The following is a 40544-nucleotide window of genomic DNA, read 5'->3' on the forward strand; positions in this document are numbered from 1 at the left end:
GGCTATGGAGAGCGGAGTGCGCAACTTACTCGCATAAAGTTCCTGCCACTCATACCAGGCCATTCCCCGTTCGAGCATTGGCACCCCGAACCGCTTTCGCCGAGAGATGGCAGCACGGAAGGCGAACAAAAACCGACCAACAGCGCCTAGTTGATCAAAGTCTTCGACCTGCAGATCCTGGTCATAAATCCAGACGGCATCGAATTCGGCATAGGCTCCGTAGTCTCGAACGCCGTCGCCCACCACCATGGGGCGTGTTTGAGGAACACCGAGGCGACTTGCCGCGCCATTTCCGGTGAGCAAAAATAGATCGTCTTCACCAGTTACAGCAGTGATCCCAATTGAGGTTGCCCAGTCCCCGAGTCGTTTAATTCGTGCATCCTCGATTAGGTCGAATACACCCCCTGCGCCACCACCGCTAAGAGACCACGGGTGGGCGGCCAAGCCTGACCGCCCCAGGTCCGTAACACTGACCCACTCTGATTCGCTTCCAGCAATCCGGTGCTGGCCAATGATCGCCGCCCAGACCTGCCCTTCAGCGGCGTTAGCTGGCTGGTCTGGCTCACCTCGAATGCCGAGGACAGCGCGGATTGGATCACCCTTAAGTGCGGTACGGTTGCGGCCAGCGAGGATGACCGTCGGTGTGCCGTGGCCTGGGATATAGGCGCCTGACGTATCGATGATATGCGTCAGATCTACGTTCTCATGGAACCAGGGAACGAGCTTCTTGCCGAACTCGCGTTTCATGAACGAGTTGGCGGTGATCTGGCCGGTGAATCCGGCGGCCCGGTCTGAGCCGCCCGTGCGGATTGCCAACTCGAAGATGCGCTGGGCGAAAGGTACCGAGAGCGCGTATTTTCCCGAGGCGGCGCTGTAGGCGCGGTAGTTCTCGTTTTCCTGCTTGTCCTTCGCGACGATGTACGGCGGGTTGGCGACGACCACGTGATAGGTGCCCACGCCGAGGAGGTCGCAGCGTTTCGCGAACTCCTGCACATCCTCCGTCTTGTAGGTGAACTGCTCGTCGTTACCGAAGAGCATTCCCGTCTGGATTTCGGCTCCGCGGCCATGGAGGAGGGAGTCGCCTACCGCGACGTTGATCGGGAAAACGGGGGCGGTGTCGAGGCGGGTTTCGCCTGCGGCATGCAGAGCCGCGACGAGGAGGCGGAAGCGGGCGATCTCGGCGGCGAAGGGGTTCTTGTCGCAGCCGTGGATGGATTCCATGACGCGGCGAATGCGGCCCCAGTCGTCCAGGCCGGGGACGTCCACCTTCTTCCACTTGTCGAGGAGGCGGTGGAAGATGCCGAGGAGGAAGTGGCCGGAGCCGCAGGCCGGGTCGATGGTGCGGAGACCGTGGACGATGGGCTCGTCGCCGGGCCATCCGGCGGGCTTGTGCTTCCAGGGCGGTTCGAGCCCGAATTCTTTGACGGCCGGTTCGAGGGTGAGGTCGAGGATGAATTCCTCGACGAATTCCGGGGTCTGGAGGAGCGCGTAGGTCTTCTTCGCGTGGTCGGAGAGGTCCTGGTAGAGGTCGCCGAGGAAGCGGGTGTCCAGGTTCTCCTTGTCCGTGAAGTCGTGGACGATCTGGCCGTCCGCGTCGAGGCGGCGCCAGAACTTCAGGAGTTCGGCGGCCTTCTCGTAGGACGGCTCCAACTCCCACAGCGGGTTGTGGTCGCGGTCGAACAGGCCAGCGACGGTCTCATTGGTATTCGCGAGGTGGGTGAAGGCGGCGATCAGCCAGTCGCGGTCGTTCTTGTCCGGGTGGTCGCGGAAGAACTGCTGGTGGCGTTCGTCGGCTTCGGCGAGGCGGTCGCCGGGTCCGGCGATCCACGGGTCGGTGATGAGGTCGTTGTCCTCGCAGAACCTCACGAAGACGGTGGCGAGGATCCAGGCGACGGCGGCCTGCGTGACCCGGTCGTCCCGCCATTGGCCGAAGGTCAGCGCTGTGCGCTCATGCGCGCGGGCGGCGTCGTACTCGGCCTTGAGCTTGGCGTGGAACTGCTGCCCGGGTTCGGTGTCCGCGCGCAGATCGTCCTCAAGGGAGGTGACCTGCTTGCGGAGGTCTTTCAGCAGGGCCGCCTTGTCCACGCTCACTGATTCGGTCTCCTCGTTCGGTCGTGCCGTCGATAGTGGTTCGTGTCGTCCGCTGGTCAAGCGGCCTGGCCGCTGTGCAGGCGGGCGAGGAAGGCCTTGTCCAGGACGGTCCATTCGGTGGCGCCGATGGCCTCGACCGTCCGTCCATCGAGATTCGGGGTGGCGCGCGGCGCTTCGGACGGGCAGAGGAGCCACAGTCCGTGCGGGACGTCCGATGGGCGGCGTGCCGCGTTCTGCAGTCTGGTGAGCAGGTCGTGTCCGCCGACGTCGAAGTATCGGGCGAGCAGGCCCGCGTTGTGAAGGAGCAGCACTGTCCGGGGCGTCGCGGCGCGTTCGTGGAGGCGCTGTTCGGTGCGGTCCAGGACGCGGACGACGAACGAGCGGAGCCCGCCCGGCATCTCCCCGGTGCGGGTGAACCGCTCGTCCGCGCGTAGTACCTGGCCCCAGTCGGCGCCGTGCTCGGTGGCCAGTGCGCGGAACTCGGCGAGGAACACGTCCGCGAAGCTCACCGGGACCAGCGGGTACGTGGCGGCGAGCGCGTCCGCGACGCCGGTGAGCCGTTTGAGATGCAGGGTCAGCGCGAGGAACCCGCCCTGCCGGGCGGCGGCGGTGAGTCTGGCGTCGGCGATGTCCTCGGGGCCTTCGCCGGGGGCGCCGAGACCGGCGCCGAGGCGGGTCGCGGTGGTGCTGCTGGACGGTGTCCGTGGCCGGATCGGCGCGGGCGGGAAGAACCGCTCGTCGGCCTGGTCGTAGCGGAGCGGGAACCCGGCCTCGGACAGGGCCTCTTCCACGTCCACGTAGGTGGGCGGCGGCGTGTAGGCGTCCAGGTCGGGGAATCGGGCGCGGACCTTGCTCAGCAGGTCGCCCAGCGTGACGCCCTGCGGGAACCGGACGCCCGCGCCGGCCTGCGACAGCCGCAGCGCCCTCGACAGGTCCAGGCCCCGCGGGTAGAGCTGGAAGGTGGGCGAGGCGAGCGCGTCCGCCGCGACGCTGGACGCGAGGCGGACGAGGCGGGTGTCCGACAGCGGCGTCATCCCGTCCGGGGGGTCGACGCCGCGCAGTACCCGGATCACCTCGGCGCCGCCGGGCAGCGGGTCCTGCTCCGCCAGTTCGTCCGCGCGGGCGCCGAGTTCGGCGGCGTAGTCGGCCAGTTCGGCGGGTGTCGGGTCGTCGGTGCCCGGCAGCGACTCCAGCGCCACCAGGACGTGCCGCCCGCGGCGCAGCCGGTCCAGGCGGGGTTCGCGGCCGTCGTCCCCGTCCGTCCCGGTGAACGCCTCCGCCTCCACCGCGGCGCGGACGACGGCGAGCGACCGGGCCACGGTGACCTCCGGCGGTGCGTCGGCCGCGCCGTGCCGGACGCGCAGCAGGTCCGCCAGCTCGATGGCCGTCGTGACCCCGCCCTGCCCTCGGACCAGAGCGACCACCTCGTCGCGGACGGGCGTCAGCCAGTCGGCCGCGGCCCACCGCTTGATGGCCTCGTTGTGGTGCCGCGACACCGTCGCCTGCGTCGTCTCAGCCGCCTTCGCGACGGCGCTCTGCGTCGGCCACGTGTCGTCGGGGACGGTGCCGTCGGTGTCCGGGAGGCCGAGCAGCAACCGCAACGTCCTGCCCCTGCGTGAGCCCCGGCGCTCGTCGGCGGGGACGAGCAGCGCCGCGAGGTCGTCCACGCGCGTTCCCACGCGAGGGCCGCCGGGTGGCGGCCCGAGCGACGGGCCGGCGACGGCTTCATCCTCCGGCTCCTGGCCTGCCCTGCGGTGCGGGCGCAGCGAGGTCGTCCATTGCTTGTGCCGCCGGTTCAGCTCCTTCTTCGCGACCGCGCCCGCGCCGCGCGCCTTCGAGATCTGGTACGGCGGGACGTCCAGGAGCTGCCTGACCGTCGTCGCGTTGAAGCCCGCCGCGACCGCCACCGCGCGCGGCGACAGACCTGCCGCGATCAGCGGCGTCTCCAGGGTCGCCGCGTCCGCCGCGATGTCGCGGGCGGCCTTCAGTTCCTCCGGGCCGAGCCCGGACTCGGCGTCGCCGCCGGCGAGCGTCGCCTGCGTCGTGGCCGGGGCCGTCGCGTCCGCCCTGCGGAAGATGTCCTGCCACGCGGCCTCCATCTGCGCGAACGTGTCGAACCGCTCCGAAACGTCCCGGTGCAGGGCGCGCTGGAAGAAGGCGGTGAGGCCGTCGCGCAGCGCAGGCTCGAACAGTTCCGCCGACAGGTACGGGTACGGGTCGTCGCCCGTGCGCGGGTCGGACCTCTCGTCCCCCCACCGCGGCCGCTCCCCCGACGCCATTTCGTGCAGCGTCACCGCGGCCGCGTACCGCTCGGCGTGGTCGTCGAAGTCGGGACGGCTCGGCGTGCCGAGGAACGGGTCGAGGTAGCCGCGCGTGCCCGCGGTCGGATCGCGGTCCGACACGTCCGTGAGGGAGAAGTCGAGCAGCTTCAGCTCCCACGTGCGGTCCGCGCGGCGCAGCACCCCGAAGTTCTCCGGCTTCAGGTCGCGGTGCCGCACGCCCTTCGCGACGAGCTGATCCAGGGCGCGGAACAGGTCGCGGCCGAACCGCTCGAGCTGGTGGTAGGTCAGCTTCCCGTCATCGTGGAGGACCGCGGCGAGGGTGCGGTCACCGGCGAACTCCAGGTCCAGCACCGTCCGCTGGGCGAGCTACCGCGGCCCGCCGAGCAGCCGCACGATCGCGCCGCCGCCGACCTTCGCGAGCGCCTCCGCCTCCGCGGCCAGCCGTCCCGCCTTCGCCTCGTCCAGCGCCACCTTCAGAACCCGCTCCGGGCCCGGCTCGGCGGCCTCCTCGTCGTCGGCGTCGCGGCGCACCAGCAGCGCCCGCGACGTCGCGCCGGAGCCGAGGACGCGGTCGACCCGCCACACGCCGTCCGCGTCACCGTCCACGATCTGGCCGGGCGTCGCGGTCAGCGGGTCCGTGCCCTCCCAGCCGTCGGCGAGCGCGTCGTCGGGGACGGCGGCGTCCTGCTCGGCGGCGTCCAGCTCCGCCAGGAACCGGTCCGCCGACTCAAGCCGGTTCGCCGGGACGCCCTGCGTGGCCTCGAAGACCAGCCGGTCGAGCTGGTCGCCCAGGCCATCTGCGACCGCGTAAGGATGCAGCCCGCCGGCGTCGCGGAGCGTGTCGATCAGGGTCGCGCGGTCGGGTGCGGGCGGGCGGCCGGTGAGGATCAGGTAGGCGATCGCGCCGACGCCGAACACGTCCATGTCCACCGGGTCGGGGTACGGCTGGTCGAACTCGGGCGCCAGATACACCAGCGCGGCGTCGTCGACCAGTTCGGCGTCCAGGGTGGACTGGCCGATCGTCATCGGGGTGGTGGTGTCGAAATCCCGTGCGGCCGTCTGCCAGTCGATGATGCGCAGCACCGGCCGCGACCCGTCGTCCCTGGCCGACACGTACACCGACCGTGCGGAGAGCGCGCGGTGGTACAGCGACCGGTTGTGCGCGTACCGGACGGCCTCCGCGAGCTGCCGCACGAGCGCGAGGCGCGTCTCCGGTGTGAGCGATGCCCCGTGCACGTCGAGGTACGAGTCCAGGCGGAGGTCACGGTGGTGGTGCCGGAAGAGGATCGCCGAACCGCCCTGGTGCTCGCGGATCTGCACCGCCTGCGCGATACCGGGGTGGTTGATGCCCTGGAGCACCTGGTACTCGCGGCGAGCCGCCCGGTCGACCGTCCTGCGCGCCTCGTCCGTCGCCTGCCGGTTGACCAGGTAGATCCGGACCCGGCCCTCCTCGTGCACCATGTCGTGCCGCTCGGCCAGCCGGTCCTCCCAGCGCGGCCCGGCCTCCAGGACGCCGGGCTCCATGCGCCACTCGTCCCCGAACCGCAGATGCGCCGTGGAATGCGTGATGCCGATCCGCTCCAGCATCTGCGGAAGGCGCTTGGAAAAGTCGGCCGCGACCCTCCGCTGCTCGTTCTCCGGAGGACGGCCCAGCAGGTCGTGCCAGATCCGGCCGAGGCCGGTCTGCCGGTCGTCGCGGCCGTACACGCGCGTGCGCTGGACCTCGTCCAGTTCCGAGGCCAGGTTCGGCGCGGACAGGAACACCGCCGGTTCGATCCGCGGCATCCGCACGCTGAAGAACCCCAGTTCCCTCGCGGCCCAGGCCAGCCGGCTCTTCAGCTCCTTGGACTTCCAGTCGGTCAGCGACAGCGGGTTGCGGATCGTCCTCGGCCGGTCGGCGTTGAACGTCCAAGTCGCCCCGCTGTTGACGACGCGTCCCGGATGCCCTTTCAGCTCGACGAGGTACAGCCCGCCGGGCGTCGCGATGAACAGGTCGCACTCGTGGACCCGTCCCGACGGAGCGACGAAGGAGAACAGCGCCCACGCGCGGTACGGCTCCACGTTCGGCATCAAGCCCTTGACGTGGTCCAGCCCCTCCTGCTCCCAGGGGAAGTCGGACTCCCTCTCCTGGAACCAACGCTGGACGGCCCTCGGCGGCCTAGGAACGGGCCTGCCGGATCGCGACATTCACCCCTCCGTTCCCCGCACTCCCCACGCCACCGGCTCTGGGCGAGCCTAGATCCTACCGACGCGACGGCGCCGCTCTGGGGCGGTTTCCGCCCGTCCGCTGTCTGGAAACGGCCACCGATTCCCCGTCATCCCACGCCCGACCCCAGGCGTCCCTGGCAGACCACTGCATCGGCATTCGCCGAAGGACCGTGGGCATGAAGACGGCCAGGCCGGCGCACGGATCCATATGGGGCCGGTCAGCCCGCCGACCTTGACCCGTCGAGGCTGCGGGAAACGAGACTTCACGAAGGTCGTATGGTCTCCTTGAGATAAAGGGACATCATGCGCGCCAGGCTGTTCCTGTTCCGTTTGTCCAAGAGAAAGGTCTCAACACCGGGTCGCCTCTTGAAGTCATCACTCCACGGCAGGCTGCGCAACACGATCGTGCCAAATACCAGCGCATGGCTTGAATCGGCCAGAATCGAAAGAACGGCCTCCTTGAAATTTTCAGAATAGAGCTGCATCGGTCCGATCTCGTCGAGAACGAGGATCTTCCCGTCCGCCTGCGACGCCGCCTTCCGGATGAGCGGTACGCACACCTTGTCGAGGAAGCCCAGCTCGATGCCATAGCGACCGATCCCGGCACTGTTCGGTGCACCGACCCTCAGCGTGCTGCTGGAATCAATGGAGGCGAGCGTGCCCCTTTCACCGTCCAGAGTGGTCAACTCGAACCCCCAGCGGCCGCCGTTCCGCCGGACTTCGTCCGCAAAGAATCCGAAGAAGTGCTCATGGCCTACCTCCTGGACCACACGGCGGACTGCACTGGTCTTACCGGAGGCCTTTTCGCCTGTGAGGAGCAGTAATCGTCCCATGGATGTATCCCGTCGTCTGGTGACTCGACTGCGGAGCAGCTACCTGAAGATTGGGAGGTAGGCCCCCTTCACCGTTCCGTGCATGACCGGATTCTGCCGTGTCAGGCTGAACGTGGACACACCCTCGTACACCAAGTCGTAGAGCGTCGAAAGGCCGATGCGCTGCCCTCCGTTGACCGAGGTCAGCTCGCTGTGAAGGAAATGGGTGAAAACCCCGTGGCGCAACGATGAGTCCTCCCAGGCGACCTCATCGTCCGCAGCGGCGCCGAGAAAGACGGTCCCCGCGCCGAGCCTCAATTCAGGCAGCCGGACGGCCATCCGATTCTCCCTGCGCCGGGCGGCGAGCACGGGACCGATGATGCCGCGGCCGCCGGAGAAACCGCTGAAACAGGCGTCGGTGACGAAGACCACCAAGGCCGCCGGCAGCCGAGCGGCCAGCCTGGCAAGGTCCAGTTCAACATCGATCGACGTGGACAGGAGCGAGTCGTACCTGCTGTCGTGGCAGATCAGGTAGCGCGAGGCGATCTCCGCGGCCGACCTCTCCAGCTCGGGGGACCCGTGACCGGCGAAGTAGACGATGATCACGTCCTGCGGGGTCGACTCCCGTGGAAGATCCACCCCTATCGCGTGCATGATGTTCACCCGGGTGGCTCGACCATCGAAAAGTTCGGTGATTCTTATCGACTCGGCGAACGACGAATTCCTCAACATGGCGGAAATCGTCTCCGCGTCCCGGCGAGCGAAACTCAAATCATTGATGGCGGGATCGCGATACTTATCGATCCCGATGACGACCGCATGAATACGCATTAAAGTGATTCGATCTTCCCGGAGGTTGTCGTATCCTTGTGCCCCGCTCCGACAAGTTCGGCCAGTACCTCACAGGTCATCGTGTCGCCGTATCCACGAAGACCGAGCCGGTCGGGGACAGGGCGTTCGAGGTCATGTGCGAGGCCACCGCGGGTACGTACCGATTGCCGGTAGAGCGAGCCGGTCCGATAGCGCAGCACGGTGGCGGCGACGTGCTCCAGCAGCAGACCGGCCGTCTCGTCGAGTCGCCGATCGGTGAGTGCCTCGCCGGCCTCACCCAGGCCGAGCAGTCTCCGGGCGGAGGTCAACTCGGAGACCAGACCATGTACGGGCCCCAATTCAGCGGTAATCGAGGGCACGTCGGAAAAGTGCCGGTGGAATTCGTGCGGAACGACGTCGAGAAGGAGCCTCACGCCCCTGGCAGTGGCGCCCGAGGCGATCTCACGCACGCTCGCGTAGGTAGGCGTCGCCCTCCTGCTCAAGCTGAGGCCGGACACCCAGACGGCGTCGAACCCGGGCAGGGCGTCGAGTACCTCCTCAACCACCCCACCGGACAGGCCCTCGTTGGCCGTGCCCTGAGACGCGAACATGACCCGTGCCCCAGTTGCGCTGTAGCCGATGACCGTGCGGCCTGTCGGACGCCCGTCGGCAACGGCCACTTGATGCCCGATCGCCTCTCCCGTCAGCGCCGCTGTGATCGCCCGGCCCGCGACGTCCGCGCCGACGGCGCCAACGATCACCGGCGTGTGACCGCACCGCAGGGCGGCCGCGGCGAAGTGATAGGCCGTTCCCCCTGGGGCATCGAACAAGGGAGTCCACAACGAGAAGTCGCCGCCGTCGCGGGCGGCGGCAGAGTCGAACGCCACCTCTCCCTCGACAAGGGTGTCGAGACAGAGATCACCGAGCACGAGCACCTTCATGCCGCCGCCGTTCTCGGGGCCATGGCGGCATGCATCCGCACCGGGGCTCACCTGGATTGGTTGTCCGCGCACCAGATCTCGATTTCGCGTAGCGCCTCCGATGCATCGCCGGAGGCGTGCGCGATGTTCTCCAGCGCGCGTTTCTCCTGGAAACTCAAGATCACGTCGTCGGCACAATAGCCGCCTCGAAGAGATCCCGCGGCGGCCTCCAACGGAAGTGTCGCACCGATGATCTGCCGTGTCTTACGGGCGGCAGCCGGACCCGCCAGCTGCAGTACCACGATCGGACCACTGCACATGTAGTCGACCAGCCTCGCCCTGATCAGGCGTCCCACGTCCGACGCAGCCTCGCAGCCAGTGAGCTCGCGCCAGTCGATTCCGTTCTCCTGGAGGCGCTCAACCGCCCGGGTTCCGGAGCTTTCGAGCCACTCAGGGTCTTCCGCGTAATGGTCCAGGACCTGAGCCTCCGTCGCTCGCGTCATCTTCAGTTGCACGATGCGCAGGCCGGCCTGCTCCAACCGGCTGACAACCGGCCCGACGAGGCCGCGTGCGACGCCGTCGGGTTTGATGATCACGAGGGTTCTCTCCACCGCTAGACACTCTCGCTCTTGAATCCGCCGATGGTGTAACCCCTCGCCATCTTGTCCTCGTAGTACGCACGGAGCCCCGGGTGCTCCTCCAGATCGACCGCGACCGAGTGCATCCCGCTGACCGCGATGTTGCGGTCCGTGAGCCCTTCGGCCTTTCCCGGGCTGTCCGAGAGGAGCAGGACGGACCCGACCCGCAGGTCGTGGAGCACGGCGGCGGCGGCGTTGTAGGTACGGCGGTCGGCCGCATAGCCGAGCCTGACATAAGCCTCCGTCTGCGGAATGGATTCCCGCTCGGCCAGGCTGGCGGCCAACATCAGCGCCATGTGCCCGTTTCCCCTGCCGTCCTGATCGAGCCAGATGATGACGCCACAGCCCTGCTCCTTGATAAAGACTTGTGCGGATATGAACTGCTCCCGGCAGTCACACTCGACGCTGTTGAACACATGAGCCGAGATGCAGTCGGAATGTATTCGACAGGGCACATCCGAAGCGCCATCGACATCACCAAGGACGAGCACTATCAACTGATCCTGCCCGTCATAGTAGAGAATCTCGCGCCAAACTCCGAACGCGGTCCGTAAGGGCCTTTCGGCGAGCCGTTTTATCATTCTCTCACCTTCCGTTCCAGCACCGATCTCGACTCAGGGTTGACGAATGCCCAGATTCTCGAACAACATCTCCTGCACGGCCATCACATGACTACAGGTCCTTCTTGTCGTATAGAAGTCGCAGGTACATGACCACACGTCGTCCGAGAAGGAGATCTCCCGCTCCGCATGCTCGGACCTCATGGTCATTTTGATCTCGAGCAACATCACCCTTTCCGGTTCTCTCGTGTACTTTCGGGCCTTCCTGCGTTTGGCGGCGATTGCACGGTCTTCCTCGACATTCATGAGAACATCCGGATGTCACTCTCGTTGGTCTGCTGCGGGTAGCAGGCGAATGTCTTCTCGGAGCGCCCAGCCGGCGATCTCCTTGGCCAGCCCGATGTTCAACTGCCGCGCGAGACTGATCGCCTCCGAGGCATGCGCCCCGGCCTCTTCGCGGACGCCGCGGGCGGCCGCGAGAAGGGCTTGCCCGTAATGGGCGTGAGCGATCCACACGAGATCATTGAGTCCTTCCGATATCTGGCGACTTTCGTCAAAAAGTCGCTCAGCGGAGGTTATGTCGTGTTGCTTCACGGCAAGCTTCGCCAGCTGGAACAACGTCGCCTGCTCCATCACGGGATCACCGACTGCGCGCTCGATGGAGAGAGCCTGCGAGTACAACTCTTGCGCAGCGTCCATGTTGCCATCTGCATGCTCGATGCGGGCGAGTTCATGAATAGTCTTGGCAAGATCTCGATCCTCACCTCTTCCCTCCCGAACGGTGCGAACCTGCTCGAACAACCGTCGGGCACCGGCCAGGTCACCTCTGCGATACAGGACTTTGCCGAGCTGGTGATCGATGCCCGCGAGAGCCTGCATTGCCGCCGATGCACCTGCTTCGGCCAATTGTCGACCCGCGCGATATGCAGCCTCGGAGCCATCCAAATCGCCGCATCTGTACAGCACTTGCCCCTTACCCCTCAAAGCGGTCAGTTGATCTCGTGGCAGGTCCAGCGACCGCGCCGTCTCGTGGGCCAGCTCGTAATCGGAGGCCGCTTGGTCGAATTCGGCGAGGCGGTAGCGAACGAGACCTCTCCTGAGAAGGAATCGCAAACGAGCGGGTGCACCGTCGGGGACCACCGCGGTGGCGGATTCTCCTAGATCAAGAAGTTCCTTAGCGACTTGCCAGGGGCCTCGGCGGAGGAGCAGCAGATCCGCGTCGCCGACCACAGCAACGCAGTAAGAGATGATCTCTTGCCACATCCCCAGGTCCTCGGCAAGCCTCAGCGTGCGCCTGATGTTCCTGAGCTCGTCGCCGGGGTAGTCCTCAAGTTCCGACGACAGCGCCTTCTGGATGTCCAGATGACTTCTGATCAGAGAACGGGTCTTCTCGGCGGACATCTCGTCATGGCGTGACCGCAGATGCGAGACGACGAGCGGATGCATCACGCAGTGCACCTCGCCGGTGAGGTCGTAACGCCCGATGATCGCTGCTCCTTGCAACTCGTTGAGCACCTGGGAGTAGAGCGCGCGAGCGGACTCCTCAGCTCCCACCGCCTGTGCCACGAGACTGCGCCAGGTCTTCTCCCTGCAACGGTCCTCGAACATCGACCACGCATTGATGAAATCGACGATAAGGGGAAGTTTCTTTTCCAGCTTCGAAATGATCTGCCCCAGCACCTCGGCGTTAATCTTCACCGGGCCGCGGAGATGGTTTCTCTGCAGATCTTCCTTGAGCGTTGACCACGGTTGTCCGATGTCGAGGACGGAACCGGCGGAAACAAGCGTCCTGGGATGCATGAAACACAATGTGGCGGCGAGTGCTATCTCGTCGCCGAGGATCTGTTGAGCGCGTTCCTTGCCACCGAGCAGGCCGGTCACGAGCTCGCGGGACGCCGACATGGGAAGGGATCCGACGTTGATTCTGTTGGGACCGATCATCTCCGCGAACTCTCGCGGGTAATCCTGTGAGATCAGGATGGCTCGACCGCCCACACTGGTGTTCCAGGCAACGAACAGCGCACGTAAATCTTGCAGAGTCTCCTCGGGCGCGCTCTCGAGATTGTCCAGGACCAGCAGACACCTGCTCGCCGACAGTCGCCGGGATACCTGCGCGGCCAGCACCGCCTCGGGTGCCTGGCCAATTTCCCACCCCAGAGCCCTCGCGACACCTTGGAATACCGGTTCGGCGCCCGGCCTGAAGTAGCCGATTCCATCAGGGAATCTCCAGCTATAACGGTTGGCCAGGGTCTGCGCCAAAACCGTCTTGCCGAACCCGGTCACGCCAGTGATCGCCACGTATGGGGAATGCGATCGCTCCCCGAAGAGGATGTCATAGATCTTGACAGCCTCGGCCTCGCGATCGAAGAACTGGTTGTGCACAGCGGGGAAGCTGTTATGCGGCTCGCATGCGAGGAACCGCGGGGCAGCGACTCCTGACTCGATATTGAAAATCGCCTTCTCTGCAGCATGGCCGCGGACACGTAACGCGGGTCCGGACTCGGGAGCCAGGCCGGATATTTCTGTGGACGCCTCGCTGACCGCGCGTTCCGGGCTCATTCCTGTGAACAGCATCCGGTATATGTCTGCGAGCAGGGTCCGTGCGGCGGTACGTGGAATATCTCCTGCCGCCGATATGACGGTCACCGCTGAGGCTGATCGCGCGATACAGTCCCCCAACTCCTCAGTCGCACATCCGTTGAGAACGAGTAACATATCCGAGCAGTCGCTAAAAAGCCGGGCGAACCTTTTGTAGGGCAACCTCACCATCAGGCCATTCTCAGCCTCAAATTCGAGGTGTTCCCCGGTTGCGTGCATCGCGATGTGAACGATGTCGAACTTATGGGTGGCCAGTGCCACCCTGAGCAAGCCGACCGTCGGCGGATTAAGCGCAATGATGTCGACATCCACGCGAAGTTCGTCCAGGGCCCGATAGATCTCCTCGAGCTCGTGACGAGGCTCCAGCCGTTCTGGATCATTGAGGGGCGACGGGGTTGCGAGCAGGATGCGATACCGCGCCGTGCTGGCTGCGAGAGACTCTGTCAGGGTCACGGGCCGCCGACCCGAAACCTGGATTTTGTCGTGCAATTATCCCCACTTTCGCCTGGGTTGCACTGAGTTTAGACGAGGGGGGCAGGATATTGCAGTCCGGACGTGGACACTGTGCATAGACGCCCATTGGAGCCTTCCACTGAAGGATCTTGGCATGGGCAATCATCTTGCGTATCAAGCGAGGCAATAGTCAGACTGAGCGAGATCACGACTGCGGTGCGAGGAGGGAGATCTTCAGGCCCTTATCAGGCAGATTCTGCGCGCGGGCCCACCTCGTCACACGCGGCCGGCGCGACCGAGCTACCTGTTCATCGGCATCTCCCTCGGTCTCGGCGACCGCAGATCCCAAGTGTTCGCCGCGATACCCCGCCCATCCGCGCAACCGAAGCATGCTGCACGAGCAAGCCGAGCACCACATCACCGGCACTGTCTTACAGCGGCACCCCGCAGAAGCAGTGTTGAAAGGCCGAACTGGCCTCGATCAACACCCACCGCCGGGCCGTTCACGTACAGCACCCAGGGGATGCGGACCGCCGCCGGCCTGCACGAGTCGCAGATGCCAGCCGAACCGCAGCCGTCTCCGACGACGCCGACCTGAGAGCCTGACCCCTCAGCTTGCGCACGGAGGCGGACGGTTGGCCGTCCTCCCCCGGCGGGCGAAGGCGCCCACCGCATCGGCGCTCTTCGGAGTGAACCATCGGCACGGGATCTCACATGGTTGTGCTTCCCGTCCCGCCAGGGCGTTTCAGTCCCCTACCCCTCGGATGCGCAGAGGTCTGACTGCGCCTCGCGACTGTATGCCTGTGAGGACGTGTGGGCCGTCCTCGGCGCCGTGGGCTCGTGGTCCCACCTTCCGAAGCCGAGCTCGTAGCCCCGGGCCGGCCTTCGTTGTTCTCAGGCAGCGTCGGGGCACCCTCGTCCGGCCGTGGGGATAGGGCGCACGATGGCATCAATCTCGTTGAGGTTGACCTTCAGCAACCGCGGACCACGCAGTAGCCCGTCAGCACCCGCTTGGATACCCAGCGGCGAATGGCCGGGTGTGGAACGTCGGCGCGGTTCGCGCCGCCCGTCACCGCACCGTTTCGGTGCCAATCAAGGCCGTGGCGAGGGCGCAATGACGCGTGCTGACCTTGTGCTTCGCCGCATCCAGAGCGGGTCCGAGCGGCGTCGCCACCCGCAACGAAGTCCGACCGCTAGGCCGAGACGCCCACTTACGGCAACGAGAGTAATCACATCGCTGTCATTCGCTCGGCCCGGTCGCCAGGTCTGGCACAGAATAGGGAAGACCCGGCGGAAGCCGGGCCTGACCTGCATCTATACGGGTGGGCGATACTGGGTTCGAACCAGTGACCTCTTCGGTGTGAACGAAGCGCTCTCCCACTGAGCTAATCGCCCTGGACGTCGGAAACTCTAGCGCATGTTGGGGGTTGTGTGCGCATGCGCAGGGGTCAGGTCCAGAAGGTGGGGTCGTCGATGTTCCAGGGGACGACGAAGCCGTAGATGGCCAGGTAGGCGGTGAGGGCGGCGGCGGCCAAGACGGCGGTGAAGGTGCCGACGATGAGGTTGCGGCGGCGGGCGCGGGGGTCGAGGGCCTTTTCCTTGGCGCGGTCGGCGGCGGCCCTGGCGCGGTGGAGGGCGCGCTGGGCCCAGGCGAACTCGGTGGCGAGGATGGCGAGGCCGACGACGATGCCGAGGATGCCGGGGCCGGGGGTGACCATCATGATGAGGCCGCCGAGGAGGACGGCGGAGCCGACCGCGAAGACGCCGAGGCGCCAGGCCGTGTTGAGGAGGCGGTTGCGCCGGATGCGTTCGCGGAACCGGTGGATGCGGCGCGGCTCCGCGGGCGGGGCTTCCTTTTCGTTCTTGATTGCCACGGCTTTACCTTAAAGGCAGGCGGACGGGGGCGGGAACGGGAGGTTTTACCTGGCCGATCGTCGCACGGGGCGGGGGCACAAGGGCGGAAACTTCCGTCTTTGCGCAGGTCAGGCACGGTGAGATGAGTCACAAAGGTCCGGGACGCCGGAATGTTCAGGCGCGATCAGGCAGTTAGGCGTCATAGATCGCGGGGATGTCCGTGGGGAGGAGAAGCACTCACCGGGGAGCCCCGCCTGCGGGACACGACGTTAGAGGGAATGGCCTATGAACACCACCGTCTCAGCGCAGCTGGGCCTTCGACTCGTCGTCCCCGACCGTACGACCGTTCCGCTGCTCGCCGGGCTGGACTACGCGGCCGACGATCCGTACGCGATCCGGATGGCCTTCTACGTGGGCGATGACGAGCCGGTGGAGTGGATCTTCGCGAGGGAGCTCCTCACGGTCGGCATCGTGCGGAAGGTCGGGGACGGGGATGTGGAGGTCTGGCCGGGCTCCGACGACGCCACGCTCAACATCGCGCTGTCGTCCCCCTTCGGGGACGCGTTGTTCGAGGTGCCGCTGTCGCCGCTGGCCGACTTCCTGCACCGGACGTACCAGGCCGTTCCGGCGGGCGAGGAGACCGAGTTCATCGACATCGACGCCGAGCTGGAGAACCTACTGTGGCCGTCCTAGGAGGACAGGCGCGCGATGTGGCGCATCTTGTTCATCGCGTCGAGGGCGGCGACCTTGTAGGACTCGGCGAGGGTCGGGTAGTTGAACACGGCGTTGACCAGGTAGTCGACGGTGCCTCCGCAGCCCATGACCGTCTGGCCGATGTGGACGAGCTCGGTGGCGCCCGTGCCGAAGACGTGGACGCCGAGGAGGCGCCGGTCCTCGGGTGAGACGAGCAGTTTGAGCATCCCGTAGGAGTCGCCGATGATCTGGCCGCGGGCGAGCTCGCGGTAGCGGGAGACTCCGACCTCGAAGGGGACCTTGGCCTCGGTGAGGGCGTCCTCGGTGCGTCCGACGAAGCTGATCTCGGGGATCGTGTAGATGCCGATGGGCTGGGTCTCGTGGATCTCCGCGACGGGCTCGCCGCAGGCGTGGTGGGCGGCCAGGCGGCCCTGCTCCATGGACGTCGCGGCGAGGGACGGGAAGCCGATCACGTCGCCGACGGCGTAGATGTGCGGGACGTCGGTGCGGTAGTGCTCGTCCACCTTGATCCGGCCGCGGGCGTCGGCGGCCAGGCCGGCGGCGTCCAGGCCGAGGTCGTCGGTCATGCCGTAGCGCCCGGCCGAGTACATGACGGTGTCGGCGGGGATGCGCTTGCCGCTTTCGAGGACGGTGATCGCGCCCTGCGGCATGCGCTCGACGGACGCGACGCTCTCGCGGAACCGGAACGTGACGGCCAGGTCGCGCAGGTGGTACTTGAGCGCCTCGACGATCTCCAGGTCGCAGAAGTCCAGCATCCGCTCGCGCCGCTCGACGACGGTGACCTTGGTGCCGAGCGCGGCGAACATCGAGGCGTACTCGATGCCGATGACGCCGGCGCCGACGACGACCATGGTCTCGGGGATGCGCTCCATGTTGATGATGCCGTCGGAGTCGATGATCGTCCGGTCGTCGAAGGCGACGGTGTCGGGACGCGCCGGGCGGGTGCCGGTGGCGATGACAACGCGGTCAGCGGTGACCTTGTGCTCGCGGTCGCCGTTGCCGCTGATCCCGATCACGTTCGGTTCGAGGAACCGGCCGCGCCCGGGCAGGACGGCGACGCGGTTGCGGGCGAGCTGGCTGCGGACGACGTCGGTCTCCCGGCCGATGACGTGCTGCGTCCGCATCCCGAGATCGGCGACCGTGATGTCCTCTTTGACCCGGTAGCTCTGGCCGTAGAGCTCGCGCTGGTTGAGGCCGGTGAGGTACAGGACGGCTTCGCGGAGCGTCTTGGACGGGATCGTCCCGGTGTTGATGCAGACGCCGCCGATCATGTCGCGGCGGTCGACGATGCCGACCTTGCGGCCCAGCTTGGCGGCGGCGATGGCGGCGCGCTGCCCGCCGGGGCCCGAACCGAGGACGAGGAGATCGAAGTCATTCACGTCCCCCAGTCTGGCGGGCCGCGGTCGTCCGGTTAAGGGCTTCGGCTCATCATCGGTCCGTGATCAGGTTTCCGGGGTGTGCGTGATGAGGCTCTCGGTGAGGGCGTCCAGGCCGGTTTTGATGCGGTCCAGGGGCATGCCGCGGGTGCGGCGCTGGTAGAGGAACAGGTTCGCGGCGAAGGGGGCGAGGAGCGCGTCGGCGAGGTAGGCGGCGTCCGCGCCGGGACGGATCTCGCGGAGGAGCATCGCGACGTGCCGGTGGTACAGGCCGTAGGAGCCGTCCCGGAAGCGGGCGTCGGACGGGCCCGACTCGGCCATGAGGAGGAGGTCCGCCTGAGCCTCGGTGCGGTCGGCGAGGGCGTGCAGGAACGCGCGGAGGCGGCCGGACGGCGCCGCGCCGGGCCCGAGCGGCGGCGGGCCCTGGATGAACGCGGCCTGGAAGTCGCGCTCGCGCTCGTCGATCACGGCGTAGACGAGGCGGGCGCGGTCGCCGAAGCGGCGGTAGACGGTGCCGACGCCGACGCCTGCGGCGCGGGCGACCTCGTCCATGGAGACGGCCTCGGGACCGCGGGTGGCGATCATCTCGGCGGCGGCGCGGAGGATGCGGCGCCGGTTGAGCGCCGCGTCGGCGCGTTCGGCGGGCGGGCTTCCCACGACCGGCAGCTCGCGCATTCCGTCCCCTCTCGGCACAGCACAGCAGACTAACCGGACTTGTATCCGGAGAACTCTCCGGTTAATCTCGCTAAGCGGAAACTTTTCCTATTAGGGCCGGAGGACGAGATGACGGATCAGCTTGCCGGACGGGCCGCCCTGGTGACCGGAGGCGGGCGCGGCATCGGCGCCGCGATCGCGCTGCGGCTGGCGCGGGAGGGCGCGGACGTCGCCGTGACCTACGTGCGGGCCCCGGAACGGGCGGCCGAGGTCGTGCGCGGGATCGAGGCGGAGGGACGGCGCGGGCTGGCCATCGCCGCCGACCTAGCTGATCCGTCGAGCGGAGCTCGTCCGTTGAATGGCGGCGGGTGGGGGCTGGAGGACGGTCCGGCGGCTGCGGCCAGGGCGGTGGAGCGGGCGGCGGCGGAGTTCGGGCGGCTCGACATCCTGGTCAACAACGCCGGGATCGCGCCATATGGGCCCTTGGAGGACGTGACGGCCGAGGAGATCGATCTGACCCTCGCGCTGCACGTCCGGGCGGCGTTCGTGGCGGCGCAGGCGGCGGCCCGCCATCTCGGTCCGGGCGGGCGGATCGTCAACATCGGCAGCAGCCTCGCCGAGCGCGTCCCCTATCCGGGCTGGACGCTGTACGCGATGAGCAAGTCGGCGCTGACCGGGCTGACCCGCGGCCTGGCCCGCGATCTCGGGCCGCGCGGGATCACCGTGAACGTCGTCCAGCCGGGGTCGACCGACACCGAGATGAATCCGGCCGACTCGCCGGACGCCGAGTTCGAGCGGGGGTTCACGGCGCTCGGCCGGTACGGGCGCGCGGAGGAGATCGCCGCGATGGTCGCGCATCTGGCGGGTCCGGGCGGCGACTACGTGACGGGAGCGGCGATCGCCGTGGACGGAGGGTATGCGGCCTGATGGCCTGGGTGCTGCTCGTCGTCGCCTCGCTGATGGAGCTGGTGTGGGCGACGGCGCTGAAGGAGTCGGACGGCCTGACGAAGTTCTGGCCGACGGTCATCGGGCTCACGGTCGCGGTGCTCAGCGTCGTGGTGCTGGCGCTGTCGCTGCGGGTGCTGCCGGTCGGCACGGCCTACGCGATCTTCGTCGGGCTGGGCGCGGTCGGCGTCGCGGCGGCGGGCATGATCGCGTTCAGCGAGAGCACGTCGCCGGTCCGGCTGGCGTTCCTCGCGCTCATCCTCGTCGGCGTCATCGGCCTGCAGCTCGTCGAGGACTCGTAGGCCCGCAGCCAGTGGAGGACTCGTAGGCCCACAGGCCCGCGGAGGACTCGTAGGCGCGGCGCGCATCGGGCACAGTGAAGGCATGGCCACGGAGATGCTGGGGATCGACATCGGCGGGTCGGGGATCAAAGGGGCGCCGGTCGATCTGGCGGACGGCTCGTTCACCCGCGAGCGGTTCAGGGTGGACACGCCGCAGCCGTCCAAGCCGAAGGCGGTCGTGAAGGTCCTCGCCGAGATCGTGGAGCATTTCGGGTGGGACGGCCCGGTCGGCGTCACCTATCCCGGGGTGGTGATCGACGGCGTGACGCTGTCGGCGGCGAACGTGTCCAAGCACTGGATCGGGCTGGACGCGGCGTCCATGATCGCGGACGCGACCGGGCGGGACGTGACGCTGCTCAACGACGCCGACGCCGCCGGCCTCGCCGAGATGCGGCTCGGCGCGGGACGCGGGCGCCGCGGGACGGTCGTGGTGCTCACGCTCGGGACCGGCATCGGCAGCGCGCTGTTCACCGACGGCGTCCTCGTCCCGAACACCGAGTTCGGGCATCTGGAGATCGGCGGGCGGGACGCGGAGGAGCGCGCGTCCGCGAAGGCCCGCGAGGACGAGGGGCTCGGCTGGGAGAAGTGGGCCAAGCGGCTCGGCGTGTACATGCGGCATCTGGAGGCGCTGATCTCCCCGTCGCTGATCATCGTGGGCGGCGGGGTGAGCAGGCGGTCCGCGCATTTCGTCCCGCTGATCACCGGGGTGCGGGCGGAGATCGTGCCGGCGCGGCTGGTGAACAACGCGGGCATCGTGGGCGCGGCGATGGCGGCCTCCCGCGCGCACGCCCTGTCTAAGGTCTGAGCCGGACCGTCGCGATCTCCCAGGGGCGCAGTGCCAGCGCGGCCGTCCCGTCGTGGACGTCGATGGGCAGTCCGGGGCGTCCGCGCAGGTCGACGCGGGTGGCCTCGGTGAACGGGCCTTGCAGGACGGCGGTCGCGGGCTCGTCGGATTGGGCGACCATCCGGGTCTCGATCCAGCCGTCGCGGGCCCGGAGCGAGGTCATGACGACGCCGTCGCCCGAGATCGCGACGCCCACGCGGGACGGCGGGGGCGGCGCGGCGGCGGGGCCGTAGCCGGCGGCGGTGAGGAGGTCGTGCCGGTAGGTCTCGGCCGCCCGGAGGACGTCGGGACCGGGCCGTCCGCCGCCGTACGGCATGATCGCGAAAGCGGCCGTCCGGAGGCCGCGGCACTGGGCCTGCGGGGTCGGGAGCTGCGGACCGGCGGGCTGGTCGCGGTAGGCGTTGCGGTCCCGCGACAGATGGCCGATCGAGCGGAGCAGGGTGAGCGCGAGTTCCCGTCCGCCGCCGGTGATCTCGTACTCGGTGACGTGCTCCGGCAGGACGGCGAGGCCCCCGGCCGCCACGAATCCGGACGCCGGGTACGTCGGCACGGGACGCTCCCCGAACCCGCCCTCGGCCGTCAGCCCGCGCTCGGTGATCGTGAACTGGCCTTCGGCGAACGACGAGGAGGCGCGGCGCGGCAGCGGGATGTGCAGGCGCACGCGATGGTCTTCGGAGCGGTTGTCGAACGTGACGCGTAGCCGCAGGAACGGCTCACCTGCGCGGAGTTCGGCGCGGGTGGTGACGGTCACGTCCTCCTCGGCCTCTGAGCGGGCGTCGCGGCCGAAGTCTCCGAACGTGGGCCAGCGGTACGTCCGGACGATGTCGTATGCGGCCAGCAGCGGGCCGCTCCAGACGGGCTCGACGCGCACGCCGTCCGGGTCCTCGATGAGGCGGTCGGCGGCGGGTGGGGCGTAGTTGTAGGAGTCGCCTAGGTCGCCGCCGTCCACGATGCGTCCGACGCCTTCGATGATCTGGCCGGACGGGGTGCGCAGACTGAGCGTGCCGTCCTCCTGGATCTCCGCTTGGAGAAGGCCGTTGTCGAGGACGTTCTCGGCGGCCGTGACCGGGGCGTCCGGTGCGGCCGGGCCGAAGGCCGGGGTCACGGTCGTCAGGCCCAGCGCGGGGACGTCGACCAGCGCGGCGACGGTGCGGCGCGGGTCGGCCAGGATCCGGACGCGCCACTCCCCCTCAGCACCGCGCAGCGCCTCCCGCACGTCGCCGATGTCGAAGGCGGCGTCGGCGCGGGACGTCACATGGAAGGTGAGCGTGCGGTCGTCCCGCGACACCGCCCAGTCGCGGATCTCCTGCCCGAACAGCACCCGCCCGTACACGCGCTCCAGCACGATCGGCAGGTCGGAGGCCGGATGGACGGCGTCGTCCAGCACGGTCGGCGCGATGTCGAGGGTCTGCACGGGCACGAGACGCCCGTCGCCCGCGACGAGGCCCGGCTCCCCTTCCGGCGCCGGGACGTCCACCGTGACCAGGCCGGTCCGGGCGGCGGGGGTCGGGTTGAACACCAGGTGCGAGCCGAGCGGGACGGACGCGGCGCGTTCGGCGGTGACGAGGTCGCAGACGGCGCGTCCGAGCTGCTCCGCCTCCGCCATGTGCGCCGCGACCTGCTCGGCGGTCTCGTCGCTGCCGCAGCCGGTCACGGAGTCGTGGCAGCTCGTCTCGATGAGCCGCCGCCACGCCAGGTCGAGGAACGTCCGCGCGTCGCCGTCGTACCAGAGGGCGGTCAGCGGCTCGGCGTACCGCTCGACGAGCCGCTCGGCGCGTCCCAGCAGCTGCTTGAGCCGGACGCGCGCGGAGATCACGCCCGGCAGGATGTTGGCGCGGGCGTGCGACCGCAGCTCGCCCCGGACGTGGAGCAGCCCGTCCACGGACGTCTCCTCCCCCGCGAAGTACCCGGCGAGGGTGTCGAGGCGCATGCCGGGACCGGCGGCGGAGATCCGGTCGGCGAGGTCGGCGGCGGGCGCGGTGTGGTCGGCCCCGTACATGGCCAGCAGCGGGCCGCCGCGCGGATACCAGCGGCCCATCGCCTCGGCGAAACCGGCGGCGCGGCCCGGGAGCGGCGACGCACCGTCCTCCGGCCCCCGCCCACCACCATCCAACGGACGAGCTCCACTCGACGGCCCGTCGCCGAACATCGACGCGGCGTTGCCGTAGCCGCCTTCGGGCAGGTACTGGGTGCGGATCGCCGTGCCGTCAGGCGCCTCCCAGGCGAACGCGTGCGCCCGGACCCGGTCGGGGACGCCGCGCCACACGCACGCGTGCTCGATCCCCGCCAGCTTCAAGATCTGCGGCATCTGCGCGCAATGCCCGAACTGGTCGGGCAGGTAGCCGACCATCATCGCGGCGCCCAGCTCCTCCGCGCGCCGCATCCCGAGCTCCAGGTTCCGGACGATGTTCTCCCCCGAGCACAGGAACTCGTCGTGCAGGATCTGCCACGGCCCGACCGCCAGCCGCCCCTCGGCGACCAGCGCGGCCACGCGTGCGCGCCGTTCGGGACGGATCTCCAGGTAGTCGTCGACAGCCGCCATCTGCCCGTCCAGCGTGAAGCGCCAGCGCGGGTCGGCGTCCATGCGGTCGAGGACGCCGTCGAGCAGCGACACGAGCCGAAGCCGGAAACGCTGGAACGGCAGGTACCACTCACGGTCCCAGTGGGTGTGGGGGACGACGACGATCTCCGGGGCCTCTGCCCGGTCCGGGGCGGTCTCTACCCGCACAGCGCGATCACCTCGTTCTCGTGGGTTTCCAGGCGGTGCATTCCCGGGCCGTCCGCCGGCATCAGGACGCGGTCGCCCCGGACGGCGGCGCGCCGCCCGTCCGGCCGGACGAGGACGGTCCCGTCCGCGCCGAGCGCGATCAGCTCGCCGTCGACGCGCAGCAGGACGGGCGCGTCCGGCCCGGCGGAGATCGACGTCCGCCCGGCGGCCAGCCCGCCCAATACGTCGCCGTCTTCGGCGAGGACCCAGGTGACGGGCTCGCCGACGTTCTTGAACTGTTCCGGGTCGTGGAAGTCGCTGCCGCCGAGCGGGACGACCCCGTCCGGGCGCCACACGTCCGCCCAGGCCAGCGGCGCACCCCAGCGCCGGTCCCACCAGGTCGGATGCCAGATCTCGGCGAACCGGGGCCGGGACGCCGCGGGCAGCTGATGGCGCCACGCGCAGTCACCGCTCAGCGGATGGTTGATCGACATGAGGCCGCCGCGCGCGTCGGCGAACGCGACCCAGTCGGCGCTCGGGCGCCGGAAGTCGACCCAGCCGGTGTCGCCGAACACGTTCGCGTGCCCGAGATCGGTGGTGACCTCCTGGCCGGGCAGCAGCGTGATCCCGGCGTGCGCCCCGGCGGCGGGCAGGTGCGGATGGTGGCTGACGGTGTTGTGGTCGGTGACGGCGAGGAAGTCCAGCCCGCGGGACGCGGCGAGGCACGCCAGTTCGTGGACGGTGAGCGTCCCGTCGCTGTGGACGGTATGGGAGTGCAGGTCGCCCGCGAGCCATCGCATCCCGTCCGACGCGGGCAGATCCCGGCGCGGCGGACGTTCCGGCCGCGGCGGCAACGTCTCGTCAGGGGGCGTCGGAAGCGTCCCAGATGTGGTCACCCTGACCTCGTACGGGACGCCGTCGGGCGGTATCCGGTGCAGGCCGAGCCAGACGTGCCAGGTGCCCGGTTCGAGTTCCCCTGGCAGGTATCCGGGCGTCGCCCATTCGGCGGTCACCGTGTACTGGCGGCGCGCCCCGCCGGACCAGCCCCGGAAGCCGTCCGGCCCATGGCAGCCCAGGTCGATCACACCGCCCTCGAAGGACAGCTCGACCGTCACCGAAGCCGTGCCGGGCGGAACGTCGAAGGGCAGTTCGCGGAGCCCGTCCTCCAGGCGGTCTTCCAGGCTCCAGCGCCCTCGATGCACTGTCACCGTCATCCAGGTCCCCCGTCCTTGATCGGCGGAGCCATCGTCGGCTCCGCCGCCGGTTCCGCCGCCGTCACCAGTTCACCGTCCCGGTAGAGCAGGACGCGGCCGGAGCGCGGCACCGCCCAGCCCTCGGTGCCCGGCTCGGGCTCGCGGCCCTCCGCCACGACGACGCGCACTGGACCGCCGAGCGGAGCTCGTCCGTTGAATGGCGGTGGGTGGGGGCTGGAGGACGGTCTGTCCTCTCCGTCCAGGGTCACGAGCGAGGACCCGCCCAGGTGCTCGATGACGGACACCGTCCCGCCGAACGCACCGTCCACGGGGTCCCCATGGAAATCAAGGTATTCGGGACGTACCCCGCACACGACGTCCGTTCCGTCCGGGATCTCCGCGCGGACGTCATCCGGGACGGGCAGCCGGGCCCCGGCGATCTCGACGGACGCGTCCCGGACGGTCCCCGGCAGCAGATTCATCGGCGTGGAGCCGATGAATCCCGCGACGAACAGGTTCGCGGGACGCCGGAAAACCTCGACCGGCGTGCCGAGCTGCCGGATCCGCCCGGCGTCCATGACCGCGATCCGGTCGGCGAGCGCGAGCGCCTCCGCCTGGTCGTGGGTGACGAAGACGGTGGTGATCCCGAGGTGCAGCTGGAGCCGTTTGAGCTGCGTGCGGGCCTCCAGCCGGAGCCGCGCGTCCAGGTTGGACAGCGGCTCGTCCAGCAGGAAGATCCGCGGTTCGGCGACGAGCGCGCGGGCCAGCGCGACCCGCTGCTGCTGGCCGCCGGAGAGTTCGGCGGGACGGCGCCCGTCCAGGCCCAGCAGGCCGAGGAGGTCGGCGGCGTCCTTGGCACGCCGGTGCCGCTCCGCCCGGGCCACCCGCTTGACGCGAAGCGGGTAGGCGATGTTGTCCAGGACGTTCATGTGCGGGAACAGCGCGTAGTCCTGGAACACCATGCCGACGTCGCGGCGTCCAGGAGGGAGCCGCGTCACGTCGGCGCCGGCGAGCCGGATCGTCCCGCCGGTCGCGGTCTCCAGCCCGGCGATCGTGCGCAGCAGCGTCGTCTTCCCGCAGCCGGACGGGCCGAGCAGCGCGAAGAACTCGCCCTCCGCCACGTCGAGGTCGAGCGCGTCCAGGGCCCGGACGCCGCCCGGATACACCTTCGTCAGCCCCCGGATCGCGATGTCGGCCATCAGCGCTTGATCCCTCCGTGGAAGCGGAATCCGTAGCGGCGGCTCACGAACAGGTACATGAGCACGACCGGCAGCGAGTACAGCAGCGAGAACGTGGAGATCAGGGGGAGGTCGGGCTGGCCCCCCTCGGTGTAGAACGTGTACATGATCACCGAGGCGGGGGCCTTGTCGGGGTTGCGGAGCAGCAGGAACGGCATCAGGAAGTCGCCCCACACCTGCGCGACCGTCCACACCGCGACGGTGGCGAGGCCCGGCCGGATCACCGGGACGACCACGTGCCGCAGGATCTGCAGCGGCGACGCCCCGAACACCCGCGCGGCCTCCTCGTAGGACGTGGGCGTCGCGTCGGTGAAGTCCTTCAGCAGGAAGATCGCCGCCGGGAGCAGCCCGCCGGTCAGCACCAGGATCACGCCGAGCCGCGAGTCGATCAGGTGCAGGTTGAAGGCCAGCAGGAAGATCGGCACCATCGCCGCCGTCCCGGTGATGATGGACGACAGCAGGAGCAGGACGTAGAGCAGAGCGTCCCGTCCGGGCACGCGGACGCGGCTCAGCGCGTACGCCGCCAGCGCCGCCGCCGTGACGACGAGCGCGGCCGTCCCCGCGGCGAGCAGCACCGAGTTGCGCAGCGACGCGAGCGCGTACGGGTTGTCCATCAGGACCCGGAAGTTCTGCAACGTGAACTCGGGCAGCGACGCGGAGATGCCGGGATCGGCGTCGAACGGCGCGAACGCCAGCCAGAGCAGCGGCAGCGAGAAGAACCCGAGGACGGCCGAGACGAACGTGGCCAGCCCGATCCTCCGCAGCACCTCCCGGACGGTCTCGTTCACGCCACCGCCGCCTTCCTGGAGCGGTCGCGCAGCGCCCGCAGGTACAGCAGCGCGATCACGAGGTTGATCAGGATCATGATCAGCGAGATGGCGGCGCCGAAGCCGAGCCGCCCGTCGCCGAGCGCGGTCCGGTACACGTACACCGACATGATCTCCGAACGCCCGTCCGGGCCTCCGGCCGTGATCAAGAACGGGGTGAAGTCGTTGAACGTCCACAGGCTGACCAGCAGCAGGCTCGTCAGGATGTGGCCGCGGATGCGCGGGAGCACCGCGTCCCGCAGCGTCTGCCAGGTGGACGCGCCCGCGAGCCGCGCCGTCTCCAGGTGGGACGGCGGGACGTTCCCGATCGCCGCGCCGTACAGCATCATCGAGAACGCGGTGCCGCGCCAGATGTTGAACACGACGATGCAGGCCATCGGATGGTCGAGCAGCCATGCCGTGCCCGGCGCGCCGAGGAGCGCGTTGAGGGTGCCGCCGTCGCGGTCGAGCAGCGCGATCCAGAGGAACGCGATGACCGACCCCGGCAGGATCCACGCGAGCAGCACCAGGCCCTCCACCAGGCGGCGCAGCGGGCCCCACCGGTCGCGCATCACCCACGCGATCGCGAACCCCAGGACGGTCTGCCCCAGCACCGCCGACCCGACGACGAACTGCAGCGTCAGCCACAGCGACCGGTGGAAGTCGCCGTCGCCGAGGACGTCGCGGTAGTTGCCCGCGCCGACGAACTTCGGATCGCTCGCCGCGAGGCCGGTGAGCCGGTAGTCGGTCGTGCCGAGGTACAGCGTCCAGAGGGCCGGGAACACGAGGAACACGGAGACGAGGACCAGTGCGGGAGCGACGAACGCCGCGGCCCGGCCGCGTCCCAGCCCGGCCGCGTCGTCCCCGGCATGGCGTGCGGGTTCGAGGTCAGCGCGGGGTGACGTTGGCGGCGCCACCGGCGATCCCTTCCAGTTTCTTCGTGTATTCGGCGGCGGCTTGGTCGGGGCTCTTGCCCGACACCACGCTCGCCGTGGCCTCCTGCAACGCCGTCGAGACCTCCGGATAGACCGCGAGGCCCGGACGGTACGACGTGACGGGCAGGACCTTCTCCGACACGAACGTCAGGAACGGATCGCCCGCGAGGATCTGCTTGTTCACGTCCGTGCGGGACGTGAGCTCTGGCGTGCCGGCCGTCCGCGCCTTGGTCATCTCCGCGGAGTTCATGAACGCGAGCAGCTCGAACGCCTGCTGCGGGTACTTCGTGTTCGGGTTCATGACGGTGACCGCGCCGCCCGACATGCTCACGAACGACTGCCCGCGGACGCCCTTGCCCGGGACGACCGCCGGGATCAGCGCGTAGCCGACGTCCTGGTCGCGGGTCCTCATCTTGGCGACGCCGGTCTTCGGGTTGACGACGTCCCGCCAGAAGTAGTCCCCCTCCGCCAGGATGCCGATCTTGCCCGCGGCGAACTCCTCGAACGACTTGTCGCGCCCCTTCGCCTCCTGCTGGAGCTTCGGGTCGCCGAGGCCCTCGGGCCCGTAGATCTGCGCGTACAGGCCGAGGACCTGCTTGACGGCCTGTCCCCCGCCCGTCCACTTGCCGCCGGTGTAGATCTCGGCGCCGGCGCCGGCGAGCATCGGCAGGACGCCCTGCATGCTGGTCGCCTCGCCCATCGCGGTGCCCGCGTTGAGCTGGATCGGAGTCACGCCGGGGAGCTTCTTCAGGGCGCGGCCGGCCGTGAGGATGTCCTGCCAGCTCTTCGGCTGCCAGCCGTCCGGGAGCCCGGCCCGCGCGAACAGCTTCTTGTTGTAGAACAGGACGCGCCCATCGGTGGCGGGCGGGATTCCGTAGCGCTTCTCCTCGAACATCGCCAGCTTCTGGACCGTTCCAGGGATCGTGGACCAGCCGTCCCACGCGTCCGCCGGCGCGCCCACCACCTCCGGCAGCGGCCTGAGATAGCCGGCCTGCGCGAACTCGCCGACCCAGATGCCGTCGACGTCCATGATGTCGGCGCCCGACCGGGACTTCAGGTCGAGCGCCAGCTTCGTCTTGTACGACTCGTCGTCCACGCCCTGGCCCCGGAACGTCACCTTCGCGGTGACGCCCTTCGCCTTCTGCGCCGCGACGAACCGCGGGATCACCGTCCTGGTGATCCACTCCGCCTCTTCGGTGTTCTTGCCGCCCTCGATGGCGTTGCGGGTGATCGTCAGGGAGTAGCTCTTGGCGTCCTTGCCCCGGTTCGGATCGGTCGGGGACCCGCCGCCGCACCCGGCGAGCGCCGCGCCCGCCATCGTGCCCGCCATCACGAGCGCGGCCGCCGCGCCGATCCGCCTCTTGGAGAAGTCCCTGCCGGAATGGCCCATGCGTGACCTCCTACAAGCGTCACCACATACGGTGAACGAATAGATCGATCACGTAAAGGCGTGCGGGGCCGCGTCTTGGTCAAGGGTCCATGAGCTCGGCGGAACGGGCGGCGAACGCGGCCATGGCCTTCGCGGTGATCGGGCCGGGCGCGGCGGGCAGGACCGTCCCGTCCACCGCGTGGATCGGCTGGACGTCCCGGGTCGTGGACGTCAGGAACGCCTCGTCCGCGCGGTACAGGTCGTCCAGCGCGACGTCCTCCTCCTCGCCGCCGCACCACTCCAGCGCCAGCGCGCGCGTCACCCCGGCCAGGCAGCCGGACGACAGCGGCGGCGTGACGAGCCGCCCGCCGAGGACGACGAAGACGTTCGTGCCCGTCCCCTCGCACAGGTTCCCCGCCGTGTTGCCGAAGATCGCCTCGCCGCCGCCGCGCTCCTTGGCGTACGCGAGGGCCAGAGCGTTCTCCGCGTAGGACGTGGTCTTGAGCCCGGACAGCGCGCCGCGCTCGTTGCGCGTCCACGGCACGACCGTGACGTCCGCCGTCGCCGGGAACGGGGTCTGCGGCGCCACGATGATCGACACCGTCGGCCCGGTGTCGCCGCGCGCCGACCCGAGCGGCCCCGGCCCGCTGGTGTAGGTGATGCGGACGCGGGCCAGCGGCCACTTCGGCGCCGCCGCCAGCACCTCCAGGGTCCCCTGGGCGAGGGCGTCGTGGTCGGGCTCGGGCAGGCCAAGGCCGGCCGCGGACCGGGCCAGCCGCCGCAGATGGCGGGTCAGCGCGAACGGCTCCCCGTCGGCCGCCTTCACCGTCTCGAAGACCCCGTCGCCGACGAGCATGCCGTGATCGAACACCGACACCGTCGCGCGCTCAGGGTCGACGAGTTCCCCGTTCAGCCAGATCGGGACCTGCGCCGTCACCGGAAGCCACCTCCAAAAGCCGAGCCGCCTTCAGCTCGGTCTCGCGCCATTCGCGAAGCGGATCGGACCCCCACGTGATGCCCGCGCCGGTGCCGAACCGGAGCAGGCCGCCCTCCGCCCAGAAACTCCGGATCCCGACCGCGAGGGCGCCGCGCCTGGAGTCCGCGTCCACCCAGCCGATGGCCCCACAGTACGGGCCGCGCGGCACCGGTTCGAGCACCCCCAGCAGGTCGAGCGCGCTCGCCTTCGGCGCGCCCGTGACCGAACCCGGAGGAAACGTCGCGGCGATCAGCTCCGGCCACCCTCCCCCGGCCATCCGCGCCCGGACGGTCGACACCAGATGGACGAGCCCCGGATGCTCCTCCACCTCGCACAGGCCCGGCACCTCCACCGAGCCGACCGCCGCGATCCGGCCCAGATCGTTCCGGACGAGGTCGACGATCATCACGTTCTCGGCGTCGTCCTTGGCCGTCAGCCCGTCCACGGTCTTCGCCGTCCCCTTGATCGGACGGGACTCGACGACGTCCCCGTCGCGGGACAGGTACAGCTCGGGCGAAGCGCACGCGACCTCAAGGCCGGGCACCTTCATCGTCATCGAGTACGGCGCGGGATTCCCTCTGGCGAGCCTCGCCCCCAGCCCCGCGATGCTCGACTCGCCAGGCAGCTCGGCCGAAAGCACCCGGCACAGATTGGCCTGGTAGACGACACCGTCAGCGATGGCGTCCCGAATCCTCTGGACGCCCGCCATGTACGCGGCCCGATCGAGCGAACTGCTCCACTCCCCCGGCCCGGCCCACACACCCCCCGGATGCTCTGCCGCCCCCACACGCTCGAACCGGGCACACGTCGCCTTCCCCTCATAGGTGACGACCACGGCCCACCAGCCCCGCGAATCCAGCGCCCCCAGATCATTCGTCAGATCGACGAGACCCGTCGCCAGCAGACCACCCGCATAAGCGAAATTCACGGCAGCACACACCCGAACGAATCGGCCAGGCCCGCCAGGCCCTTCTCCGTCACGAACCCGCCGTCCGGCAGCCGCGCCAGATGCGCGCTCGCCGTCTGCGCCGCGACACCCGCCGCGAGCGGCCGCCCGTCCAGCGGCGCCGCCCGCGCCCGGTCCGCCGGCAGCGCCGCGACCGGCGCGAAGTCCGCACTCAGGACATGCTCCGACCCCATGCCCCGACTCTAGGCGACCCGCCCTTCGCCCCCCGTCGAAGCGTCCGCCCACGAAACCGGTTTGGGGAACCGCCGAGGACGCGCTAAGGTTTCCCCGTCGCCGAGAGGCGCAAGCGGAAGTGGCTCAGGGGTAGAGCATCACCTTGCCAAGGTGAGGGTCGCGGGTTCAAATCCCGTCTTCCGCTCTGAGGGGCCTTTCAGGCTATGACCAGAAGGTCTCCTTCTGGTGGAGTGGCCGAGAGGCGAGGCAACGGCCTGCAAAGCCGTGTACACGGGTTCAAATCCCGTCTCCACCTCGCAAGGGCGATTAGCTCAGTGGGAGAGCGCTACCTTGACACGGTAGAGGCCACTGGTTCAATCCCAGTATCGCCCACCACGCTTCTGCGCAGGTCAGGGGCCTTGCTTGTGTTGTTGACGAGCGAGGCCTCAGGCCTGGTTGGGCGATATCTGGGCGACGATCTTCTCGCCGGACACCGCGGCCTGGTGCCTTGTCTGCAGTTTAGCGAAGGCTCCGTCCATCTGCGGCACGGCGGCGATGAGGCGTTCCCGCTCGCCGGGTCGCAGGGCCAGCAGTGAGGTCTCCCACCGCTTCTGCAGCGCCTCCAGGATCTGTTCCTTCATCGGCGGTGTCACGTGTTCGTACACGTCGGCCATCCCGGGCAGCTTGTGCCCCAGCCGGGCGGCCCGGGCCACATCGGGGATGCCGTCTTCGGCCAGCCAGGTCCGCTGAGTATGCCGGCCCTCGTGGAAGGTGAATCCCCGCAGTATCGGTGGGCGGCGCTTGCCCGGGTCCGGGTGGTTGGGGTCGCCGTCCCAGGCGGGGCGCCAGAACCGCCGGGCGAAGTGGCTGCGGCGTAGTTGGCCGCCTTTGTCTCCCGCGAATGCGTAGGGGTGTTCGGTCTGCTCTAGGAGGCGCTCGTAGAGGCCGGCCAGGAACGGCGGTAGCTGCACCCAGCGTTTGCTGGCCGGGGTCTTGGGGCGTTCGGCCTTGACCAGCCGTCCGCGGGCCTCGGCGAGCGGTTCGGCGACACGGATGGCCTTGTTGATCTCGTCGTACTCGTGTGGCTGCTGCCCGACCAGCTCCGACCAGCGGGCTCCGGTGTAGGCGTCCATCAGCGCCAGCACGAACCCGCCGTAGCCGAAGCTGTCGTGCAGCCGCAACGCGGCCCGCAGCACCTGCAGCGGTGTGGCGACCTGGCGCTCAGGGCCGCCTTGCCCGGTCGTGACGCGGATGCCCTGACAGGGGCTGGCCGGGATCTTCCGCGCCCGCACCGCGACATTCATGATCGTGGAGAACGACGCGAACACCGAAGCGACGGTGGACTCGGCCAGTTCGTCGTGGAGTTCATTGACCCAGCCCTGAATCTCCAGATGGTGATTGAAGATCACTACCAGCGGCCAGTCCTCCCACTGTGGCAGCAGATGGGTATCCAGGTGCGACTGGTACTTAGCCCGGGTGGTGATGGCCAGCCGGATGTTCCGTAGCCAGGCTTCGGCGAAGAGCCCGAACGGTGTCTGAGCCTCTGCCGGGTCGATCCACAGATGGCGCCGGATAAGTGCTTCCTGTTCGTTCCCCCATTCCTGCGCCGCGGTCTTGGTTTCGAATCCCGACTGGGATCCCCAGGTCCCGTCCGGTCTCTTGTACCGGCTCCTCCATCCTTTGCCATGCCGTTGCGCGTACGCCATCACACCACCTCGTCAATCTCCATGAATGGATTCCCGAGCGGGCCCTTCACCCTCGGCTATCGACACGGGCAGAAGTTGGTTCTGTCGGCCTGGCCTAGGTGCGGTTGCTACGGCGCGTCCGCAGGCGAGGAGTCGCCGTCACTGGCGGGCGTGAACCGGAACGGACGATCTCCTCAAGGTCACCTTCACTGAAACGCAGGTGCCGCCCCACGAACGTGCACGGGATCAGCCGGGCAGCCGCCTTTTTCCGCAACCATGATTCGCGCACCTTCATGACCTGCGCCGCCTCCGCCGGGGTGTACAGCTGCGGCCCACTCACGGCAGGCCACCCGATGAGGAGGCCGAAGCAGCTCCAGCACCCGGCATCAACGTCGTCTTGAGAACGAGAGTGTAAAGGACCTCACTGGCGTCCGCGAGCCTGGCAAGCAACTCCCAAGAATGGCAATTCTTTTGCCGGTATCCGGCAACTGTCCGCCGACAAAGCGGCAATTTCGTTGCCGCTGTTGCCGCTGCGGCAAACATGGTGCCGCGCATGCGGCAGTCAGCGGCAAGGGATCGCGGCAACCAAGCGGCAGCCTGTGCGCCGCCGGTCATGACGACCGGTTTGCTTGGCACCTGGAGTTCTGCACGATACGTACAGCGGCGCATGCCCAGTACGGCGAATCGCCGTGCTGACGCACGTGGGGCGTCCTGCATGAGGTCGGAGTCCCTTCCTGAGACCAGGTAGGCGTTGTGTCAGGTCAGATTGTGGACCGGGACCTCATACAAATCTCATGTCAGCCGCCCCTACCTGCATTATTGCCAAGCGGCAGTCCGCGGCAGCGAATCCATCACCTCTCGCGGATCGCCCGCCGCAGCGTGAAACTAGGTCTCATAGAACACCCATAGGCGCATCTTGATCAAGAGGTTCGCTGGATGAGGGACTTACGCACCTGCCCGCGAACTATGGGTGGGCGTCCGTGCGGGTGGCTACCGATACCTGGACCAGCAGCCCGCTATCGGGCTGGGCGTCCCGGCGGCTCGAACGGCTCTCCGTACGCATCACGCGGATAGTTCCCCTTGAGCACAGCAAGCAGGTTCTGCAGGTAAACCTCCGCGCCCCAGTGTCGAATCATCTTGGCATTAGCATCAATCCAGTGCTCCTCAGAAACCGGCTTGCCATGCGGGAGGGTCAATGTTGGATCGATGTCGATCGCAAAATAGGGATTGATCAAGATCGCCGTACTATCCGCCGGAGTCCATTCATCAAAGTCGCTCATACGAGAAGCCTCGACATGTCAGGCCGCCAGCGCATACGAACCGCCAACACGAAGATCGAGTTCGACGCCCCGAACTGAGCCGACCCAGAACCCGCTTCCATGGGGGTTCGAGTCCCTCCTCCGACACGAACCTTTCTCCCACAGAGTGCGGGTTTCGAGGTGTGCCTCGGCCCGCACCGTTTGTTGTGTGGGGTGGTAGGTGAGGCGGAGGCCGAGCTTGGCGTACAGGTCGGCCTTGCGGGCGGGGTCGGCAGTCGCGATGGCCTGGGCTCGATCGCCGAGTTGGTTGATCAGGCCGGTGAGCTCCTCGTGATTCAACTCCACCTGCTGTGGGGCTTGGCGTAGCCGGGCTTCGGCAGCGGCGCGCTGCTGCTGGGTTTCGGTGATCCATCCGGCGATGACGGCCGGGTCGCTGTCCTCGTCCAGCGCTTCTAGGGCGGCGCGGTGGCGGGCGAGCCTGCGGTCACATTCGGCGATGGTGTCCCGTGCCGTGACCGTGGCGGCGTCCTCCACGTCTCCACCTTGGGCGGCGAGGATGGCGGCGATGGTGTCGGCTCGCCGGTGCGGGGCGAAGTAGCGGCCCAGCCAGCGGTCCAGGCGTGGCAGCAAGGCGCTTTCGGGCAGGTAGACATTGCGTGGATGCATGATCTTGTTGGCCAACGCGTACTCCTCGGGGAAACGGCACCGGTAGTAGGGCGCCCCATGGTTGCGCTGACCCTGCATCCGGCGGTTGCAAAGCCCGCAGTACAAGATCCCGCGCAGCACGTAGGTGTAGCGGCGACGGTGCGGCTTGTGGCTGGTCGGTCCGTGGCCTCGCGCGGCCAGCATTTCCTGCGCGGCGGTGAAGGTCTGTTCATCGATGATCGGCGGGTTCACGATGTCGTCGGACCACACCCAGCTGTCCTGGGGGTTCCAGGTCAGCTTGGTCTCGTGCCCGAGGGTGACGTCATGGACGTCGATGAGGACTTCGCGTTTGCGCTGCTTGTTCCACACCTGGCGACCGGTGTAGCGAGGGTTGGTCACGATGACGCGAACGGCGCTCTTGGACCAGGCGAGCCCGCTGCGATGCCGGTTACGCGCCCGGTCGTAGGCCGACGGGGACAAGATCCCGTCGGCGGTGAGTCCTTCGGCGATGGCGAAGATCCCCTTGCCCGCCAGGAACTCGGCGAAGATCCGCTGGACGACCTCAGCGGCGTACGGGTCGATCTCCAGCACGTGCAGCCGCTTACCATCAGCGGCCTTGCTGGGATTGGGATGCGGGCCGGCGTCGGCCAACCGGTACCCGTACGGCGGGCGCCCACCGATATGCCGGTTGGAGTTCTGCGCCAGCGCCGCCATGGTCGCCCGCACCCGAGTCTTGATCCGGGACCGCTCGCCTTTGCTGATGGACCCGAACGTCGACATGATCATGTCGTGGGCTTCGACGGCCGGGTCGATCGGCCCGCCGATCTCCGGCACCCACAACGGCACGTCGTAGTGCTCGAACAGCGGGAAGGTGTTGCCGAACTGGTTGCCGTAGAACGCCCGCTGCGGCTCACCGACAACCACCGCCTCAAAACCCCGGTCGGGGTTGGCCAGCTCAGCAAGGAGGAGGCTGGCCTGGGGGCGCCGAGCCGGCGGGATGGATCGGGACTTATCGACGTCGAAGTACTCAGCGACGATTACGCCGCCGCGAGGGGCGACGAGTTGCTCGGCGCGGGAGTATTGCCAAGCGCGGGAGGCTTCGGGGTCTTGACGGTCTTCGGTGGAGCATCGTCCCCAGAACGCAAGTTTGATCATGAGATTCCCTCGGATGAACTGGCCGCTTCTCAGTTCGTGCGCCGCTGCCGGATGTTGAGGAGGAGCCGGAGCAGTGCGCGTGCCGCCTCGGGCGTCAGAGGGGGTGGCTCGGCGGGCAGTTCGACGGACACAGCGTCGTCGGCCGCATCACAAGGCAGGTCGCCACTCGGCGGGTCTGGCTTTGTTCCGGCAGCATATTGCCTGTTCAGTCCCGTGCACCTAACCGTCTGGTGAGGTTCTTGTGTCCGGCGGCTCATGGTGTGTCCCCATGCCCGCGCCTGCCGTCCTCCTGGCGAAGTCTGCGCTCAGCGGTGCGGCACAGGTCTGAGGTTTGTCCCACGCCGATGAAGGAGCGGCCGAGGCGTCGGGCGGCAATACCGGTTGTGGCATCTTCGGTGAACATGTCGAGCACGGTGCCGCCCGGACGGCACCCGACGGCAACACAACGCAGCGGCACTTCGACCGGAGCGGCACCACCAGATAGCGGCACCGGCACTGTCCAGACATCGCCCGAGTTTCTGCCGGACTCAAGCGCAGCGGCATGCCGCTGACCGGTCGGCGGCATTGCCGGACCGTGTTGGCGGCTGCGGCAATTCTCGGCGACTACGCCGTACGCTCCGGCCCCGTGCCGATGGGTGCGCCGTCGGCGGGATCGACCCGGCGCCCTGGCGCCGATGCAGCCCGCCGCTCGCTTGATGGAGCCTATGGCGCGTGGGTCGACGGCCACGCGGGGGTGGTGGAACCCTTCGCGGACCGCGTCGACGTCGAAGTAGTACCCCCGCTGTTTCACCAGCAGAAGGATCAGCTTGTAGGTGGCCGCCAGCCGGTCGAGAGGCGGCTCGGCGCGCGCATCCGGGTGATGCAGAATGATCACGTTGCGGACGATCCAGCCGTCATCCTGCAGGGCGAAGGCAAGCTGCCACGGCAGGCCAATCAGAGTCCTGACGGGCAGCCCGATCATTGCGTGGTCGCGAATACGGCGAGCATGCCGGCCTGCGGGCGGCCCAGCACGCCGTTCAGTCTCGTCTGCATAGCGGTCGCTGAGAACCAGCCAGCAGGTTCCCTCATTGGCCAGAACGCGGTGGGCTTCGGCCAGCACCCGGCGGATTGCGGCCACATACAGCGCCGGGGTGGGCTCGTGACCGTAGCGCGGCAGTTCCTGGTGTGCCCGCGTCGAGTCGGGTTCCGGGTTACAGGAGGGTGGGGCGGAGACGATGCAGTCGACGGCCTGGTCCGGCATCTCCGCGAGGACCTCGCGGGGATCTCCGCTGTACAAGGTCGCCGTGTCATCGTGCCAGTAGGGTTCCGGCACGAGATCGGTCCTCCCATGGGAGCGGATGGGTTCCTTACTGGCCGGATTGTCGGCCGACGCCTCATACGGATCGCATATGTACCGGCATCTACCTGGGCGTTTGCAAGGTGCCTACTTCGATAGTGGTTCTGCTCATATGACACTCTTCGGGAGGTCGACATAGGCGGGTGTTTGTCGCCACGCGCCCAGAACACCCTGCTGAGGTATCGGGCGGCCAGACCCGCAGTGCTTGCGCTGCCGGAGGACCCAGCGTGTGGCCACCGGCACGGCACTCCGCGAGGATGACCGGAGCGGCAAGCCATGTGGGAGGCCGCAAAGTGGGTTTGCCGGAAGGGCCAAGTGGAGATCGACTGACATCGCCGCGATTCCCACCAGACGAGACGCGGCATGCCGTTGTTCTCCTGCCGGTTGCCGCGCCGTGCCAGTGCAGCCCGGCAGTCGTCAGCATCCGTCGAGTGCCGTGCCGCTGCCGTTTGCCGTGCGGTACGGGGCACAAAGGCCGTTGCCGCCATGGTGCAGCCCGTCACGACTGGCGCCGACCACCGGACTGCCACATGAACACCCCAGATCGAAGCAGTGCTGTAGGCCGCTTCACCAACAGAGCGATGATCTCGTAGCCCGACCCGTCTGGTGGTTGCGCACCGATTCGGGCCTGCGCATGCCTCTGGCGCTGACGGTGTCGGGGGGTACGTTGGAGGGATGAAGCACTGGCACAACGTGCTTGTTGAACGCAAGGACGACAGTCAGAGTGTCCTACTGGGTACGTATCTGTCGTCTGAACACCACGAGACAAAGGATGAGGCAGCATGCGCGGTCGCCCGGCTTCTCGAAGAGCTGACCGAACTTAACGAGGCAGCCATCGCGTCCGCCCGAGAGTCCTTGATCTCCGAGAAGGAGGGCGTGCAGCTCGCTCGTTGGGCTCACGCCTCAAGGGAGTTCCGCCTTGTGGAGTGTGACGACTGCGAGGAGACCATCCGCGACTTTCGAGTCCGGCTCGCAGCCGAGGTTAGGCGGACGACTGGCCGACCTGTCTCCTTCGCTCAGCCTCCGCCTGTCGGCTAGCACTCCAGTTACAGATCGCGACCTTGGAACGTCATCACAGGTAGGGACTTTGGTCCAAAAGTGACCAAGACCTCATGGGTTGGACGGAGTTCATGAGTCGGCCAACGATTTAGTGCTCCAGGTATGACCGGACTGAAGGTGGACGGTGGCTGCCTTAGCCATGGGCAGAACTTCTTGACATGGCGGATCTGCAAGCTGGTCGAGATGAGATTTTCGCGCCCTCAAAGAGTCGATTCGGAAGCAGTTTGGACTGCATCCAACTAAGGATCAACTACTGAAGAACACTTCCGGATAAGGCCCTAGCTTCGGGCGACCGACGTGCGTCAGCACGCGGATTGTGGCCCACGCCGTCTTAGAACCGGCTCATCCAGTGGGGGCGGAGGGGCGATCCATCTGAGGCCGTCATCGAGCGCCTTGTTGAGAACGTAGGCGTCCGTCCCGTGCTTCCACTCCTCATCCAGTACGGCTGCGGCTTCCGCAAGGAGCCGATGAGCCTTGATAGCCATCCTCAGATCTATCTCCTCACCCCGCAGCGCCATCTTCCCCGTGGTAGCGATATCGACAGTCGTTCGGCGTTCCGCGCAGGCTGCGGTGCGGATCTCGGCCGCCAGACGGGCGCTTGTACTCTCGGGCTTGTCCTCGTGCAGCAGATGGGTGTACGCCCAAAGCCGACTCGGCAAGAGTTCAGCTTCTCCAACGTATATTAGGGGACCTTCGTCGTCCTGCTCGATGGTGATCCGATATAGCCCGGGTCTTCGCGGCGGCGCAACTGTGTGGTTCAACTGGGCGTTCCGGGGAATGTCGCAAGGAAAATATGCCTTGATCTCACCGTTGCTGCGCCAGTTCACCAGCACCGAGACGATGGTTCTGCTTGGGGTCTGCTTCCATCCCGGGATCACATGTCGACGATAGCGGGGTGCCCACTCATCTCTCGGCATTTGGGGATTCAAGGCTCACCTTGACGCACCCTTCCGCCACGCGGCCCCAACGAACGGGAGCCAGATGCAGCGGTACCAGAAGTCGTCCGCGGCTCTTCATCCGGGAACCGACATCGCCCGTGTCTGAGGAATGCCTGCACCTTTGTCCCGGATCAGCAGCTGATAGGCACTCTGACGATCTTCATACGCCTGATGGTCTGACCTCGCTGAGGCCGTTTCGTCTGAAGATCGTATGCGTGTGCGTGGCGTGCTGGGGGCGCCGGGACTACGCGGGCGGCGGGTCCGTCCGCCCCAGGCGGGCCACGTCTCCTGTGCCAGTGGGCCGCCCCGGGCTTGCCGGGGCGGCCCATGACCGGAAGGAGGTGATAGCGCCTCTGTTGGTCCGCAGTCCCCCGGACCGGCTGCTGCGGGGCCCCGGCCACATCCGATGAGGAGGTGGCCGATGCGCTCGAAGATACTACGGCGAGCGACGTCCTGTGTCGCTGCTGTGTTGATGGTTGTGCTCGTTGTGTTCGCCGGGCCGGACGCGCTGGCGCAGACGGTCGTGGCCGCGCCGCCGAATGATCTGAACACGGTGATCAACAACATCACTAAGTGGCTGACCGGTCTGTTGGTCGCGCTGGCGACGTTGTTCTTGACGGTCGGCTTCATCCGGTATCTGCTGGCCGGCGGTGATCCGGGTGAGGTGGGCAAGGCCAAGGACACCTTGAAGTACGCCGCGATCGGTTACGGCGGCGCGGTGATGGCACCGGTCCTGGTGACCATCCTCAAGGGCTTTGTTGGCGGTTGACCCGCGATGGCAACCCGATCCCGTACTGTTCGTGCCGCTGTTGCGGTGGTCTGCTGTACCGCGGTATCGGCGGCCGTACTGGGGAGCACGGCGACCGCACTGCTCGACACCGGCGTAGCGTCGGTTGCGACGGCGGCCGAGGCGCCGTCTATGCCGCACGCTCCCCCGCTGTCTCCGGCTCCGAGCACGTCTGCATCGTCACCGGCCCCCGATCCGTCGCGTCCCGCGTCTTCTCCGAGCACGTCGCCATCGCTGGCTCCGCCAGAGGGGCAGGATTCGGGCGGGTGCGGCTGGTTCGACATGTCCTGCAAGGTCAAGCAGGCGATCAATAACTGGTTCAAGGACCTGGTCAAGTCCGCGATCAATCCGGTGTTCGGGCTGCTCGGCAAGAGCCTGCTGACCACACCACAACTGGACCAGACGAGCCGGGTTCGGGACATGTGGACCGGGTCATTGGTGGTGGCCAACTCCTGTTTTGTGCTGCTGGTGCTGGTCGGTGCGCTGACGTTGATGGGGCGCCAGACCCTCCAGAGTTCCTACACGGTCAAGGACATCGCTCCGCGCCTGGTGATCGGGGTGGTGTTGGCGAATGTCAGCCTGCTGCTGGTCGGCAAGGCCATCGCGTTCGCCAACGGGCTTTCGGCGGCGCTGCTGGGCCAGGGCGTGGACCCGGCCGCGGCCGCCGGGCAGCTCCAGAAGATCATCCTGCATTCGATCAACCCGAGCGATGTGGGGACCTTCATCGTGCTCGTGGTGATCTGGGCGGTGTTCCTCGGCACAATCCTGACCTTCATCTTCGTGGTCCGGATGATGCTGACGATCGTCCTGATCGCCGCCGCGCCGCTCGCGCTGGCCTGCCACGCGCTACCGCAGACCGAAGGGCTGGCGCGGCTGTGGTGGCGGGCTTTCGCCGGGGTCCTGGCGATCCAGGTGGCCCAGGCGCTGGTGTTCATCACCGCGCTGAAGGTCGCCCTCACCACCGACATGGTCACCTGGCTCGGTTGGCGCACCCCCGGTGACCAGCTCGATCTGTGGACGGTGCTGTGTCTGCTGTACATCCTGGTCCGGATCCCGTCGTGGATCTCGCGGTGGATCTGGCAGGGCGGGCTGTCGCGTAGCCCGCTGGTCCGCGCGGCCAAGACCGTCGCGATGATCGTGTTGTTCCGCGGGTTGCTCGGCAGGATCGGCGCGTCCCGCAGCGCGGGGAGGACGCCAGCTCAGCTCCCGCCTGCCCAGCCGCCAAGGGCACTGCCC

Annotated in this window: 35 protein-coding genes and 4 tRNA genes; 10 read left to right on the top strand and 29 right to left on the bottom strand. The window is 68.0% G+C overall.

All coding sequences use genetic code 11. The features are described from left to right. The 12 genes from pglX to E1287_RS24350 all read right to left on the bottom strand — a co-directional run. Positions 1–2091 (bottom strand): BREX-2 system adenine-specific DNA-methyltransferase PglX (pglX, locus tag E1287_RS24300; protein ID WP_207934422.1); only part of this gene is annotated, 2091 nt, incomplete at its 3' end. Positions 2092–2147: 56 nt separating this feature from the next. After that, a complete protein-coding gene (locus tag E1287_RS44875; protein ID WP_207934423.1) occupies positions 2148–4724 on the bottom strand; it encodes a hypothetical protein in 2577 nt (858 codons plus the stop codon). A 15-nt stretch (positions 4725–4739) separates the two neighbouring features. Further along, a complete protein-coding gene (locus E1287_RS44880) occupies positions 4740–6560 on the bottom strand; it encodes a protein kinase (RefSeq protein WP_207934424.1) in 1821 nt (606 codons plus the stop codon). A gap of 284 nt (positions 6561–6844) precedes the next feature. Beyond that, positions 6845–7414 carry a nucleoside-triphosphatase gene (locus E1287_RS24310; RefSeq protein WP_131967367.1) on the bottom strand — a complete coding sequence of 190 codons (570 nt, stop codon included), beginning with the start codon at positions 7412–7414 and terminating at the stop codon, positions 6845–6847. Between the two features lie 39 nt (positions 7415–7453). Continuing rightward, a complete protein-coding gene (locus E1287_RS24315; protein WP_131967368.1) occupies positions 7454–8224 on the bottom strand; it encodes a caspase family protein in 771 nt (256 codons plus the stop codon). Beyond that, positions 8224–9144: a carbohydrate kinase family protein gene (locus E1287_RS24320; RefSeq protein WP_131967369.1), complete on the bottom strand. Its 921-nt coding sequence runs from the start codon at positions 9142–9144 to the stop codon at positions 8224–8226. The genes E1287_RS24315 and E1287_RS24320 overlap by 1 nt, the downstream gene beginning before the upstream one ends. A 47-nt stretch (positions 9145–9191) precedes the next feature. Beyond that, positions 9192–9719: a nucleoside-diphosphate kinase gene (locus E1287_RS24325; RefSeq protein WP_131967370.1), complete on the bottom strand. Its 528-nt coding sequence runs from the start codon at positions 9717–9719 to the stop codon at positions 9192–9194. A gap of 17 nt (positions 9720–9736) precedes the next feature. Then, positions 9737–10342 (bottom strand): GTP cyclohydrolase, encoded by a 606-nt coding sequence (locus E1287_RS24330; protein WP_131967371.1) that lies wholly within the window; start codon positions 10340–10342, stop codon positions 9737–9739. A 33-nt stretch (positions 10343–10375) separates the two neighbouring features. Beyond that, a complete protein-coding gene (locus E1287_RS24335; protein ID WP_131967372.1) occupies positions 10376–10627 on the bottom strand; it encodes a hypothetical protein in 252 nt (83 codons plus the stop codon). 15 nt (positions 10628–10642) lie between these two features. Next, a complete protein-coding gene (locus tag E1287_RS24340; RefSeq protein WP_131967373.1) occupies positions 10643–13372 on the bottom strand; it encodes a tetratricopeptide repeat protein in 2730 nt (909 codons plus the stop codon). A 1323-nt stretch (positions 13373–14695) separates the two neighbouring features. Continuing rightward, positions 14696–14767, bottom strand: a tRNA-Val gene (locus E1287_RS24345). A gap of 53 nt (positions 14768–14820) precedes the next feature. Beyond that, positions 14821–15246, bottom strand: coding sequence for a TIGR02611 family protein (locus E1287_RS24350; protein ID WP_131967374.1), 426 nt, complete (start codon positions 15244–15246; stop codon positions 14821–14823). Positions 15247–15511: 265 nt separating this feature from the next. On the opposite strand from E1287_RS24350, the gene E1287_RS24355 reads away from it, so the two are divergent. Continuing rightward, on the top strand, positions 15512–15919 hold the full coding sequence (locus E1287_RS24355; protein ID WP_131967375.1) for an SsgA family sporulation/cell division regulator: 408 nt from the start codon (positions 15512–15514) through the stop codon (positions 15917–15919). Here E1287_RS24355 and sthA read toward each other — a convergent pair. Then, entirely contained in the window at positions 15916–17319 is a 1404-nt protein-coding gene (gene sthA / locus E1287_RS24360) for a Si-specific NAD(P)(+) transhydrogenase (RefSeq protein WP_131967376.1), read from the bottom strand. The two genes, E1287_RS24355 and sthA, sit on opposite strands and share 4 nt — an antisense overlap. 63 nt (positions 17320–17382) lie before the next feature. After that, on the bottom strand, positions 17383–17991 hold the full coding sequence (locus E1287_RS24365) for a TetR/AcrR family transcriptional regulator (protein WP_131967377.1): 609 nt from the start codon (positions 17989–17991) through the stop codon (positions 17383–17385). Between the two features lie 108 nt (positions 17992–18099). Here E1287_RS24365 and E1287_RS24370 point away from each other — a divergent pair, with 108 nt between their 5' ends. The 3 genes from E1287_RS24370 (at position 18100) to ppgK (ending at position 20061) form a co-directional block, all read left to right on the top strand. Further along, positions 18100–18897, top strand: coding sequence for an SDR family oxidoreductase (locus E1287_RS24370; protein ID WP_131967378.1), 798 nt, complete (start codon positions 18100–18102; stop codon positions 18895–18897). After that, positions 18897–19217 carry a multidrug efflux SMR transporter gene (locus E1287_RS24375; protein WP_131967379.1) on the top strand — a complete coding sequence of 107 codons (321 nt, stop codon included), beginning with the start codon at positions 18897–18899 and terminating at the stop codon, positions 19215–19217. Before E1287_RS24370 ends, E1287_RS24375 begins: the two co-directional genes overlap by 1 nt. An 82-nt stretch (positions 19218–19299) precedes the next feature. Beyond that, on the top strand, positions 19300–20061 hold the full coding sequence (ppgK, locus tag E1287_RS24380) for a polyphosphate--glucose phosphotransferase (protein WP_131967380.1): 762 nt from the start codon (positions 19300–19302) through the stop codon (positions 20059–20061). Here ppgK and E1287_RS24385 read toward each other — a convergent pair. The 9 genes from E1287_RS24385 to E1287_RS24425 all read right to left on the bottom strand — a co-directional run bounded on the left by E1287_RS24385 (position 20051) and on the right by E1287_RS24425 (position 30464). Beyond that, positions 20051–22828: a glycoside hydrolase family 38 C-terminal domain-containing protein gene (locus E1287_RS24385; RefSeq protein ID WP_207934426.1), complete on the bottom strand. Its 2778-nt coding sequence runs from the start codon at positions 22826–22828 to the stop codon at positions 20051–20053. The genes ppgK and E1287_RS24385 overlap by 11 nt on opposite strands. After that, a complete protein-coding gene (locus E1287_RS24390; protein WP_131967381.1) occupies positions 22819–24021 on the bottom strand; it encodes a CehA/McbA family metallohydrolase in 1203 nt (400 codons plus the stop codon). The genes E1287_RS24385 and E1287_RS24390 overlap by 10 nt, the downstream gene beginning before the upstream one ends. Continuing rightward, positions 24018–25199 carry an ABC transporter ATP-binding protein gene (locus E1287_RS24395; protein ID WP_131967382.1) on the bottom strand — a complete coding sequence of 394 codons (1182 nt, stop codon included), beginning with the start codon at positions 25197–25199 and terminating at the stop codon, positions 24018–24020. Before E1287_RS24395 ends, E1287_RS24390 begins: the two co-directional genes overlap by 4 nt. Then, positions 25199–26026 (bottom strand): carbohydrate ABC transporter permease, encoded by an 828-nt coding sequence (locus E1287_RS24400; RefSeq protein WP_131967383.1) that lies wholly within the window; start codon positions 26024–26026, stop codon positions 25199–25201. The genes E1287_RS24395 and E1287_RS24400 overlap by 1 nt, the downstream gene beginning before the upstream one ends. After that, positions 26023–26961 (bottom strand): sugar ABC transporter permease, encoded by a 939-nt coding sequence (locus tag E1287_RS24405; RefSeq protein WP_131967384.1) that lies wholly within the window; start codon positions 26959–26961, stop codon positions 26023–26025. The genes E1287_RS24400 and E1287_RS24405 overlap by 4 nt, the downstream gene beginning before the upstream one ends. Further along, positions 26933–28369, bottom strand: coding sequence for an extracellular solute-binding protein (locus E1287_RS24410; RefSeq protein ID WP_243719408.1), 1437 nt, complete (start codon positions 28367–28369; stop codon positions 26933–26935). The genes E1287_RS24405 and E1287_RS24410 overlap by 29 nt, the downstream gene beginning before the upstream one ends. 79 nt (positions 28370–28448) lie before the next feature. After that, on the bottom strand, positions 28449–29285 hold the full coding sequence (locus E1287_RS24415) for an aminodeoxychorismate lyase (protein WP_243719409.1): 837 nt from the start codon (positions 29283–29285) through the stop codon (positions 28449–28451). Beyond that, complete coding sequence (locus E1287_RS24420) at positions 29236–30252, bottom strand: chorismate-binding protein (protein ID WP_243719410.1); 1017 nt, start codon at positions 30250–30252, stop codon at positions 29236–29238. The genes E1287_RS24415 and E1287_RS24420 overlap by 50 nt, the downstream gene beginning before the upstream one ends. Further along, positions 30249–30464: a hypothetical protein gene (locus tag E1287_RS24425; protein WP_131967385.1), complete on the bottom strand. Its 216-nt coding sequence runs from the start codon at positions 30462–30464 to the stop codon at positions 30249–30251. Before E1287_RS24425 ends, E1287_RS24420 begins: the two co-directional genes overlap by 4 nt. Before the next feature lie 113 nt (positions 30465–30577). Between E1287_RS24425 and E1287_RS24430 the strand changes: the two genes are divergently transcribed. The 3 genes from E1287_RS24430 (at position 30578) to E1287_RS24440 (ending at position 30840) form a co-directional block, all read left to right on the top strand. Continuing rightward, positions 30578–30649, top strand: a tRNA-Gly gene (locus E1287_RS24430). Between the two features lie 40 nt (positions 30650–30689). Continuing rightward, a tRNA-Cys gene (locus E1287_RS24435) sits at positions 30690–30760 on the top strand. 5 nt (positions 30761–30765) lie between these two features. After that, positions 30766–30840: transfer RNA gene (locus E1287_RS24440), tRNA-Val, on the top strand. A gap of 50 nt (positions 30841–30890) precedes the next feature. Here the strand turns inward: E1287_RS24440 and E1287_RS24445 are convergent. From E1287_RS24445 to E1287_RS24465, 5 genes are all read right to left on the bottom strand, one after another. Then, the gene (locus tag E1287_RS24445) at positions 30891–32150 is read right to left on the bottom strand and encodes a tyrosine-type recombinase/integrase (RefSeq protein ID WP_131967386.1); all 1260 of its coding nucleotides are present in this window, start codon (positions 32148–32150) and stop codon (positions 30891–30893) included. Positions 32151–32244: 94 nt separating this feature from the next. After that, on the bottom strand, positions 32245–32469 hold the full coding sequence (locus E1287_RS24450; RefSeq protein ID WP_279506587.1) for a helix-turn-helix domain-containing protein: 225 nt from the start codon (positions 32467–32469) through the stop codon (positions 32245–32247). A gap of 676 nt (positions 32470–33145) precedes the next feature. After that, positions 33146–33409: a hypothetical protein gene (locus E1287_RS24455; RefSeq protein WP_131967387.1), complete on the bottom strand. Its 264-nt coding sequence runs from the start codon at positions 33407–33409 to the stop codon at positions 33146–33148. Positions 33410–33427: 18 nt separating this feature from the next. Continuing rightward, on the bottom strand, positions 33428–35188 hold the full coding sequence (locus tag E1287_RS24460) for a recombinase family protein (RefSeq protein WP_131967388.1): 1761 nt from the start codon (positions 35186–35188) through the stop codon (positions 33428–33430). Between the two features lie 253 nt (positions 35189–35441). Beyond that, the gene (locus tag E1287_RS24465) at positions 35442–36500 is read right to left on the bottom strand and encodes a DNA methyltransferase (RefSeq protein WP_131967389.1); all 1059 of its coding nucleotides are present in this window, start codon (positions 36498–36500) and stop codon (positions 35442–35444) included. Positions 36501–37199: 699 nt separating this feature from the next. Here E1287_RS24465 and E1287_RS24470 point away from each other — a divergent pair. After that, positions 37200–37562 (top strand): hypothetical protein, encoded by a 363-nt coding sequence (locus tag E1287_RS24470; protein WP_131967390.1) that lies wholly within the window; start codon positions 37200–37202, stop codon positions 37560–37562. 323 nt (positions 37563–37885) lie between these two features. Here the strand turns inward: E1287_RS24470 and E1287_RS24475 are convergent, their stop codons facing one another. Then, on the bottom strand, positions 37886–38461 hold the full coding sequence (locus tag E1287_RS24475; RefSeq protein WP_131967391.1) for a hypothetical protein: 576 nt from the start codon (positions 38459–38461) through the stop codon (positions 37886–37888). Between the two features lie 481 nt (positions 38462–38942). On the opposite strand from E1287_RS24475, the gene E1287_RS24480 reads away from it, so the two are divergent. Together E1287_RS24480 and E1287_RS24485 are read left to right on the top strand one after the other, a co-directional pair. Next, positions 38943–39290 carry a pilin gene (locus E1287_RS24480; RefSeq protein ID WP_131967392.1) on the top strand — a complete coding sequence of 116 codons (348 nt, stop codon included), beginning with the start codon at positions 38943–38945 and terminating at the stop codon, positions 39288–39290. Positions 39291–39590: 300 nt separating this feature from the next. Next, on the top strand, positions 39591–40544 hold a 954-nt coding region (locus tag E1287_RS24485), incomplete at its 3' end, for a hypothetical protein (RefSeq protein WP_207934427.1).

Source organism: Actinomadura sp. KC06 (assembly GCF_004348735.1).
Classification (GTDB): domain Bacteria; phylum Actinomycetota; class Actinomycetes; order Streptosporangiales; family Streptosporangiaceae; genus Spirillospora.

Bases quoted from the DNA above. Each gene is read 5' to 3' on its own strand.
- E1287_RS44880 (WP_207934424.1), bottom strand. From the start codon at position 6,560: ATGTCGCGATCCGGCAGGCCCGTTCCTAGGCCGCCGAGGGCCGTCCAG.
- E1287_RS24365 (WP_131967377.1), bottom strand. From the start codon at position 17,991: ATGCGCGAGCTGCCGGTCGTGGGAAGCCCGCCCGCCGAACGCGCCGAC.
- E1287_RS24460 (WP_131967388.1), bottom strand. From the start codon at position 35,188: ATGATCAAACTTGCGTTCTGGGGACGATGCTCCACCGAAGACCGTCAA.
- E1287_RS24355 (WP_131967375.1), top strand. From the start codon at position 15,512: ATGAACACCACCGTCTCAGCGCAGCTGGGCCTTCGACTCGTCGTCCCC.
- ppgK (WP_131967380.1), top strand. From the start codon at position 19,300: ATGGCCACGGAGATGCTGGGGATCGACATCGGCGGGTCGGGGATCAAA.
- E1287_RS24395 (WP_131967382.1), bottom strand. From the start codon at position 25,199: ATGGCCGACATCGCGATCCGGGGGCTGACGAAGGTGTATCCGGGCGGC.
- E1287_RS24330 (WP_131967371.1), bottom strand. From the start codon at position 10,342: ATGATAAAACGGCTCGCCGAAAGGCCCTTACGGACCGCGTTCGGAGTT.
- E1287_RS24320 (WP_131967369.1), bottom strand. From the start codon at position 9,144: ATGAAGGTGCTCGTGCTCGGTGATCTCTGTCTCGACACCCTTGTCGAG.
- E1287_RS24390 (WP_131967381.1), bottom strand. From the start codon at position 24,021: ATGACGGTGACAGTGCATCGAGGGCGCTGGAGCCTGGAAGACCGCCTG.
- E1287_RS24480 (WP_131967392.1), top strand. From the start codon at position 38,943: ATGCGCTCGAAGATACTACGGCGAGCGACGTCCTGTGTCGCTGCTGTG.
- E1287_RS24455 (WP_131967387.1), bottom strand. From the start codon at position 33,409: ATGAGCGACTTTGATGAATGGACTCCGGCGGATAGTACGGCGATCTTG.
- E1287_RS24410 (WP_243719408.1), bottom strand. From the start codon at position 28,369: ATGGGCCATTCCGGCAGGGACTTCTCCAAGAGGCGGATCGGCGCGGCG.
- E1287_RS24335 (WP_131967372.1), bottom strand. From the start codon at position 10,627: ATGAATGTCGAGGAAGACCGTGCAATCGCCGCCAAACGCAGGAAGGCC.
- E1287_RS24315 (WP_131967368.1), bottom strand. From the start codon at position 8,224: ATGCGTATTCATGCGGTCGTCATCGGGATCGATAAGTATCGCGATCCC.
- E1287_RS24445 (WP_131967386.1), bottom strand. From the start codon at position 32,150: ATGGCGTACGCGCAACGGCATGGCAAAGGATGGAGGAGCCGGTACAAG.
- E1287_RS24470 (WP_131967390.1), top strand. From the start codon at position 37,200: ATGAAGCACTGGCACAACGTGCTTGTTGAACGCAAGGACGACAGTCAG.
- E1287_RS24370 (WP_131967378.1), top strand. From the start codon at position 18,100: ATGACGGATCAGCTTGCCGGACGGGCCGCCCTGGTGACCGGAGGCGGG.
- E1287_RS24425 (WP_131967385.1), bottom strand. From the start codon at position 30,464: ATGGGGTCGGAGCATGTCCTGAGTGCGGACTTCGCGCCGGTCGCGGCG.
- E1287_RS24375 (WP_131967379.1), top strand. From the start codon at position 18,897: ATGGCCTGGGTGCTGCTCGTCGTCGCCTCGCTGATGGAGCTGGTGTGG.
- E1287_RS24310 (WP_131967367.1), bottom strand. From the start codon at position 7,414: ATGGGACGATTACTGCTCCTCACAGGCGAAAAGGCCTCCGGTAAGACC.